Source organism: Clostridium sp. TF11-13AC, assembly GCF_003481065.1.
In the GTDB taxonomy this organism is placed as follows: Bacteria; Bacillota; Clostridia; order Lachnospirales; family Lachnospiraceae; genus Otoolea; species Otoolea fessa.
In genome coordinates, this window is record NZ_QUKJ01000003.1 from 228499 (window position 1) to 286169 (window position 57671).

Consider the following 57671-nt stretch of genomic DNA (forward strand, 5'->3'; position numbering starts at 1 on the left):
TGATCCTTCCGGTCTGTTGCCGTTTCATAACCACTGGAGCGGACCGCTTCGATAGGGGATACCCTCGCCGCCATGCGGACAGGCGCATGAATGGACAGAAATACCGTCAGGGCGCAGGCTGCTGCGGTCGCAGCCAGATAGGGCAGATTGCCCACCCAGCTCCAATGTGCCGGGAAAATGGCAAACCCGATAGCCCCTCCAACCAAAAGCCCCAGCGGGATACCGCAAAGAGATAACAGCAATCCCTCCCGCCGCACGATCCGCCGGATCTGTTTTGGTGTTGTGCCGATCACTTTCAGGCGTCCATATTCCCGCATTTTGCCCTTTACGGAAATGAAAAAGATACTGTAAATGACCACGGCACAGGCAACCAGCAAAAGGATTGCCACCGGAATGTAATATTTCATCACACCGGTCTTAAACCCTTGCATATCGAAATAGTTGGAGCTGTAAAAAATCTGATCCTCCTCCACATCGTTGGCGGAAAGGAATGCTGCAATACCCGCCTTGAGCTGCTCCAGCTCCATACCATCAGCACCGGTATAACGAAGCCGAAATTCAAACAGCGGCTCTCCCTGTGCCATCTCCTCCACAAATGCTTCAGATACATAAAGCTGGAACATACGGGAGTTATTCTCCACATCCATGATACCGCTGACGGTATAGGTCTGCTTTCCGTTTCCAAGATTCACTTCTATGGTCTGCCCGACTTCTGCGGGGATTTCAAAATAATCAAGAAATGCCCGTTCTACCAGAATTTCATTGGCAGCCTGCGGAAGCGTCCCGGTAAAGGAAGGTTTCTTCCCCAATTCCATCCAGTTGGCATCCGCATACTCCACAGTCAGAACGCTGTCACCATAGCGGGCGGAACCGTAATTCTGGGAAAGGCCCCAGCGTTCCACTTCCGGGCAGTCTTTCAGTTTTTCAATCGTATCACGGTCACAATTCACCACAACCGCCTGATACTGTCCCCGGAGATCCGCCTCCAGTTTTCTGTCATTTCCCGCTCCTGCGCAGAAAATCGCCGCCATCAAAGCAGCCGCCAAAGCGATTGTTACAATCACAAACAGGTTGCGCCGCTTGTCTGTCTGAATACTCCTTGCCGCCAGTCTTTTAATAACCGGCCCTGTGTCATTTTCAAAAGGCAATGTCATGTCTGCCACCTCCTTTATCCAACGATTTTGCCATCCTCGATCCGTACAATACGGTCTGCAAGCTGGGCAATGGCATCATTATGTGTAATCATCACCAGCGTCTGGTTAAATTCACGGCTTGTTCTCTGCAAAAGCCCCAGCACATCGGCGCTGGTCCTGCTGTCCAGGTTTCCGGTGGGTTCGTCGGCAAGGACGATAGCGGGCTTTGACACCAGAGCGCGGGCGATGGCTACACGCTGCTGCTGGCCGCCGGAGAGGTTGTTTGGCATATTCTTCAGCTTATCCTCCAGTCCCAGCATGGACACCACATCCGCCATGAATTTCTGATCCACCGTATCCCCATCCAGCTCCACCGGCAGGACGATGTTTTCATACACATTTAGGATTGGCACCAGATTGTAGTTCTGGAAAATAAAGCCGATATTGCGGCGACGGAATATGGTAAGCTGCTCGTCGTTCATCTTCGCCAGCTCCTTATCCCGCACCATCACGCTGCCGGAGGTGGGTGTGTCCAGACCGCCCATCATGTGAAGCAGGGTGGACTTACCGGAGCCGGAAGTGCCGACCACCGCCACAAATTCGCCCTCCTCCACAGAAAAGTTCACGCCATCCAGGGCGCGGGTAATGTTCGGCTCTGTGCCGTAGTATTTTTTAAGATCAGTTGTCTGCAAAATTTTCATAACAGTTACCTGCCTTTCTTAATTTGTTGAGTATAGGGTAAAGGGCAAATGTTGCAGAATTGTCCTAAAGGGTATGAAAATCCATAATGAATTGCTTCAATTTTAGGACAATTCATATTCTTATTGAACAAGCAACTTTTTTATTGCATTGCTTCATGTATACGCTTGCTTTTGTTGATAAGATCATTATAAAACCCAAATGTCCGAGAAATGTTACAACTCTCGGACATTTCAAAAAAATTTACAGCGGGCATCCAGAAATAACTGTCCACCGAAACATACTACACGATTTTTTAGATAGATTGATTGTGAAATAATTTCAATCCAATCACCGCATTTATCATAAATTCCACAATGAGAATTATACTAATGGCAACATTAAAATTACATAAGTTATATAACCCGATATAGATTTCACAAGTAAGAAATACAACTTGCAGACACAAATTTAGGTATGCCACTAAATACTCGTTAGTTCTATTCCACAATCTAAACAGGAACCTTGTAAAAATAGGTTTTCCAGCAAAAGCAAAAAGCACTGACAATACCGGTACTAAAAATATATAGTAAGAATCTACTGCATTTCTGGGGGATGTACCTGCCCATTGAATTGCTATATTATCAGGAACAACGAAAAATAAAACAATAGATAAAATAACATTGATTATTAAAATGATTGTTGTTGCTTTGCAAAAATTGATTTTTTTCATGGTGTTTTCTCCTGTTATAAGTGTGCTTTAATTTGTTGCGTATAGGGTAAAGGGCAAATGTTGCAGAATTGTCCTAAAGGGTATGAAAATCCATAATGAATTGCTTCAATTTTAGGACAATTCATTTTGCAGTAAGACTCACACATTTTCATCCTTTAAGACTTCTACAATAATATCCCTGCGGATTCTTCTGGAAGCCGCCCTGTAAATCCCACTGATGACCATTAGCACCAGGACAATATAGGCTGCCAGCCCTAATAACGGGAATACCTGAATGAACTCCATAAAAGTCACATCCTGCATCCACATCAGAACTGTGGCGTTCAAAAACAGGATTGGTAATCCAATGACCAAAGGCTTTCCTCCAAGGAAGATCCCTTCTATATGGAGCAAACGGTCAAGACCTTTTCTATCCAGCCCCACAGAACGCAGCATGGCAAATTCCTTTCTTCTCTGATACAGGCTGTTCAGAATCGCCACTGCTGCTGATGAGATTCCAATGATACCAAATAGTGCAGTCAAACTGTAAACGATCAGCATGGTCGCATCGGTCAGCCGCTCTCTGTCCAAAGCGCGCTGTGTCTTGCTGGAGGTATAGAAATCACTCGTCCCCAGATAAGTACCACAGATCTGCTCTGCCTGCGCCTGTACTTCGGCATCCAGCCCATCTTCCACGAGAAGATTCATGTAAGTCCTGTAATTGTAAACTGCACGATCTTCTCCGAAATTCTGGATAATCTCATAGTATTGATCCATCGGCACCAGAATGGGCAATGTATAAAAGGCTATATTACGCCCAATCTCCGGCATTTCAGAAAGTGCAGATGATACCGTCACATCAAAACGGTAATCCCCCTGAATGGAGTCCAGGAACTTCTCTGTTACTTCTAAAGACTGATTTTTCTTGGAAAGAAGTGCCGGAGCAGCAGCACAACAACAACCGGCGGGATCAGCAAGCAAGCTGCATTGATGAGTAATGTCTTTGTGATTTCCATAAGGCCACCTCCAAATTCATGATGTTGCTGTCAGCATAAATCCCAAATGTTGCAGAATTGTCCTAAAATCCATTGTCCTCTAAAAATTTTTCAAAAAAGGCAGCCTGCCAAAACAGACTGCCTCAGAATTATTTTATGGGCAGGAACACGGAAAAAGTTGATCCTTCCCCAACTTTAGACTCGACGGTAATATAGCCCCCCTGCATGGTAATGATCTCACGGGCAAGGTATAAGCCGATTCCGACCCCATCTATATCATGCACCGCTTCATCCCGATAGAAGCGTTTGAAGATCGTGCCCTGAGAATGCTCCGGGATGCCTCTGCCTGTATCCGTCACATCTATCCTCAAATACATCTCCCAATCCCGTACCCTCACCTGAATGCTGCCACCAGCAGAGGTGTACTTTACCGCATTATCCAGAATGTTAAACAATGCTTCGGAAGTCCAGCGGCTGTCATGGGATATTGTCAAATCAGATGGGCAGTCCACCGACAGACTGATCTCTTTTTGTTCCATCGGAGCCAAAACACCATTGATGGCGCTCACCAGCGTATCCCCGATCACAGCATCCTGTTTCTCCAGCGTAATGACACCCGTTTCCAAACGGGAGGTTTTCACCATTCCCTGAATGAGAAAATCCAATTTATCCAGCTGCGTGCCTGTGGCCTGCAAAAACTCCTTGCGCTTTTCTTCTGTCAATGGCCGTGTCAGCATGGTATCGTTGATCAGCTTCAAATTTGCGATGGGGGTTTTGGTCTGGTGGGAAATATCTGATACCAGGGATTGCAGTTCTTCCTTTTCTCCCTCTGCCGTATGTCTGGTTTTCTGCATCACATTATAGAGCCGTTCCAGACGATGGCTAATCCGAGACAGCAGTGTTTCCGCTTCATAGTCTACCTGGGGCCGGTCTGTACTGTCCATCATGTGATCCAATGTCTGGCACAAACCATCGGTGAACAGAGAAAGTTTCTTTTGAAAATAGTGCAGAAAAACCATGCCCCAAATGTAAAATGCAGCTATCAAAATAATGCCGCAGATGACAACACGCACATCTTTCGTCAACAGGAAAAAAATCAACAGCAGCAAAGCGGCAGTGAGCAGAGTCCCCGCCACAATTTTTCTCAAAAATGCCCTGACGGATAAATTTTGCAGCTTCATCGAGGCTCACCGCCGATCCACTGATAGCCCATTCCATAAGCTGTCTTAATATATTTCCTCTCCTCTGTTTCGATTTTTTTGCGGATACGGCTGATGATCGTCGTTAGAGTATGCTCATCCACAAAGTCTCCATCAATATCCCACAGCTTCTCTAAAATCTGCCGCTTGGTCAGAATAATCCGGGGATTCTTTACGAACAGGAACAGGGTGCGGTATTCCTTCGGTGTAAAGTCCAGGGATTCTCCGGCAAGGGACGCACTTTGTTCAGAGAAGTCGATTTTCAGAAAGCCATCGTCAAACAGATCATGCCGAGGTGTCCGCAGTTCCAGATTCGCAAAAACCGCCGCTACTTTTTTACAAAGCACTGTCACAGAAAAGGGCTTGGTCACATAATCCGCGCCGCCGACTTCATATCCCTTGAGCATATCGCTCTCCTTGTCGTTGGCGGTGATAAAGATGATATAGGTATGCTGACCGCGATTCCGGATTTCTTCACACAGATCCAGTCCGCTGCCATCGGGCAGGTTAATGTCCAATAGCGCCACATCAAACTCATTTTCCCGCAGCTTTCTTACCGCGCTGTCAAAATTAAAAACCGAAATGACCTCATATCCGTCAGAGGTCAGATTATATGCCAGGGTCCGATTCAAAAGCTGATCGTCCTCTACAATTAAAATCTTCTTCAAAGCCTTCACTTCCTTTCCCAATTTTCCGATCATACTGATATTCTAAACATCAAATGTTGCAGAAATGTCCCAATCCGATATTTTTCTTTTTAATTATAGGATAGCCTACTTTTCAGCACAAGAATAAAAATATGAATTTCAATGTCATGTTGGACAACAAGAACACCGCCGCAAACTATACGATTGCGGCGGTGTTGACTATGTATAAAATCTTCCTATAGATTTTTATGTATGTATCCCGTATTTCGCCGTTTGGATGTTCTCTTCGCCATGCAGGATTACTCCACCGCAAGTCTTTGCGCCCTGTACCATGTAGCCCTCAAAAAAGAAGCTGTAAGGCAGGTAATCATCCGTCAGGACGATGCGCTCATAGTTGTACCAGTTAAAGTGCTGGTCCAGAAACTTCCCCAGTTTGTGCCGAAGGATAGGATTTTCCACTACGGCCTTGAGATTTTTCCGGCTGTGAAACTCTAGCTTTGGCCGGTTCTGTTCCGGAATGGACAGCAGCCGCCACCGTGTTCCATCAACGGTTTCTTCCTCACCTGCCGCATATGCGCGAAACGGCTCATAGGGCAGCCTGATCCGTTCGGTATAGCCGGAAACGCTGTCTCTGCCAGCATCCTTCAGCCATGTGAAGGAAAACTCCAGCACTTTGACACCGTCTACGGCATCACACAGCCGCAGTTCTGCATAGGAATGAATATCTTTGGCGATCAAATACTTCTTCTCCTCCAGCCGCTGCAGTTCCTTTTTCAAAATAATAAATTGCTGCGGCGAACAGCCATTTCTGGAGCGGGTCTTGAGGGAAATACTATCCCGATCCACATAAACCGTTGCCATTGTCCTATTATTCATAATCCACCTCGTTTCTGTTATTTGCCCCTGTATGATGCATGGCAGTCTGTGTGACCAGGAATGGATGCTCTACATACTCCTCTTTTGCTGAGGTATATGCCGCTCCGCCCAGAGAGTCCAGATACTGCCATCCGTTTTTGGATTTTGAGATGTACACATAGAACGGTGCAAGCACATACTCATCCCGTTCATAGCAACCAAGATACTTTCTTGCAAGTACCGCCACAACACCCAACTCTGCCGCTTTCTGTGTTGTCAGGGAAACTGCCAGTTTCATTACTTCCTCTTTTTCAATATCATTGAGTCTGGAAGTATAAACACTCTCCAGGAATAACACAGCCTTCTCACCTGCGGCAGACTTTCCGGTAGCCGTGTTCTCCTGCGACAAATCAGCAAAAGAAAAATCGATGGCAGGTGGTTTTTGAAATGCACCTTTTGTCAGACGGAGGCAGGCGCGAGCCACCACTGTTTCATCCTTTTTCACAAGAATAATCTTCTTGTTAGAGTCAAAGGCGGCTAACAGGCACTCTCTCTGGCTTCCAGTACGGTAAGACAGGCAGGTACCATGAGGAAGCTCCCCAAGCCGCAGAGTGTGGTAAAAATCATCCACCTCTTCTGCCAGAAATGCACCTCGGGCCAAAGAAAGATTTTTCTTCCAGAGGCTCTCCTGCATCTCGCTGACAGGGTAGCGGATCTCACGCTGCAGGTCACCGGCAAAATATTTGAGTTTATAGAACTGGCCCATCAATTCAGCCTGTACGATCCGTCGCAGCGCTTCAACAGCCAACTCCTGCCCGTCCAGTTCCCCATAGAGAGCGCGTACCATAGCCGCGCCACCCCGCAGTAAAAACTCCGTGACAGTCTCCCTGTTCTGCTCCACAAAATCATCCGAGAAGACCAGCTTGTCTTTTAGTTCCAGCCAGTCTGCATCTGTTGTCAGAATATCTTTGCGTACCTGCTTCCAATCCGTCCTTTCCAAAAGAGCCGTCATATTGTTGAGGGCAAATACCGCATCCGGCTCCGCAGTGAAAGCCGGTATGAATGTCTGCAGCTTCGTATAGTGTTGTAACAGTTCCATGGCAGTCCTCCGGGTCAGTCCACGGATATGTCCAAATGAACTCCGGTACCATTCGCTAAATGGCCTTTCCAACAGACATTTTCCAAGCTGCTCCAGCTCTGTATCTCCTGTATACTGGCTGACCAGCTCCCGCTTTATCAGCTGCCGAAGTGTCAGCAAACGCTGATCCACAGGAAGAGGTGTCAGCATGGTGTATAGCCGAACGTAAACCTCTTTCTGATGCCAGAGCTGATACATTTCCTCGAAGGTGTACTGCTGCCCTTCTTCCAGAAGCGTAAAAAAGCTGTCATTGCGGTTCACAGAATCGCTGGCTTTCAAATTCTTCAGCGTCAGAGAATTGATGTTGCAATGCTCACAAAAGCCTGGCTCAAACAAAAGTGAGTATCTCCCCAAGGACAGGAACACTTCACTGTTCTGATCCACCAAATCCAGAAAATGCTTTTTTCTATGCTCCACTGCATAAATGAGAATTGAAAACTGGAATTGTCGGATTGCATTAAAATCCAAATGGAGCCTGCCGGCATACAGAGCATTCAAATAACTCAGTTGGTTGCATAAAATTTCTTTCCTTCGTTCCTTGCTTAAAGGATGTGGCTGGGAGATAAACCAGTTGAGGTCGTATTGTCCGGCATGGTTGTCCAGCCAGAGGTCAAAAAAAGCAGACAAATCCTCTGCATCATATTCAAATACAGCCAACAGCCGGCGGAATTTTCCCACATCGGTCATTTTCATCCACCGGAGATCTTTCAGGCGCTCTACTGACAGAAACAGCCGCACACCTTGCCGATAAAGCAAGATGCAGACTCTCTGGAGCGGACGATTCTGTTCCAACAGTTCCAGAGCTTTCCGCTCATTTTGATGCCAGCAAAACAGATACGAACCAAGAAACGGCTGCCGCATCATATCCCGCTGGTGCTCCGTCAGCATGGAAAGTCCCTTCCACTCCGCAATGGGAAAAGTCTGCAGGTTATCCAATATGACCTGCTCCTCTTCTTCATACATCACAAAGGGAAAATAGTATTTCAGGTATTCAAACCGCAGGGAAGGCAACAGTTCCAATTCCATGACTGCCAGCACCTGCTCTTGGGGATACGCTGTCAGTCTCTCTCCATACCCGTCTGCCGACTCTAAGACCGAAGCAATTTCTTCATCACCAATCTCCTGCCTGCACAACGCACCATAGAGTGCTGCAAAGTTCGGCACCCGAACCAGTTCTTCCTGTATCCGCTTTGTCTTTCGGATGTGCAGCCGTTCCTGTAATTGAAGTGTCTCCACCTGTCCACATGCCTGCGCTATGGCATCCTCTGAAAAGCTGCCTGTAAGCGCCGGGAGCAATCCGTCATCTTTCATTCTGGTCAATAGGGTCAGATGTTTTAATGTATTTCTCATGCTGCTTCACCTCCGATCAGTGTCAGTACCATATTCAAAATCTCATGCCTTGGCCGGGGTTCAGACTTTACCAGTTCACCACACAGTTCAAAAAAGGCATGTGCGCCTTTGGCTTCCATCGTCCGTACACAACCGACAGGCCATTCTACCAGCTTGTCAAACGCCATATTCAGCACCTCGTTCTTCTCGTCCTGATGATAATATCCCCCAATGAATTTAACCAGAGATTCGGCGCTGCCGTTATAAAGCTGCTGCAGCTTTTCCCGTTTCTGTATGGTTCGTTTTTCCTGCTCCAGTCGTTTTTCCTGCTCCTTTCTCTCAGCTTCGACTCTGCGCTCATCCTCCAACTCTTCCTTGGAATAGAATGTTTCCTTCAGCCGGTTGATTTCATAGCCGTTATACTCGCTGTGGAGAAAAAACTGCCGCAACACCGCTGCCAGCGCTTTTTTATCATAAAGGCGTTGGATCTCCGGTGCTTTTAAGGCACTTAAAACGAAGTCCTCATATTTTTCCGGCTCAGTTTGGAAAAATGAAAGCTCCACCCAGTCATAAAGCTGTCGCTGCTGCTCTGCAGTTAGGAATGGCCGGCTGATGTATGTTTTATATTCTCTTCTGCTGTAATACCCCTCACTTCTGACAAAGCATTCGTGAAAGTAAAACCGCTCACCAAAAATCGTTTGAAGATGGGGAAAAGTATACTCAGCCAGCAACCTCTCTACAAACCGGAAACATCTCCAGCTCGAAATTCTTAGGGCATACTCCCGCAGCAGTTTCAGTTGTGGCGCGTATTCGCCACCATCCCTGTGCTGCTCAAAAAACTCCCATAAATCGATTTCTTTCCTTTCCACCAGAAAGGCAAACGCCCGCCCACTGTTCTTATGGCAACTTCTGAAATATTCTCCATAATCGGCTCCGGTTAGTTCTTGGTATCTGGAAAGCCACTGTTTCAAAGGGATCGCCTGCCTGGAATGCAGCATTTGCAAGGTAAACAACTCCATATAGTTATCCCGCTCCAGTTCCTTCGCGAGATCATCGTACTGAGGATCAAACACATCAAATCGGTACGGAAAATCTTTCTGTATCGTTTGATTCATCCATAACAGTGTTTTCGGCGCTGTGGGGTTCAAACCATATTGAACCGCTTCCCAGAGTCCCTGAAATCCTTCGTACTTGACCGTAAAGCTGTCATAGAACCGAAACAGCCAGCCAAGATACTCATAAAATTCTTCCGAAAGATCCTTTGGAGCATTCAGAAGCATCCGCCCACACGCCGCTGCGATTTTCTCGGCAGTGATGCTCTTGGAACTCAACCGATCCGGCAGCCTGTCCGCCCATACAGCGAGAGAGTTTGCCAAAATGATTTCATCGCAGCGATACCCTGCTTTAGTCAAAACCGAAAATTCGCGGCTGTCGGGCTTCACATTCATATACGGCAGTTTCATCAGCGTGCGCAGCACCAGGTCGGCTTTCCCGCGGTATTTCTTTGCCTGCTCTGCATAGAACCGGATGAACCATTCCAGCACACCAAAATCATATACCAGAGAAAGTGTTCGATTTTGTGTAAACAGGCGGCTCAGCTGGGTATGCATCGCCTCATAGCCGCGTTCCGTATCATCAAATAGCGACAGTACAAACAGGGCTTCTTCCGTTCTCATATACTCTCTTTCTGCCAGTTTCTCCAACAGGGCATGGCGCTGTGCCGCATCTGTTTCCAAAAGATGCAGAGCGCCCTGCAGGTACACATCTTCTCCGGCAGACCGTCGCAATTTCTGGAGGAATGCTCCACGCTGGTTACCCACAAACATATTGTCAGACTGGATCGCACAGGTATTTCCCAGCGCCAGGGCCAGAGCGCGGAACACCTGGACATCATCGCCCAGTTTTTCCTCAAACCGCTCCAACACCTCGCCAGGGTAACGCAAATGGTATGGTTCAAAATAGCCGGACACATCCGTTTCCACCTGCCATATCTGCATCGCCCTTGTTTGTCGGTAAGTCCTTCTCGCCGTATCGTCCTGAGAAGTCTGTACTACCAATTCGGCAAAGGAATGGTAAAGCTCCAAATCAATAGCCCTCTGATATACCCGGTAAACCGGTATCCTGTCGATATGCATTAAAATCCCTCCTACTTGAAATCTTCCATAAAAGATATGGGGAGAGAGCCCTGTTTCGGCTCTCTCCCCATTGATTAACTGACAGCACACCGATGGTATGCTATATTATCTTACTCAGCACCAGCCATACTGAAAAACTCCGCAGGCGACAGCACTGTAACGCCCAAATCCCTGGCCTTGGATAACTTGCTGCCGGCATTTTCGCCGCAGACCAGATAATCCGTCTTCTTGGACACCGAGCTGCCGGCATGGGCGCCCAGTGATTCGATCAGGTCATTGATTCCGTCCCGGGTGTAGGGTTCCACCTTGCCGGTAACTACGATAGTCTTTCCTACAAAGGGATTATCCTGCACCCTGTCTTCGCTGTGTTCTGCCACAGCAGGCTTTTGAATATTCATCATAGTCTGTAACTCCTCCCAAATACAGAAATTATCTTCTACACAGAACCAGTCGTGGATATTGTTATGCAATGTCTCCCCGAAATCCGGAAGCTGCCGAAAATCATAGCCTCCATAGACCGCATCCCGAAACTCATCCAAATCATAGTGGAACACACGACCCAATACCTTGCTGGCAGTGTTGCCGATCATAGGGATGTCCATAGAAATCAGATACCGTTCAAAGGTGGTATTCCGGCTCTGCTGGATAGCGTCCCAAAGGCGCTGCCAGGACTTTTCACCAAACCCATCCATGCGGACGATTTCAGCCCGGTAGCGGTCCAGACGGTAAATGTCCAGATAACTATGGATAAATCCCTGACCAATGAATTTTTCCAGTGTAGCCTCCGACAGCCCTTCAATGTCCATCGCCTTCTGGCTGACAAAATGAACGAACTTCTTCAGCCGGCGTGTTTCACAGTCAGGATTATCGCAGTACAGCGTCTTGATGATGCGATCCTCGCTCTTTTCGCCCTTTCCGCTTGATTCATGGATGCGGGTAGGCTGTCCGCAGCAGGGGCAAACATGGGGAATCGTATCCGCCATAGAGAAACCGCCTCTGTCCAAATTTTCCTCCACATGAGGGATGATCATATTTCGCTTGCTTACCAGAATCCGGTTTCCAGCCATCAGTTCCAGATCCTCAATAAAGGACAAGTTGTGCAGACTGGCCCGGCTGACCTCGCAGCCATCGATTTCCACCGGTGTAAACACAGCTACCGGAGCAATCTCTCCAGTTCTGCCCGGTGTCCATTCAATGTACTGCAGCAGGCTCTCATGCAGGTCATCTTCAAATTTATAGGCCAGACCGTCCTTATAGTGATGTCCGGTGTGGCCGCAGCTCTGGGCATAGGCGATGTCGTTAAACGAAACCACGATACCGTCAATGGGGATATCTTTGTCAGTGGCATATTGCCTCAGCTGATAAATACCGGCTTCCACATTTTCCAATGTCAGTTTCTGCTTTGTGACCAGATACTTGCAGGGCTGGAACCCCAGCGCACGCAATTCCCGCAGCTTATCTGATTTCCGGGTCAGGTGCGGAAAGCCCTCCAGCACACCAAACGGCATGAAAACCAGCCGACGCTCCTGGCATGTCTTGGCATCCATCAGACGGATGGAACCAGCAGCCAGATTGCGGCCGTTTTTATAGGGCTTACCGCTGCTGTCCTGCAGGCTGGTCTTCAGTTCCTCAAAATCACTGGGTCTGATAAAGCCCTCACCCGTCACAACCAGTCTCTCTTTGTAGGTAATGTGGGAAGGAATACCGCTGATGGCTCGGGTGTTATGGGTAATGATCTCCCCTTCGTCACCATCGCCACGGGTAGCCGCCTCCAGAAGTTCTCCATTCTCATAGGTCAGCTTTACAGTCAGGCCATCCAGTTTGAGCATCAGCATCACCTGCTGCTCACCCATGAAATTCAGAAGAACCATACTGCTCTTAGTCTTATCCAAAGACAACAGCGGGATCTCATGTCTGGTTTTCTCCAGTCTGCTTACCGCAGGATAGCCTACTGTCTGGGTTGGCGAATTTGCCATTTGGATTCCCGTTTCCTGTTCCAGCTCTTTCAACTCGTCAAAGAGTCTGTCATAGACCTCATCTGACACACTGGGCGCATTGCGGTTATAATACTCATCCCGATAACGGTTGAGCCGGTCATTCAATTCTCTCTGCTTTTCAAAAATATTCCGTTCCATTATGCTGCCTCCTTTTCAAGTACCCGGAAGGACATAACCAGTTCTTCTTCCGTATGCTTCTGTTCACTGTCGAAAACACTGCAAACACCGTCTGTAAACTGCCAGTGGGCGGCTCTGCCCCACCAAAGGATTGGGCCGCGGCCGCCGTTCCCTCTGTTGGCAGACGCATCTGGCTGATTCGCTACGGTACTATAAAAGCCCTGCGTGTTTACCAGCGTAATGTTCCGTATCTGTCCAATACATTCCGGCCGGCAGTGATCCAATATCTCCAACTGCGTCCCTTCCCGAAGTGTCCTGCGCAGCTGATTCAGGTTTTTGATCATGCGCTTTTCTCCTTTCCCCGCCCCACAGGGCAATCCTGCTGTGCGGTATGCAGCCCATTTCTGCCGGCTGCATACCTGCCAAAATTCAATTCATGGACAATACGCTGAATGGCGTCATCATCGTCCCACGCTGCGTGAAGCGTATTCCGCTCTGGTCCGGCTCCCACATGGACACATACCTTTTCACTGCCAACCTGCAGCAGCACATCCTGTCGCCTGGCGCAAACCACTGCCAGATTTCCAATTTGTTTCATGCTCTGCTCCTTCCTTGTTCATCAATAGCCGGACACCCAAAGGATGCCCGGCCATTCTCATTTGTCACGCTGCAGCAGCCAGCGCCGGAGACTGGATGCTATCCGTGTTCTCCATCAGATCTGCCATCAGCACATCCACCAAAAGTTTTCCTGCCAAATGGCCGGTATGGATGATGACCCGATCCTTCTTCAACTGGATAAACTCCTTCTCACGAAGGACACGGCTCTCTGCAGCCAGCGCCTTGTCGCTTTCTGTCAGCCTGGCGGTAACCACCCGCTGCCACTTCTGCAGGAACTCTGTTGCCTGCTCAATGTCCTTCTTCTGCCGGTCATATTCCGTCCGTTTCTGCCGCACTGTTCCATCCGGCTCCACTTCCAGCGTGTAATAGGCATGGAAAGGATCATCCGTTTTACGCAGAAACATCACAAAGCTTTCTCGCCGCTCAATCCGATCCCAGTAGCGGTCGCTGCTTCCTACACAGTGATGGAGCGCACGCCCCTCGGTAATAATATCCAGAATACCGCTTGGCACCACTACCATATAATCCGCATCGGCGTACTCATATTTCGTTTTGATTTCCTGACAGATGGCATTAACATGGGGGAATTTCTCCTCCATCTCCTCGGCCTGCAGTTCAATATCCTTCTCCTGGCATTTGAGCACCAGATCATCATGGCGCCGCCGCAGCTTTCTGGTGCGATATACGATCTCATCATAAACATCCATGTGCAGTTTCTTTGCCATGGAAAGATAATCCTCCCATGTACGCAGTACCTCATGGCTGTTTCGCCGGAAAGATGGCATCTGACGCCGCACATAGTTATAGACCTGCACCATGCTCATGCGGTCGGCAATGAACTGGACATCCCTGGGCTTAATATCCTGCTGATACATCCACAAAAGGACATTATCCGGGATTTCCCTGCCGGTGCCCTTTTCATATTGCAGCCACCGCAGCAGATCACAGCCTCCATTATGGAGCCGAAGGCGCTGAAACCTTCTGCTGTCAAGTCCCAAGGCTTTGATCAGGCTCCCTGTACTACGGTTTTTGATAAGTTCACTGACCGTTCCGCAGGAACTGAAACATTCTCTGGTAAGCTTCGGCAGGCTCGCCTTGCTGATCTGTTCCATTTGCGGTATCCGTTCGAGCACAGCCAGATATTTTTCCGGATCAACGCTTTTCTGCTTCCGAATCCAGTTGACCAGCCCTGTGCATCGAAGTTCCTTCTGTTCCAGAGTTGGCAGCGTTTTGCCATAGACCCGTCCATTATGCGAACCAGACCAGTTGTAAGAACAGGGGGATCCGGAAATCCAACGCATATTGCGCTGCTTATACAACCCCCAATAGTAGGTTCTTGGCTTCCTTTCCTTGTCATAAATCGTGCGCCGGATTTCCTGGCAATAAAGTCTGGAGTTTGGAAGGCTTTCTTTTCTGTATGTCCGGTCAGCCTGAAATTCACGAACTACAAAGCCAACTTTGCATCGCTGGATCAGGTAGGCAAAATGTTTTTCTGTCTGCATATACCCCGCTCGTCCATAGGCTTTGAATACCACCGAATGGCGGCAACAACTACAGCGGCCTTTTTGATTGTGATGTGGATGTACCTTGATCGGTACTTCCTTTTCGCAGTAGGTACAATAACCTGTTTTGGCGCCGCCCTTTTTGTAGTGGTAGTAAATGTAATTTTGCCGGATGGCAACCTTATCCACCCATCGACTCCAGTCCTTCGGAAGTTCCGGCACCTGTTCCATATCTTTATCCCATGGATCAGTTTCCCGCCGGTGCCGCTGTTCGAGCTGTTCATCGCGCACATCCCGCTGAAACTGCAGGATGGCCTCTACCGCTTTTTTATCAATGTTCAGATATGTCTGTATAGATGTCTCATCTTCCTCGCTGATCCAGTAGGCTTTGGTATACCAGTATTGCCGCTTCCAGTCCAGTCTGTCCAACTTGGATTCGCACCATTTCTGTATCAGGCTGTTATAGGTAATAAACTGCCGCTTTTCTTTATCCAGATACACTTCATAGGCCGGATTACTCCCATCCAAGCGAAGATGCTCTGGGAAAAAGAAAGCCACCTTCAATATTCCATCCTGTTTGATACATCTCAGATAGGTATAATACTCACAGACTTCCCGAACATATCCGTAGTCAGTTTTTTCCTTTCTTGGCAGGTCTGAAGTCGCGATTTTCTTCATTTCATCCGTCGCTGTCAGCTTGGGAAGTGCCATCAGGGCTCTTTTTTTCATCTCAATTCACCATCCTCTTTGTCAAATCTACGCCATACCACACATCAGGCAGTAATGTAACGCCGTCAATCCGGCCCACTGCAACCTGTACGATACTTTCCGAATCCGGAGCTTCCTTCGCAAAAGCAAGGATGTCTCCCAGTCTTCCGGTAGCAACGGGGTCTTTGCCCCGTACCACCGCATAACCGCAGTTCGCCATTGCCCGGTTGGCTGCCACATGGGAGCTCCACACCCTGCGCGGATGATCTACCATGTATGCCAAACCATGTAAAAACAACTCCTCTTTGGTTAGCCGCTTAATCACAGTCAGCTCCGTACAGGCGATTTTGGAGTCATGCTCATCTTCATCGATGTCGCCGCCGGCGTTGACGATATAATATTCCGAATGCTCCAGGCTGGAATAATAACTAAGGCAGTCAAGCGGGTCCTCCGCGCAGTGAAATCCATTTTCCCTGCAATTTGCTTTTTCAGTCGTATTGAGCCCCATCACAAACTGATAGCCACGGCATATCAGCCCGGGGCGAAAGCCCTTATAAGCAATCATTCTGCATTTTTCCTCCTTTGCCGGTTCAGCCTGCCTTTGCCATACCAAAATCCAGCAGCGACATCTGCCCATCCTGAGAAGGCTTTTTTTCCTCCTGCTTGGGTGCCGACTTGGGTTCCGTCTTTTTCTTCTCTGCCGCCTTCTTGGGTTTGTTCTTTGCAGAGGACTTCCCAGCATACGGCTTGGGAACAAACTTTTCCTCATCCTCATGGTCTTCCTTGGCATCAGGGTCACGGAAATAATCTTCCGCCCACTGATAGCACAGATCATCCGGCACATCGCAGCCATACGCCTGCTGTCCGGGACCAGGGCGGGTTCCGCTTGCTTTTAGTTCATCCTGTACATAATCCCAGGCTTTCCGGTTGATGTACTGGAAACAGCGAATCATGTTCTTTTTCGGATGCATTGTCAGACGGGCAAACGCCGTATCTTCCATACAGAGCATCTGAATATGCTCGGACACACACTCCTTCATATTGCGCCGCGTCAGTTTTTCCACATCAGTACTTACCCGCTGGGTAGAGGCCGCGATTACTTCTTCATCACTCATCGCTTCCAGACGGGCGATCTGCTCCTGCTCTGCGGCTTTCTTCGCCTGCTGTTTGGCGTCAAATTCCGCTTTGCGCTGGGCTTCAGCCGCCTCATGCTCCGCACGCTTTTTTTCTTCATCTTCTGCGGCGGGCGGTTGTGCCGAATTCCCCTCCTCAGCAGACTTCTCTTCCCCAGCAGGCGCTACTTCATCCGTAGGTTCCTCCTCTGCATCAGCCAAAGCAGTCTCACCGGCACAAACCGAAGCCGCCGATACTGGGACAGTGTCTGTACCTACAGGCGGCACAGGCAAAGATTCCATCTCCTCCAGCTCAAAGGCTTCATCATCCTCAAAGGCTGCAGACGAATCGAACATACCGTTTTGCTGCTCCATTGCTATTTCTGAAAAAACACCCATTGTAAAATCTCCTTTCGCAAAAAAGGCATGGAGCAGGCCGTTATGATCCTTTCCATGCCATTGTGTGTTGCTCACAGCACATATAAAAGTGTGCTGAAGCTGTCAAAACAGTAGCAGACCACGCCAGTATACTGCCTTGACCATTCCTTGATTTTGTCCTGCACCTCCTGCGCAACCTTTTGATTGCTCATATTCCATGGCGGAGGTACCGTTACGGTAAAGTAGCCATTCTCCAGACAACTTCTGACATCTGCCGGAAGGCCGGAACACTGCTCATACAGTGCTGCGATCTGACTTTTCTTCTTTTCTGCAATACGCATCTGACCCCTATCCCTTCATTCCTGTTTTTGAGCAGGCTCCGGAAGTCTTTTACACAAGAATGGGGAGAAGCGTACCGGTGCAAAATCCCGGCAGTCATTCACATAGAAGTATGTGCGTTTGCCTTGGCAGTCCAGTTCCACCACATCAGATGGAGCCAACGGACGACCTCTGTAATCTTCCGGCAAATGTTCATTGTAGTCCAGGAACAGACGCCCCAGCACTTCCATGTCATTCTGACCCTTTGGGCAACAGACCTCTGCGCTCCATACCGTCTGATAGGCGGCGGCAGGCGGCTGTTCATATCCAGCCTTACGCAGTGCATCCAGTTGCTTGAACGCGAAAGGTACCGTCTGTGTCTCACCCAGGCAAAGCTGGTAAATGCAAAATCTCCGGAAAACTCTCTGGCTGTCCAGAATATCCTTCAGCGCCTGATTGCCTTGAGCAAGAAATATCTGATACTCTTCCTTTGTCAGCCCCAGATACTCTGTCAGGTCCAAATCTTTCTCCGCTCTGGTGTGCCAAAGCTCGACGCAGCCATCTATATAGGTAAAATCACACTTACCGCACAGATATTGCTGCTTAAAATTCATTCTCTGCACCTCCTTTTCCTTCTGTTCTTTCTCCCGAAGGGCAAGCTGCCAATCATCAAACCCTTTATAATTCGGATTCCAGGTCAGCCGACGACATGCCATTCCATTTTTTCGGGCCATCAGATAGATCTTAGATGCCCCATTAGAGGTCATTTGGTTACTGTACTTATCCATATCATGAGCCTCAATGATCTCCTCAGTGCCATTCTGTGCCAACAGTGCAAACAGCGTATCCAACTGGCTGGTGTTGTTTGCACCGGCAATCGCCACAAAAGTCCGGTTTGTCAGGCAGTGTGAGATGTCTGCTTTCAGCAGTCCTTCAATGACATAGACCACCCGGGCAGATGGATCTCCTATAAAATGTACCGGACTCCCGGATGTAACACCCATATTTTTGGACGAGGACGAAAACCAGATGTATTTGGCTCCTGCCTTATCCGGCGGATCATCTTTTTGCTTGAGCGGAATATCCAAAAGGATCTGCAGGCCGTGTATCATACCGTCGTATCCCACAGCCGGAATCAAAATCCCTGCGTTTTTTCGGTAGAAGTTCATGGTCCAGCGCCCGCTGTCATCCAGATAAAAGCCGGGCACTCCCTCCACCTTGCATCCCTGTTTCATCAGCCGCTCGGTAATGGAGCGGCAAAGGAATGGGGGTGGAGTGCTCTTGAACCCGATCCTATCAATCTGTTCATCCGACAGTCCCCGTTTTGGGGAGTGCAGATGGTTGCGGTGGGCAGGCTGAAGAGGCAGCATAGCGAGCAGCAGCGAAAGCGTTTGATGGATTTTCTGTCCGCTGGCCCGTTCTGCTTGCTGCACTGTTTTTAGTTCGCCCCTCCTCTCATATCCGGCAAGGTCGGTCTGAGTCCCCGAAACCGGGGACCCAGTACCAGCCTGCTGGTTTCCTGCCATCTCATATCCAGAGTTCGGCCGTTCCCTGTGAAAATCGTTGCACAGGGCTTCTCCTATCTCCCAATACGCATCGGATGTAGTCGTATTGTTTAGCCGCGCATAAAGCGCAAGCATACCGCCATGCTCATCACAATAATTGCACCGCCAGACATTTTTGACGAAATTCACATTCATCTTGCCGCGGCGGTCACCACAAAACGGGCAATCCACATATACACTGTTTGCCTGTCGGCGTCTGATTCGCAGATGTAGAAGTTCCACTACATCCATAATACCGAACGGAAAATCTCCTGGATATGAGTCCATCTGTTCTCCCTCCCTTCTTGGCCCCATAGATGGGGCTGCTTATCATCCGGCTTTCTGTGCGGCCATACCATCGAGCATGATCTGCGCCGCAGCACGAACGATATTGTTGGTACTCTTGTTACCAGGGGTGAGATAGAATTTCAGACTCACCGGACGCTCCTTGGCAACTGTTGCCATGGTTTTTCCTTTGCTCAGACCGCTATCCACCACCACATTCTGCGCTTCTTCAAAGGTCATTACCTTCAAGATATCTTCTACCGGAGTGCTCTCCGTATAAGAAGGCGCCAGGGGCTGATTAGGTGCTTCCTGCTGAACAACAGGCGCCACAGGCAGTTCTTCCGGTTCATCCGATTGGAATACGGGTGCGGCCGGCTGCTCAGACACATCATCCTGTTTTGGACTGCTATCCAATGTAACCTCACGGTTGGGTACCGGCAGCTCCATATTGGGAGCATTCTCCTCTACCTTGCCGACAGGCAGCGTATCCATATTCTCCTTCTCTTCTGCAGCCATCTGCTGGACAGTGGGCTGTACCGGAGAAACCGGGGGCTGTTCATTCTGAACCGGCTTTGCCGCAGGTTTCTGGATAGAGGTCGGACGCGCAGGCGCATTACGGCGCTCTACGACGCTCTGAGGCGCTCTTTCCAGTCGGGCATGAACTTCCCCGCCAGATTGCCGCAACGCCGCTCCAGAGGCTTCTACGGGCCTCTGTGCCGCATCCGGCATTGGCTGCTGGATAGGAGCCGCCCCGGAAAGCGGAATACTACTTCCAAACACCTTGCCCGTACTGTCAACAGCAACATCGGCAAACTGCAAACCGAAACCGGCATCCGACAGCGCAGCACTCAATGCCTCATCCTGGGCAGCCTGCACATAATCGGTACCTTCTTCCGCACTGTGCTGCGAGATGTAACTGCTGATAGGCTCTGCATCACTGCGGTCCAGATAAACTCTGGCCTCCATAATCGCAAGCTGTTCCGTGATCCTCAGGGTAGTCAGTTTCATGCGGCCCTGGGGGTGGCGCAGACGGAACCACAGTTTCTGATAGGGCAACTCCAACTGCAGCATTTCCTCATTGGTCTTTCTGGACACCTTATGGCGCAGAAATTTGAGCGGATCAAAGCCAGGTACCTTGTTCAGTTCTGCCACTGCCGGAATTGTTTTGTACATCATAGGCATCGGATTACTTTTTTCATTCATGTTGGAAACTCCTTTCTGACATAAAAATAGGAGACGCCAAGTGCCATTTCTGCACCTGACCTCTCTTTTTTAACTTGCGTTCTTTAATTGCTCTTCCAACGCAGCCGGAATGGGGATGCCGGCTTTCTTTGCGTAGGCTTTGAAATACATCTGGATGCGCATACCCAGTAGCGTATTTCGCTTGCCGATCTCATTACGATGGATTGCCATAAACAATACCTGTTTCTGCCCAATCAGCACCACCCGCTTTTTGGCACGCGTGATTCCGGTGTAGAGCAGATTACGGTACATCATGATGGTGTGCGCTTTGAGCAGCGGCATAATGACGGTCTCATACTCAGAGCCCATAGCCTTGTGGATTGTAGTGGCATACGCCAGATCCACATTGCTCAAATCATCTACGCCGTATTCCAGTGTTCTGCCAGCGCCAAAATCCATGCCGATTTTTTTACCCTGGTCAGTGTCCTTAATATACCGGATGAAGCCCAGATCTCCATTAGAGACCTTTTCTGTGTTCTTGGTCTGCATGATGCGGTCATTGACCCGGAAGATCCTGGGGCCAAACTTGATTTCTTCCTCCGCAGAGCGGAATGGGTTGACCAATTCACGAATGGTTTCATTCAGCTGTTCCGACGACGCGGCGCCTTCTGAACGGAAAGGTGAAAGAATCTGCACATTCTCAATGCCACTCTCCTGTATCTCCAAACAATACCGTTCTGTAATCTTTTCAGCGGTGTCTTCCTGACTATCACCAGACACGAAAACAAAATCCGGTCCATAAAACAGTTTGGTATTGCCCTCGTTGATAAATTTGGCGTTATAGGCAATCAGACTGTCCTTCGACTGACGGAAAATCTGATCCAGCACCGTTACCGGGACGATTTGGGTCTCGATGATCTCACGGAAAACATTTCCGGCTCCTACGCTGGGAAGCTGATCTGGGTCGCCTACCAGCACGATTCTGGCATTTGCCTTCATGCGCTCAAAGAATTTCTCGGCAAGCCACATATCCACCATGGAAAACTCATCCACAATGATTAAATCGGCCGACAGTGGCTCTGACTTTCTGTTCCGGCTACCCTCATCCTCTTCACTGGTCAGTCCCAGACCACTGTGTAATGTCCGGGCATCCTCAAAGCCGGTGCTCTCCGACATCCTGCGGCTTGCCCGACCGGTAGGCGCCATAAGAGCAATTTTGCCATCAGGGTGCAGCCGCCGGTAAACCTCAAGTATCGTCCGCAGCACTGTTGTTTTACCAGTACCAGGAGAACCCGTAATCACTGACAAGCCATGCCTAAATGCTGCATAGACCGCAGCCTCCTGCTGTGCAGACAGGCGCAGCCCCATTTCAACCTTGACCTGTTCCAGCACCGGCGCAATATGCTCTACTGGCATCTGGGCGACCAGACGCTGGGCGATCCGGCGCGCCGTTTCGTCCTCTTGGGCAAACACTCTGGGAAGATAGATATTATCCTTCACAGAAACGATTGCTCCATTCAGGATCATTTCCTGCATCATATCCCTGACTTCCTGCTGATGCAGGCGAAGCTCCGGTACAGGTATCTTCTCATTGAGCAGCTTCAGCGCTGATTTCTCCAGTTCTTCAGAACTGATGTACAGATGGCCTCGTTTACTCTTGCCTTCATCTAACGCACAAAAGACAGCCCCTTTGATACGCATAGGGTCATGGAGATCACCCCCGCTCTTTTGTACGATTGCATCTACCCGCCGAAATCCAAAGCCGGAGATCTGGCAAAGCTCAAATGGGCTCTTTTCCAAAATCTCTACGCTGGTTGGGCCGAAATATTGATATATTTTCAATGCTGTCTTGGGAGTAATCTTAAATGGCGCCAGCAAAGTCATAATTCCTTGGAGCATACGGTTTTCTGCATAAGAGGCTCTGATGTCCTCCAATTTATTTTCCGTAATACCCCGGATCTCCAACAGCCGCTCCGGCTGGTGTTCCAGAATATCCAGTGTGGCCACACCGAACCGCTCCACAATGTCTGCGGCAGTTTTAGGACCAATCCCTTTGATAAGCCCGGAGGCAAGATAGCCCTCTACGCCGTTTTTTGTTCTGGGCACAATTTCACGCCACTGCTCCACCTGGAGTTGGACACCATACTTGCCCTTTGTCCATTCACCATCCAGTTCCAGCTCTACCGCATCTGTCCGTGGAATCTCATACCCCACAGCTGTAAAGCGGATCAAATGGTCTTTGTACCGTCTGTTTGACCTGGCCTCGGCAGGCACGCTCTGGTCTGCGGTCTTTACACTGACGATACAAAACTTATTGGCAGGATTATAAAAAATCGTCCCGTCGTAGGTTCCAATACAATTCATCCTTTTTTCACCTCACTAAGCGGCCTCCATAATTGAGGCTCTAACGCTGAACCGTCTGGATTCGGATACTGTAACAAACTGCTCGTAAATATCCGGATGCTCCAGTTTCAACCGAAGCAGGTTATCCTTGTCGATGATGGACTTGCGAACAGGGGTATAGGTAACCGTATAGTTCACGCCCTCCTGCTCACAGATCGCAGTACAGCTGGTACCCATTTCCGCAATCAACAGGGCCTTCAGACGCTGAATATCCTTGTCGATTTCTTTGGAGTACACCTCTGCATTTTTCTTTTCATCCAGAAGACGCAAATACTGCATGAGTTTTGCAGTCATATCCAGGTCGAGTGCAACGGCCGGAGCATTTTTATCTGCCGGACCAAAGTGTTTGCGTGCGCTCTCAATGATCAAGGCCCCACTTTCTGTATAGGGCGGCGGCACATGGCGCTGCACATGGTTTTCCCAGAAATACTGCTCCAAAAAGACCATCTCAGCCTCGTACTCGAAATCACGTTTGACCTCCCGGATAATAACTTCTTCCTCGTTGTTACCATACAGGCAGCAAAAGAAACATCGGTCAAGATCCGTTACCGCCATATAATGACGCCCCTGAGATTCATAGTAGACTGGAACCGTCTCCTTCCCATTCATCCACCAGTTATCTCTGGCATTATAGTTTGTGGTCTTGATCTCAAGGATTGCTGTGGTGCCATCCGGCAGTTCCACAAAGTAGTCCACATCAGCCAGCATCCAAGGATACTGTGGGTGCTGGAACATCTTTTTGATCTGGTAGACCCGATATCCAGTTTTCCGCTCGAATATCTTTGCTACCAGAGGCTCCAGCAAATGCCCCATTTCCATGGCAACCCAGTTGCCCTCATCATCTTCCACTGACGCTATGTTCAGTTTGTCGTAGTACAGATCCCTGGCTGTCCGGAATGGAGAAGTGCCAAAAATCGCCGATACATCGCTGCCGCCGATTCCACGGCGCCGGTAATCCAGCCAGTCTTCTTCTGAAAGATCTGCCGTTTCTACCAGCACCAGCGGTTCATACCGCTTTCGTTCAGCACTATTGCTGCCAGACATATCAAATCCCCCTTCGTGATCTTCGGGGCAAAATAACCGCCCTCGTCATTGGTGCAACATTTCGTAGCCGGAGCGAAGATACTGCCTGTCTCTTCATCTTCCAGTCCGTGGAGTGTGCCGACTTGACCCGCCGACCATTCTGCTTTCTTTTCTGCTTCACATTCATGTACATGACCTGCCTTTCTCAGTTTTGATTTATCCTTAAAGCCCTTTCAGGCTTACAGGCAATAAAAAAGCGAGAATGACAGACGGCATAAAGCCTGGTGTCCATAGTTGCCTATGAACCGGTGTCATTCTCGCAATGGTGGGTAAATCCCGTAAAATAAAAAAGCCAGTAATATACCGGCCTGAAAAGGCGCAGTGATACTACTGACACAAGTACAAACTTAACAGCGTGTGCAATGCAGTCATTACTCCGCAACACAAGCCCTAAAGCCTGTGTACCCTGACGGGCAACGCACAAAAATCAATTACATTGCAATTTTAACACAATATATAGTGTTTGTCAATTCCAACATTCTATATATTGATTTTTGGATTTTCTTTAAATTTTCTTTCCTCTTTGCAGAAGTTCTTTCTTCCCAGCCTATTTATAGGATGTATCGGATCATTTGGTAATACCGGATGATCCCTACGCTCTTTTAGTACCTTGACAAGTTCATAACCTCTATGGGGAGTTATACAGGAATTCTGGACAGTGTGCGATGACCACAGAAGCGCGCCCATAATCGAAATGCTGCACAGCAGCAGCCTGAAATACACGGCAGAACCGTTCTGGCGTAGGAAATGGCCCCATTAGAGTTCTTTTGTTTTTCAATACCTCCTGACCTCAAGACCGTTTTCATTGTTTTTGTTGAAAACCTTCTTCTACAAATCGTAAGGGATCATTGTAATCGAAAAAAGGAGGACGATTATGGAGAAAAGAAAACCGAATGACCTACCGCCGGAGCAGTGCTTGGCTGTTGATACCGATACCCTTTGCAAACTGTTGTGCTGTGGAAGACACACTGCGGTACAGATTGGGGATCTTGCCAATGCACGCATTACCATGAACACCCGTGTCCTATGGAGTGTCCAGCGTATCAAAGAATATCTTTATGATATTTCCGGCTAAATAACCATGCCAGTAAGGCGCACTACACTTTTATAATCAGGAGGTACCAGTAATGGCAAAAGTGAGAAAAGACAACAAAGGACGAAATCTTCGGCCCGGAGAAACACAACGGGCAGATGGCAGCTATATGTATGTCTACAAATTAGGCACTAAAAAGAAATATCTTTACGACTCCGATCTCGCAAGTCTTCGTGTCAAAGAAAAGCAGATCAACAAAGATAAGGATGATGGCATCCGTACTCAGGAAGCCATGAAGCTTACCCTGAATGATATGTTCAAGGTCTACATGAATAACAACATCAAACTGAAGCCCTCCACCAGAGCAAATTATCTTTACCTGTGGGACTTCTATGTGAAAGAAGAGCCTTTCGCTAACATGCCTCTGCCACAAATCCACAGAAGTGATATTCTCGCGTTTTATACCAAACTGCTGAAACACGGTTTTGCTATCAACTCACTGGAGAGCATCAACACCATTGTTCACCCTACGCTTGAAATGGCCGTGGACGACGATTACATCCGCAAAAATCCCAGCAAGGGCATTTACCGCAAGCTCAAGACGGACGGCAGCGCTCCAAAGCCTAAACGGCGGATCGCACTCACTAAAACGCAACAGCAGAATTTCCTGCGTTTTATTGCCAAGTCCCCTACATACAGCCATTGGCTCCCCATCATGACTGTGCTCCTTGGAACAGGAATGCGTGTAGCAGAATGTACCGGCATTACCAAAAGCGATATTAACTTGAGCGAAAACACAATCTCGGTCAACCACAACTTAATCTACCGGGTCATTGACGGAAAAGCCGGATTTCACATTACCACTCCCAAAACTGAGAGCGGTACACGAATTATCCCTATCCTCTATCCAGAGGTGGCCGAGCAGCTTCGCCTCCAGATTGAAACCATCGACGCATTGTATCCAGACGATCAACTGGTGTTAGGAGGAGTTCACGGTTTTGTTTTCCGCAACCGAACCGGCTCATTCATGAGCGCCCACAATATCAATCGGGCGATTGAGAGAATCAGCGTAACTTACAACATGGAGGAAATGGATCAGGCTGAACTGGAAGACCGTGAACCGGATCTGCTCCCTCATTTTAGTGTTCACAACTTGCGGCACACCTTCTGTACCCGGCTCTGCGAAAGCACCAACGATGTTAAATTCATTCAGCAAGTCATGGGGCATGCCGATTTCTCTACTACAATGGACATCTACACCCATATCACACAAGAGAATATGCAGGAGAAGGCAAAAAACATTAGTGTGAACATGAAGCTGATGTAAAAAGAAAGGCGAATCTGCATTTTATAAGCAGATCCGCCTTTCATATTGCTTCATCCGGTTTCGTAGGGTCTCGCGCAAAAGTTGTAGAAAAGTTGTAGTAACGCGATTTTTTGTAGTAAATGACCTCTTTAGTACAGCTTTGCTCCTGCCGGAATACTGTCATCCAGCATCAAAAGATTTAAGCCTTCCCGTCCGTCATACTCGTACACTGCGGAAATCAGCATACCCTCGGAATCAATACCCATCATCTTTCTCGGCGGCAGGTTTGTGATTGCCACACAGGTCTTACCAACCAGCTCTTCCGGCTCGTAATACTCGTGAATACCGCTTAAAATGGTGCGTTTCCGGTCTGTTCCGTCATTCAGTGTGAATTTCAGGAGCTTCTTGGACTTCGGCACTGCCTCACAGGCTTCGATCTTAACCACTCTGAAATCAGACTTGCTGAATGTCTCAAAGTCTACATCATCTGCAAACAAAGGCTCGATTTTCACCTTGGAAAGATCAATCTGTACGCTTGGCGCGGACACGGTTGCAGCCTCTGCAGAACCATTTACCGCTGCTTTTTCGGCTTTGTTTTCAGCCCGCTTTGGTTCCAGGGTCTTCATTGTCGGGAACAGCAGTACGTCACGGATTGCCTGGGAATCGGTCAGCAGCATAACCAGACGGTCGATACCGTATCCGATACCACCTGTCGGCGGCATACCGATCTCCAGTGCGTTCAGGAAGTCTTCATCCGTATGATTTGCTTCCTCATCGCCAGCAGCAAAAGCCTCTTCCTGTGCTTTGAAACGTTCTCTCTGATCGATCGGATCATTTAACTCAGAGTATGCGTTACACATCTCGCGGCCGTAGATATACATCTCGAAACGCTCAACCAACTCCGGATTGGACGGTTTTCTCTTGGTCAGCGGAGATACCTCAACCGGATGATCCATAACGAAGGTCGGCTGAATCATCTTCTCCTCGCAGAACTCCTCGAAGAACAGGTTGATGATATCACCCTTCTTATGGCGCTCCTCAAATACAACATTGTGCTCTCTTGCGATTGCCTTTGCTTCCTCGTCAGTTTTAACAGTGTTGAAATCAACGCCGGAGTATTTCTTAACTGCATCGATCATGGTGATGCGCTCGAACGGCTTGGACATATCAATCACAGTGCCGTTATAGCTGATGACAGAGCTTCCGCAGACTTTCTCAGCCAGGTAGCGGAACATACTCTCGGTCAGTTCCATCATGCCCTCATAGTCGGTGTATGCCTGATACAGCTCCATCAGCGTAAATTCCGGGTTGTGACGGGTATCAACACCCTCGTTACGGAATACACGGCCAATCTCGTAAACACGCTCTAAGCCGCCTACGATCAGTCTCTTTAAGTAGAGTTCCAGAGAAATACGCAGTTTTACATCTTCATCCAGAGCATTATAATGGGTCTCAAACGGACGTGCAGCCGCACCGCCGGCATTAGCTACCAACATCGGGGTCTCCACTTCCATAAATCCGCGTCCATCCAGGAAATTGCGGATCTCCTTGAGGATCTGAGAACGTTTTACAAAGGTGTCTTTTACTTCCGGATTCATGATGAGATCCACATATCTCTGACGATAACGGATATCCGTGTTGGTCAGTCCGTGAAATTTCTCCGGCAGAATCTGCAGACTCTTGGACAGCAGTACGATGGACTCTGCGTGAACGGAGATCTCTCCCATCTTGGTGCGGAATACGGTACCTTTGATTCCGACAATATCACCGATATCCATCTTCTTGAAATCTTTATAAGCCTCTTCGCCTACGCTGTCTCTGGCAACATAAGACTGGATATTGCCCTTTAAATCCTGCACATTGCAGAAAGATGCCTTACCCATCACACGTTTGGACATCATACGTCCTGCGATCGTAACCTCTTTGCCATCCATCTGCTCAAAGTTATCCTTGATCTCGCTGCTGTGTGCAGTTACATCAAATTTTGTAATCTGGAACGGATCCTTTCCGTTGTCCTGAAGGTCTTTCAGTTTCTCGCGGCGCACCTTTAATAACTGATTTAAGTCCTTCTCCTCGTTCTTATTCTGCTGATTCTGCTCTGCCACTTTCTCTTTCACTCCTTCGTCTCTTTATGATACTCGCTGGATGTCCAGGATCTTGTACTGGATAACGCCCGCCTGTGTCTCTACGTCTACGGTCTCGCCAGCTTTCTTGCCAAGCAGGGCACGACCAACCGGAGACTCGTTGGAGATCTTACCATCTAAGCTGTTTGCCTCGGTGGAACCTACGATCTTAAATTCCATCTCTTCATCCTCTTCGACGTCCAGTACCTTTACCTGGCATCCGATGCTGATCTTATCCAGATCGATCTCATCCTCAACAACAACCTCTGCGTTTTTCAACAGTTTCTCAAGGTCTACGATTCTTGCCTCGATGTCTCTCTGTTCATCTTTTGCTGCATCATACTCAGCGTTCTCAGACAGGTCGCCCTGCTCTCTCGCCTCTTTGATCTTCTGTGCGATCTCCTGGCGTTTATTTACTTTCAGATCATGAAGTTCATCTTCATACTTTTTCAATCCTGTGTAAGTTAAAATGTTCTTCTTTTCTGCCATGACAGCTATCCTTCCTTCTATCGATTCATCATTGAATCCCCTAATAATTGCATCGCACTATTATACATGATTCTTGGTGTAATGTCAAGAATCACAAAGTGCCATAATGGCTTTAAAAACAAGGGAAAATCCTACATTTTCGTGCTTTTTCTGTGCCTTCCGATTTCGTCCACCCATGTAACACAACCATCGTTTTGATTCCACACATTCATCCTTCTCTTAAATTCTCTCATCCACCAGCCGTTCCAGCTCCTCCAGCGTCTCCACCTGGTTTATATCATTGCGAAGCGCCGACGAATGTGGAAATCCTGCCGTATACCATGCCACGTGCTTACGCATCTCCCGCATTGCGATCTCCTCGCCGCGAAATTCCGTCTGAAGCGTCCCATGGCGGACAATCATCCTCTTTACTTCCTCCGCAGTCGGCGGCGGCAGAAGTTCTCCGGTTTTCAGATAGTGGAGAATCCGTTTAAACAGCCATGGATTTCCTTTCGCACCGCGCGCCACCATGATGCCGTCGCAGCCGGTTTCTTCCTTCATTCTCTTGGCATCTTCCGGTGTAAATACATCACCGTTTCCCCAGACCGGGATTGAAACCGCCTCTTTGACCTGACGGATAATGTCCCAGTCCGCCTTTCCGGAATAATACTGCTCTCTCGTCCGTCCATGCACGGCTACCGCCGCCACGCCGCAGCTCTCTGCCATCTTCGCAAACTCAACCGCATTGATATTCGAATCATTAAATCCCTTGCGGAATTTGACCGTAACCGGTTTATGAAGTTTCTTTACCATCGCCGTCAAAATCTGCTCTGCCAGCTTCGGATCCTTCATCAGTGCCGAACCTTCGCCGTTATTGACAATCTTTGGCACCGGACAACCCATGTTGACGTCGATGATGGCATACGGTCCTTCCTCCAGCTGCAGCGCCATCTCGCTCATGATCTCCGGATCTGAGCCAAACAGCTGCACCGCAACCGGCTCTTCTTCCGGCCGCGTCTCTAATAACGGCTTTGTATTGCGGTTCTTATAAAGAAGCGCCTTCGCGCTGACCATCTCCGTGTACATCAAACCACATCCCTGCTCCTTACAGAGCAGACGGAACGGCAGATCCGTCACACCTGCCATCGGCGCAAGGGCGATTGCATTTTTTAATTCTACGTTTCCAATCTTCATTTTATTTCTAATCTTCCTGATACCGTTCCATCTGCTCGTCGTCTAACAGTTCGTCCGCCGGGATTCCCAGCACCTTCACCTTATAATACAGCTCCAGCGATTCCAGCAGCTCACGCTTCTCCGCCTGATACTGCTTGATTTTAAGCGCGCTTCCGATCTCGTCAAAGAGGTAATCATTCTCCTCCGCCTCAACCTTAAACTGCAGTCTGCCATCCGGCATAAACTCCAGCAAAATAATACCGCCGATGTCCTCTGTGTACATGACACACATGATCTGCAATTCCTGCTTAATTGACTCCGGCAGCCCCGAAAACTGCTCATTCAGATAATATTTTTCCACATACGAATTCGCACCGCAGAGTACGGTGGAGTCCCCATCTGTATTGGGATTCTGCATTTCTGCCATTTTCTTGCACCTCCATCTGTTTCATTTTCCATTGCCCACAAACAGGGCTGACGCACGAACGGAGAGCAGGCTCTCCCTTTATCCCTGAGAAGCCTGTTCTCCGTTCATATGCCAGCCCATCTCACAAGCAGCCATCAAATTCCTTAACGAATCAGCAGCTTACTAATCTCATACTGATCTTCCGGAATATCCTTCTTCATATTCAGCGCCTCCTGAATATCAAAATCCAGAAACTCGCCGTGCTTATACGCTACCACGCGGTTGGTCTTTCCTTTTTCCAGCAGCTCCACCGCCTTGGCGCCCATGATGGACGCATAGACGCGGTCTTTACAGGTCGGCGCGCCGCCTCGCTGCATATAACCAAGGATCGTCGCACGTGTCTCGATGCCGGTTGCCGCCTCGATTCGCTTCGCCATCGACGCGGAATGTCCGATGCCCTCGGCATTAATGATAATATGATGTCTCTTGCCGCGTTTCCGGTTATCGATGATGCGGTTGATCAGCATCTGCTCATTGCCATCGTACCGCTCCGGAAGCAGAATATCCTCGGCGCCGTTAGCGATACCGCACCACAGGGCGATATATCCCGCGTGGCGTCCCATAACCTCGATGATACTGCAGCGCTCATGGGAGGTGGAAGTATCTCTTACCTTATCGATCGCCTCCATCGCCGTGTTGATCGCGGTATCAAACCCGATCGTATAATCGGTGCAGGCAATATCCAGATCGATCGTGCCCGGAAGACCTACCGTATTGATTCCCAGCGCGGATAACTTTCCGGCGCCGCGGTAGGAACCATCACCGCCGATGACGACCAGACCGTCAATGTTGTGCTTGCGGCAGATTTCTGCGCCGCGCTTCTGACCTTCCTCGGTCATAAATTCCGGACAGCGGGCTGTGTATAAGATCGTACCGCCACGGCCAATCGTATCTGCCACGCTGGTTCCGTCCATGTCCACAATCTCTTCCTGCAAAAGTCCAGCGTAACCACGCATGATACCTTTTACCTTCATGCCCTTGTTGATCGCAGTCCGGACCACCGCACGGATCGCTGCATTCATACCCGGCGCATCGCCGCCGCTTGTCAGTACACCAATCGTTTTAACCTCTTTTGCCATCGCTTATTCCTCCGTCCTAAGGCTTTCCGCTTCACATCCCCAACCGTGAACCAGCCGTTTTATTTTCGAATCTTTTGACCCTTCTGATACCAAATTGTTCTGCACTGCGTGCTACCACAATTTTCAAACAATTTTATTGTAATTCATTTTATAGGTCATTTCAAGATTTTTTATGATATTTTTTTAACATGTCGCCAAAGCGTGTTACTGTTCACACATACGTGCCCAGTTACCAAAGCTTTCAATGTCCAATGCAAATTTTAACACTTATGAAGAAATCTTCCCCAGCGGCTTCTCCACCACCTTGACGTTCTTCTCGCCCAGCATCTCGCTGAGCGTCGTCACCAGCGCCTCGCCTGCCCGCACATTCCAGTTGCGCGGCAGAACCTTTTTCGCGCGCTCACGTCCCAGGTAAATGATCACGGTGTCATTTCCATCACTTGTTTTCAGGAGGTCGAGAAGTTCTTTCTCTCCCGCCAGATACGCGTCCTTGTCCGCATACTGAATCCACAGCTCGCGCGGCACCTGCGAAAATGGGATAATCTGCTCGCAGATCAGTTTTCCGACCGGCTCATCGCCGACCGATGCGCGCCCGCGGATAAAGACTTTTTCATCCTTGATCAGCATATCGCGCCGTTTTTCATAATCCTTCGGGAATACCAGCACTTCCACACTTCCCGCCAGATCTTCCACCGTCAGGAACGCCATCATTTTGTTATTCCGGGTCGTCTTAACCGTTTTCTCGGTGATCATTCCGCCGATCGTCACATACGCGCCGTCGTGAATCACCGCCGAACCTGTCTCCTCATCCACAACAAAATCGGAGCTCTTCGCCGTCACATTTTTCTCCCAGGTGCCGATATATTCCTCCAGCGGATGCCCGCTGACGTAGACGCCCAGCATTTCTTTCTCGTATGCCAGATATTCTTCCCTCGAATACTCTCCGACATTCGGAAATGTGATCTGAAAACTCTTCTTGTCCTCTTCCGCTGCAAAATCAAAGAGTGACATCTGCCCTTCCATCGTATTTTTCTTCTCTTTATTCTTCTGATCGACCATCGAACCGCAGACCATACATTTCTGCTTGCGGGTTCCCGGCAGCCCGTCCATCGCACCGGATTTGATAAAGCTTTCCAATGTGCGCTTATTGACCTCCCTGCCCGACATCCGGTCAATGAAATCTTCCAGCGATCGGAATTTTCCATGTTCGGTCCGCTCCCGCACGATCTCATCCACCACCGACTGACCGATACTCTTGATCGCCGATAAACCATAGCGGATCGCACCGTCCGAAACGGAGAAGCCGCCCTCGCCCTCATTGATATCCGGCGGCATGATCTTCATCCCCATCTGACGGCAGCTCATGATATATTCCGATACCTTCGTAACATTATCCTTGACCGAGGTCATCAGCGCCGCCATGAATTCGACCGGATGGTAATATTTCAGATATGCTGTCTGGTAGGAGACAACCGCGTATGCCGCCGCGTGCGACTTGTTGAAGGCGTATTTCGCGAAATCGATCATCTCATCGTAAATATGGTTCGCCGTCTTCTCGTCGATCCCATTCGCAATACAGCCCTTTACGCCCTCTTGTGCATTGCCGTAGACGAAATTCTGGCGTTCTTTCTCCATGACTGCCGCTTTTTTCTTTGCCATCGCACGGCGCACCAGGTCGCTTCGTCCCCAGGTATAGCCAGCCAGATCGCGCACGATCTGCATAACCTGCTCCTGATAGACGATACAGCCATAGGTCGGCGCCAGAATCGGTTCTAACTGCGGGCACTCATAGACAATCGAAGCCTTGTCATTTTTGCCTGTCAGATAACGTGGAATGAAATCCATCGGACCCGGACGATACAGGGAAATACCGGCGATCAGATCCTCCAGGTTTTCCGGCTTTAACTCTTTCATGAATCCTTTCATGCCGGAACTCTCCAGCTGGAACACACCGTCATTTTTGCCGGTTCCAATCGAATCCAGCACCTTTTTATCGTTGTAATCGATCTTATCTATATCAAGCGGTTTTCCGGTCGTTTTCTCCACCAGGCGAACCGCATTCTGGATAACCGTCAGGGTTCTAAGACCCAGGAAATCCATTTTCAGAAGTCCCAGCTCTTCCAGCGTCGTCATCGTAAACTGGGTCGTGATCGAACCGTCAGATGCCCTGGACAACGGCACATACTCATCGACCGCCGCACGGCTGATGACAACCCCCGCCGCATGCATGGAGGTATGTCTCGGCAGCCCCTCCAGACGTTTACTCATGTCGATCAGATATTTGACCGAATCATCCGACTCATACGCCTCACGCAGATCCGGACTGGCTTTGAGCGCCTTGTCTAGCGTCATGCCGAGATCACCCGGAATCATTTTTGCGATCGCATCACACTGTGCATACGGCATATCGAGCGCGCGCCCCACGTCGCGGACGACACCCTTTGCCGCCAACGTACCGAAGGTAACAATCTGCACGACGCGGTCTTTTCCGTATTTCCGCACGACATAGTCGATCACCTCCTGACGCCGTTCGAAACAGAAATCGACGTCGATATCAGGCATGGAAACTCGTTCCGGGTTCAGGAAACGCTCGAAAATCAGCTGATAGCGGATCGGGTCGATGTCCGTGATCTCCAGACTGTACGCGACGATACTGCCCGCCGCCGAACCACGTCCCGGACCGACCATGATACCGTTTGATTTTGCAAAATGGATAAAATCCCACACAATCAGAAAATAATCGACATATCCCATCGAATGGATAACGTCCAGCTCATACCTCAGGCGCTCCCGCAGCGTCCCATCGTCGTTCGGGTAGCGCTTGTGAAAGCCCTCCCCGCAGAGCTTCTGCAGATATTCCCAGGACGTATATCCGTCCGGGACATCATACTGCGGCAGCTTCGTCACGCCAAACTCGATCTCGACATTGCACCTCTCGGCGATCTTGTGCGTGTTGTCAAGTGCTTCCTGTGCATACGGAAACAGCGCACGCATCTCCTCCTCGGATTTGACATAGAACTGCCCGCCCTCATAGCGCATCCGGTTCTCGTCCGTGACTTTTTTGCCCGTCTGGATACAGAGCAAAATATCGTGCGATTCCACATCTTCTTTATAAATATAGTGGCAGTCGTTCGTCGCCACCAGCGGAATCTGCAGTTCCTGGCTCATCCGCATCAAGCCCTGGTTGACCGTCCGCTGCGCCGGGATGCCGTGATCCTGCAATTCCAGAAAGAAATTGTCCGGTCCAAAGATATCGCGGTATTTCTGCGCCGACTTGCACGCTTCCTCATACATGCCTCTCGACAAATACCTCGGGATCTCGCCCGCCAGACACGCGCTGAGTGCAATAATGCCTTCATGGTAGGTTCTCAGCACCTCGTCATCCACACGCGGTTTATAATAAAATCCCTCGACAAAACCCTTGGAGACGATCTTCATCAGATTCTGATAGCCGGTATTATTTTCCGCCAGCAGAATCATATGATAATAGCGATCCTCGCCGCTTCCCGCCTCCCGGTCAAAACGCGATCCGGGCGCCACATAGATCTCACAGCCGATGATCGGCTTGATCCCATTTTCTCTGGCTGCCCGGTAAAAATCGATCACGCCGTACATGACGCCGTGGTCGGTAATCGCCAGACTGTCCATCCCCAGTTCCTTCGCCCGGGCGGTCAGTTCTTTTATTTTACTCGATGCGTCAAGCAGACTGTACTCTGTATGCACATGCAGATGTGTAAATGCCACCTTTTTCCTCCCATTCAGATCTTTTAAGGGACTGCCATTTCCCGCGAAACGACACCCCCTCGTCTATCAAAGCTCTTGTTTTGTGTAACTGTTACGTCCCCTGTCTCTTTCCGAAAAACGGTCAGAAATCTGGATTTCTACTGATTGCTCAGATATTTCTCAATTCCCTCGATCGCACTCTCCTCGTCGCTGCCATCAGCCGTTACCTTTACGTGCGCGCCCTCTGCCAGTCCCAGCGTCATCATGCCCATGATGCTCTTTGCATTGACGCGTTTTTCTTCACTTTCCACATAGATGCTGCTCTCATACTGGCTTGCCACCTGCACCAGCATCGCCGCAGGACGTGCCTCCAGACCTGAACTCAAACCAATTCTGATTTCCTTACTTGTCATAATATCCTCCTCATCGAGCCCCGCTCGAAAAAAACGGCAAAATCCGCTGCCACTACTGTATCGCACGGAATTTTCCATCCGGGAAATTCCTGCCTGTGAACAATAACCTAACTTTACTCGCCCCGCTCTTCGCGGAGACTTTCAGCTACTGCACTTATCTTTCTGAGCCTGTGATTGACTCCCGATTTTCCAACTGGATGGCTCAGATTCTCCCCCAATTCCTTCAAGGTCGCATCCGGCATCTCCAGACGGACCTGTGCTACCTCTGAAAGAAGCTCCGGCAAGTAATCCAGCCCGACCGTATCACGGATGTATGTGATGTCCGCAAGCTGCTTGACTGCCGCCGAAACAGTCTTATTGATATTGGCAGTCTCGCAGTTGACCTGACGGTTGACGCTGTTTCGCATTTCTTTCAGGATCCGGATATTTTCCAGCTCCATCAATGCCACATGCGCTTCCATCAGTCCCAGAAGTTCCACAATCTGACTGCCTTCTTTTATATATACCACATAATACTTCTTTCTGACAACTATTTTCGCATCGATGTCGAATGTCAGAATCACATTCTGAAGCTGCACCGCCTTTTCAAGCGACGCACATACGATCTCAAAATGATAAAATTTCTCCGGATCACTTAAGGATCCGGCTGCCAGAAAAGCGCCCCGTATAAATGCCTTTTTGCAGCACGCATTCTGAATCACCAGATTCCGCACCACCGAAAGGTTTTCCCCTACATTTCCCTGCGCATCCACCATCTTGACCGCCTCCAGCACCCGGAGTGCATTCTCGTGATCGCGCACCAGAAGCGTATAAGAACGGCTCTTTTTTAAAAATGCATTGCGACGGATCGAAATGTCCGCCTTAATATTAAATGTATTTTTCAATAATGTAAAGTATTTTCGTGCAACCGCTACGTTTTCCGTGTGGATCCGTATGCTGAAATGATCCTCTTCATCGATATGAATCCTGCCGCAAAGGCCCAAAATCGCCGCCAGCTCTGCAATCTGGCAGTGTCTCGCCTTGCTCAGCTGATGCGACAGCTCTTCCTTTACCCGGGCTGAAAATGACAAAGTCCTCTACCTCCGTTTACCCTTTTGTCCGGTTATCCATCTCTATGTCCCGATGTTCCAGTTTAAGCCCTATTTCCGAGTGCTCCTTGAGGCGCTCATAGAGCCGGTTCGCCACCGTAACTGAACGATGCTTTCCACCGGTACATCCGACGGCTATGACAAGCTGATTCTTTCCTTCTTTTACATAGTACGGAAACAGGAAGTCAATCATGTCATAGAGTTTATCCAAAAATACATCTGCCGTCCCGCCGCGGCGCACAAAGTCCTGCACCGCCTTCTCATTGCCGGTATGACTTCTTAAATTCTCATCATAATAAGGATTCGGCAGAAAACGGACGTCAAACACGAGATCCGCGTCCGACGGAATCCCATATTTAAAGCCAAAGCTTAAGATCGTCACAAAGAGGCTGGAAAAGCGCTCGCGCCCCATGAAAATCCGTTCCAGTTCCGCCTTGAGCTCCCGCGTCAGAAGCGTGCTGGTGTCCAGAATATAGTCCGCCCGCTTTTTCAGGAAATCGAGTTTCAGGCGCTCTTTCGCAATACCGCGGTCCAGCCGCTCTTTTCCTGCCAGCGGATGGGAACGGCGCGTTTCCTTATATCGCTTGATCAGCACCTCGTCGCTGGCATCCAGAAACAGGATCTCATACGGAAACTGGATGTTATTCCAATCATTCAGTGTTCCCTCCAGCTGTGCCAGCTCGTCGCCGCTGCGTACATCGATTCCCAACGCTGCACAGCTTACCTCCCCGCTGCTGCTCTGCACCAGCTCCGCAAATTTTCCCACCAGCGGGATCGGGAGATTGTCAACACAGTAAAATCCCATGTCCTCCAGCATTTTCAGTGCCGCCGTCTTTCCGGCTCCCGACATACCGGTTACGATCACAAGCCGCATATTGTTCCTCCCTTTTCCATACTCTATATATCTATATCTTAAAAGCCCAGCATCTTTACTTCCGTCTCCAGTTTCACCCCAAACTGCTCATACACGCGCTTCTGCACCGTCCCACACAGCCCCGCGATGTCCGAAGCCGTCGCATGGTCGCGGTTGATAACGAAACCACAGTGTTTCTCCGACACCTGTGCGCCGCCCTCCTGATAGCCGCGAAGTCCGGCATCTTCGATCAATTTTCCGGCGAAATAGCCCTCAGGGCGCTTAAAGGTGCTTCCGGCACTCGGATATTCCAGCGGCTGTTTTTCCCGCCGTTTGGCTGCCAGTTCATCCATCCGCACCCGGATCGCTTCCGGATCACCTTTCTCCAGACGGATCCGCGCCGATAAAACGATATATCCGCGCTCCGGGATGCAGCTGTGACGGTAACCCAGATCCAGTTCTTTCGTTTTAAGCTCTTTTACCTCGCCGTCCGGCGTCATCACGCGCACAGATTCCAGCACATCCTTTAATTCTCCGCCGTAAGCGCCCGCATTCATGACCGCCGCGCCGCCCACGGTTCCAGGAATCCCGGCTGCAAACTCAAATCCGGTCATTCCATCTTTCTGCGCCTCCCTGGCGGCACGCGAAAGCAGCACACCGGCGCCCAGCTCATAGACGCCCGGTTCGCCCTCCGGACAGACCACCTCTGTAAACTGGCTTCCCAGAAGGATCATCACGCCCGGATAGCCCGCATCACTGACAAGCAGATTGCTTCCATTTCCTAATATGTAATACGCTTTCTCTGCCTCCCGGCACGCCGCCAGCACTGCCGCCAGCTCTTTTTCGCCCTCCGGGGTCACAAAATAGCGGGCTGGTCCACCAGCCCGAAAGGTCGTATGTGCGCTCATCGGCTCCTGCTCCCGCACGGAAGCAGCGCCGATGGCATCACAAAGTTTCTGATAAAAATTAGACATATCTATTTTCCTTTATTCATTTCATAACGGCTCCATCCCTTGCAAGTCAGGATTTCCGCACTAAATCACACGAATCAGACTGCGTGAAGCATTCCATCAATCTCTTCTTGCCAGGTTCGCCTGTACCCGCTTGTACAGTTCTTTCGCCGCATTATATCCCATCTTCTTGGTACGATAGTTGACTGCCGCCGACTCTACGATGATTGCCAGGTTACGTCCCGGACGGATCGGGATTGAATGGCATACAATCTTGTTGCCAAGAAACTCGGTATACTGATCTTCCATGCCAAGGCGGTCATACTCCTTGTCCTTATCCCACTCTTCCAGCTTGATTACCATGTCAATCGACTGTGTATCCTTTACGCTCTCTACACCGAACAGCGTCTTGACATCGATAATGCCGATACCGCGAAGCTCGATGAAATGACGGGTAATATCCGGTGCCGAACCGATCAGGGTTTCATCGCTGACGCGGCGGATCTCGACCACATCATCGCTGACGAGACGGTGACCGCGCTTAATCAGTTCCAGCGCTGCCTCACTCTTGCCGATACCGCTCTCGCCCATAATCAGGACACCCTCGCCAAATACATCGACCAGTACGCCGTGAATGCTGATCATCGGCGCCATCTTGACGTTCAGCCAGCGGATGATCTCCGCCATCAGATCCGAAGTCGTCTTCTCCGATACCATGCACGGAACCCCATAATGGTTACACAGCTCCAGCACTTCCTCCTCCGGTGCCATGCCGCGGCTATATACCAGACATGGTATACCCGAAGACAGCAGTTTGTCAAACATTTCCCGGCGGCGCTGCGGAGTCAGGGTCGAGATGTACGCATTTTCCACATAACCGATGATCTGCACACGGTCCTTGTCAAAATGGTCGAAAAATCCAGTCAGCTGCAATGCCGGACGGTTCACATCCGCATGCACCAGCATAACATTGTCCGTCTCCAGCTCCGGCGTCATATTGCGAAGCCCCATCTTATCGATCAGTTCTGTTATCGTCACTCCACCCATACTTTTGTCTCCTTTTATTTTTACTATTGTCTACATCCTATCACATCTTCCCCTGCTTGTCATCACGGAAAAATATATAGACTGCCTCGGCGGCTGCCCGGTTCATCTGTGGCGCAGCTTCCAGCTCCTCCACGCTCGCCTCTCGGACTGCTTCGATTGTCTTGAACGTCCGCATCAGAGACTTACGGCGCGCTGGTCCGATGCCCTTGATATCATCCAGCACGGAGCGCACCTGCTCCTTGCCCCGGAGACTCCGGTGGTACTCGATCGCAAACCGGTGCGCCTCGTCCTGAATCCGGGTGATCAGCTGAAATCCTTCCGAATGGCGATCGATTGGAATTTCCACATTCTGATAATACAATCCCCTCGTCCGGTGGTTATCATCCTTTACCATGCCACAGACCGGGATTTCCAGCTGAAGCTCTCTTAATACCTCCAGCGCGATATTAACCTGTCCGCGTCCGCCATCCATCATCAGCAGATCTGGAAAACGCGTAAAACTTCCCATCGCCAGATCGCCGCCCTCGGCTTGCATTTTCTTCGTCTCCTCCAGACCATGGGAAAACCGCCGCAGCAGCACCTCGCGCATCGAAGCGTAGTCGTTCGGTCCCTGAACCGTCCGGATACGGAATTTGCGGTAATCATTGCGTTTCGGACGTCCATTTTCGTAGACAATCATCGAACCGACCGACTCAAAACCGCTGATATTGGAAATATCGTAGGCTTCTACCCGCTTGATTCCCGAAAGCCCGATCCACGATCCAATCTGATTCATCGCCCCGATCGTCCGGAGCTCCTCGCGCTTGATCTTCTCCTTATCCTGGGAGAGCACCATCTTCGCATTCTTCTCCGCCAGCTCGACCAGCCGCTCTTTCTCGCCCATCTTTGGCACGACAAAGCGCACCTTCTGTCCCCGGCGCGCCGTCAGGAAGCTGGCGATAACCTCCGCGTCCTCTAACTCCTCCTGCACCCAGATCTCATGCGGCACAAACGGCGTTCCCGCGTAAAACTGTTTGACGAAGCTGTTTAAGATTTCTGCCTTGCTCTCCGAGCCGGTCAGATTCATATGGAAATGTTCCCGCCCAATAAGCTTGCCATCGCGCACGAAGAACACCTGCACAACCGCATCGCGCTCATCCTTCGCCATCGCGATAATATCCCGATCTTCCATGCTCTGGCTCGTAATCTTCTGCTTCTGCGCCACCTTTCTGACACTGTCAAGCAGATCCCGGTACTCAATCGCCTTCTCAAACTCCATCGTCTCGGACGCCGTCCTCATCTTTTCTTCCAGATATTTCATGACCGGCTCATACTGTCCATTTAAAAACCCGACCGCCCGCTTCACCGATTTCTGATAATCTGCCTGTGAAATATACCCCTGACATGGCGCGTCGCACTGGTGAATATGGTAATAGAGGCACGGACGGTCCTTTCCCATATCCTGCGGCAGCTTCCGGCTGCACGCCCGGATCCGGTATATCTTCCGAATCAGCTCGATTGTGTCTTTGACTGCTCCCGCGCTCGTAAAAGGACCAAAATACTTATTTTTATCCTTTTTCATCTGGCGTGAAAACAAGATCCGCGGGTACTCCTCCGAAGCCGTCACCTTGATGTACGGGTACGTCTTGTCATCCTTGAGCATCGTATTGTAGCGTGGGCGGTGCTCTTTGATCAGGTTGCACTCCAGCACCAGCGCTTCCAGCTCCGAATCCGTCACGATATACTCAAAACGTGCTATCTTCGAGACCATCTGCCTGATCTTCGCCGTCTTATCCCGGCTGCTCTGGAAATATTGACGGACTCGGTTTTTCAGGCTGATCGCCTTGCCGACATAGATGATCGCGTCCTTCGCATCGTGCATAATATAAACACCCGGCTGCCCCGGCAGTTTTTTCAGTTCTTCTTCTATTTGAAACATCTCAAACCATCCTGTTTTCTAATCTGCTGCCACCACGTTTTCTTACGGCACTTTCGGTTCCAAAAGTGCCTACCCGTGAACAGTCACCCAGACTCTTCTGCCAGACAGCCGCTCACTTTCCATACCGCAGGCGCGGTGCATCGTACCTCTGCTGCATCCGGATGCACTGACGGATCGCGTCCAGCTCTTCCTCCACGCTTCCACCGACCGGATTCATATCCAGACAGAAGCAGAGACTGTCGAGATCCCGCTTGTCCACCTTGCCGCTCATTCTCTGGAGCACTTCCAGCCTGCCCTCGGTCGTTTCCTGATCCAGAAATTCTGCCACAAGCGGATGCAGCTCCGGTTCCTCCTGCGGTATGTCCCAGGAATGAGTGGCTGCGTCAGACATTTTCGAACGGCGTACACTTTCATTTACGACATGAGTCGTTCTGGTTGTCCTTATTTCCTGCTGTTTCGAATTTTCCCACGGACCCGCCGCAATCCGCTCAAACCGGTATCTCTGCGCCGCCTCCGGATATTTTACCCGATCTACCTCTTCCATAAACATAGAAAGCGGTCTAACCCAGACGCCATATTCTCCATAGAGCGCCTGATAAACAACCATCTTTTCCCCCGTTTCCGAGTGGGTTGCCACCGCCAGAATCTGATATTCTTTATTTTTAAAATGCCGGTACCGCTCGCCCGGCTTTGGAATTTCCCGCATGAATGCTGATACCTCCTTAAAACATCTCGCTAAGTGTTCACATTATATCACGATTCGCCGTTCGCCTTAAATCTGCAAGCAGCTTTCTGGCTCACTTGCGCTCATTATATCATAAGAACGTATTCTCCCCCGTCCACTCACGAATCCGCGCTATCGCGCTCCACCGCCCTGCTTCGCATGGCTGTTCGTTCGTTAATGGCGCAAGAAAAGAATATGTCTGCTTCGCAGCCGCATTCTTTTCTTCTGCGCTCATTATATCACATTTTGTATGCCCTTTTCTGTTTTTTATCAATTTACATCCAGATTTTCTTTCCTCCATCCCCATCGCCTGTACACAAAAATTTTCGCCAGAAAATATTACATTTCCGAAAACCAAATCCGTCATTTTTCCGATTTTAAATTTTTTTTATTTTCCCTCTACTCAAATAGACTTTTTTGTAGGATAATAGAACTAATTGTGATTCTTTGCGGTCTGCTGTGCTGCGTTCATTTCACACAAAGAGCATCGACATAAACAACTGCGAATGGCAGTCTGTGCCGGACATGGACTGTGACCTGGCGGCGCAATCATCCATACAAACATATGATTTTCATCCCACCAGATGGAAACCGGCATCTGCCCCCACCGCGATACCGGTATTCTGTGCGGGACGAAACTAAGAACGGAGGATTAGATGAAAATCGGTTTTGACAACAACAAATACCTGAAAATGCAGTCGGAACATATCCGTGAGCGTATCAACCAGTTCGGTGATAAGCTCTACCTCGAATTTGGCGGAAAACTGTTCGATGACTACCACGCATCCCGGGTTCTTCCGGGCTTTGCACCTGACAGCAAGCTGCGGATGCTTCTGCAGTTAGCGGATCAGGCGGAAATCGTCATCGTCATCAGTGCTGCGGATATCGAGAAAAACAAAGTACGTTCCGACCTCGGCATTACTTACGACGTAGACGTACTCCGTCTGATTCAGTCCTTTACCGACAAGGGACTCTATGTTGGAAGCGTTGTAATCACCCACTATTCCGGGCAGAACACTGCGGATGTCTTCAAACACAAGCTCGAATCCATGGGCATCAAGGTTTACCGCCACTACACCATCGACGGTTATCCGGGCAATGTTCCGCTGATCGTCAGCGATGAAGGTTATGGTAAAAATGATTACATTGAAACCAAACGTCCACTCGTTGTTGTCACCGCGCCGGGACCGGGAAGCGGAAAAATGGCAACCTGCCTTTCCCAGCTCTACCACGAGAACAAACGCGGCGTCAAGGCTGGATATGCCAAATTTGAGACCTTCCCGATCTGGAATATCCCGTTAAAGCACCCGGTCAACCTGGCATACGAGGCAGCGACCGCTGACTTAAACGATGTCAACATGATCGATCCGTTCCATCTGGAGGCTTATGGTGTAACAACGGTCAACTACAACCGTGACATCGAGATTTTCCCGGTTCTGAGCGCTATTTTCGAGGGAATCTACGGCGAGAACCCGTACAAATCCCCGACTGATATGGGCGTCAACATGGCAGGAAACTGCATCATTGACGACGAAGCCTGCTGCGAAGCATCCCGTCAGGAAATCCTGCGCCGCTACTATCAGGCATTAAACCGCGTTGTCAAAGAGGATGTCGGCAAAGAGGAAGTTTATAAGATCGAACTTCTGATGAAGCAGGCAAAACTGACCACCGATATGCGCAAGGTTGTTCCGGCTGCCCTGAAACGCGCCGAAGAAACCGGTGCTCCGGCTGCTGCCATCGAACTTCCGGACGGAACCATCGCTACCGGAAAGACAACCAACCTGCTCGGCGCTTCCGCTGCCCTGCTTCTGAATGCTGTCAAGGTACTTGGCAATATTCCGCACGATGAGCACCTGATCTCCCCGATCGCGATCGAGCCGATCCAGAAGCTGAAAGTCGAGTACCTCGGAAGCCGCAACCCGCGTCTCCACACCGATGAAGTTCTGATCGCGCTGTCCATGTGCGCCGCTACCAACAAACACGCACAGATCGCCCTGGAACAGCTCGAAAAACTGCGCGGCTGCCAGGTTCACACCTCCGTCATGCTGTCGGAGGTTGATATCAAGACCTTCAAACGTCTCGGCATCGAACTGACCTCCGAGCCGGTATATGAGCACAACCGCCTGTACCAGTAATTGATATAATCCTATATAAATAACGGCTGTATCTCAGCAAAACAGAACTCATAGATTTTTCAATATATGGATTCACATTGCTGAAATACAGCCGTTCTATTTATTGTATAAATATTTCTTTTATGCTATACATCACTTTTATTTCCGGTCGAACGAGCTTCCACCGCGCATCTCATCCTCATTTGGACTCTCTGCTGCTACAGCTTCTGCCGATTCCGGTGTTTCGTCCGCCGGTGCTTCATCCGCCGGTTTTCCTTCCAGCTTCTGCTGGTTCTGTGAGTTTTCCGCGTTCGTTTCCTCCGCAGTCTTTACTGGCTGCACCTCATCGCCTGTCTTCGCAGCCTCCGGCATCTCAATCCGGTCCTCGCCTTCCTGTTTCTTTTCCTCCAGCTCCGGAATTCCCTTTACCTCATGGAAAATCTTCATGAACTCTTTACCGGTGATCGTCTCTTTCTCAATCAGGAACGCCGCAATCTTATCAAGCGCCTCGCGGTTTTCACTCAGCAGGCGTTTTGCCTCCTCATAAGAAACCTTCAGAATATGCATGACTTCCTTGTCAATCTCTGCCGCTGTCATATCACTGCAATTCAGGACGGTTCTCCCGTTCAGGTACTGATTTTCCTGGCTTTCCAGTCCCATCAGACCGAACTTCTTGGACATACCGTACTGGGTTACCATCGCACGCGCGATCCGGGTTGCTTTTTCAATATCATTTGACGCACCTGTCGTTACCGTATCAAAAACGATCTCCTCAGCCGCACGTCCGCCTAAAAATCCGACCAGCATCGCGCGGATTTCCTTCTCAGTATTTAAGTACTTCTCTTCCTCCGGCACCTGCATGACATAGCCGAGCGCACCCATGGTACGCGGCACAATCGTGATCTTCTGTACCGGCTCCGAATCCTTCTGCAGGGCGCTGACCAGCGCATGACCAACCTCATGATACGAAACAATCCGGCGCTCTTCCTGGCTCAGGATGCGGTCTTTCTTCTCTTTGCCGACCAGAACCAGCTCAACTGCCTCAAATAAATCCTTCTGGGAAACGGCTTTCCTGCCATTCTTAACGGCTGTGATCGCCGCCTCATTCATCATATTGGCAAGATCCGCACCTACAGCGCCGGATGTCGCCAGCGCGATCTCCTCGAAATCAACCGTCTCATCCAGTTTTACATCCTTGGAATGTACCTTTAAAATCTGCACACGCCCCTTTAAATCCGGCTTATCCACGATAATCCGGCGGTCAAAACGTCCCGGACGAAGCAGCGCCGGATCCAGAATCTCCGGGCGGTTCGTCGCCGCCATGACTAAAAGACCCTTGGAGGAATCAAATCCATCCATCTCCGAAAGGAGCTGGTTTAACGTCTGCTCACGTTCATCGTTGCCGCCCAGACGCGAATCTCGGCTTTTACCGATCGCATCCACCTCATCGATGAAAATGATACACGGAGCCGACTGCTGCGCCTGCTTGAACAGGTCACGCACACGGGATGCGCCGACGCCGACAAACATTTCCACAAAATCTGAACCGGACAGAGAGAAAAACGGAACCTTCGCCTCTCCAGCTACTGCCTTGGCAAGAAGTGTTTTACCGGTTCCTGGCGGTCCGACTAACAGCGCACCCTTTGGCAGTTTCGCACCAATCTTCGTATATTTTCCCGGGTTATGCAGGAAATCAACAATCTCCGTCAGAGACTCCTTCGCCTCATCCTCGCCTGCCACATCCTTGAACGTAACGCCGGTTTCTTTCTGTACATATACTTTGGCATTGCTCTTGCCGACACCCATGATGCCGCCTCCGCCACCCATGCGCTTCATCATCATATTGAAAATGACGAACATCGCTGCAATCGGAAGCACCCACTCGAGCAGAAGCATGATAATACTGCCTGTCGCGTCCACTTCTGCCTGTTCATAGGTCGTAACACCAGCTTCATCCAGCTTCTTTTCCAAATCCGGATCGTTGATCGGAATCGTGTAGTACTCCATTCCTACCAGATTTCCGTATTTTCCCTGGCTGCCGCCATATTTCTTCGAATCTTCCTTCGGCGTGATCTGAATCTTTCCATTGCCAATCACAACCGATTCTACCTCGTGATCCTTAAGCATCTGATTAAACTCGCTGTACGGCATCTTATGCGTGCGGCTGCCCTGCCAGAGGTTGTGCATCATCGCCACACAGAGAAGCGTAAACAGCATCGTCATGATCAGCACTGCATAATTCTGACCGCGGGGATTTTTTCCATTTTTATTCTGGTTTCCCTTATTATCCATACACTTTCTCCATTCTGTATCACTGTACATCCAGAATCTGCCACATCAGGTTACTCAAAAGCCCCTCTAAATCTGCCGCATCTGCTTCTCATCCGGCTTCATGCCCGCTTTTCTTCCCCGTCAGCGCGCAAATTTCTGCGTACTCTTATCCATTATAGTGGCAGATTGCCTATAAATCAAGAAGTGAAAATATTAAAAACTTGTGAACTCCTTATAAAATATAGGTGTTTTCTCTGCATATATGAAATGCCATCAAAACTATCCGCTGTGTATCTCTTCCCGATACAGTTACCTCGTCACAGTTATTCGAAAAATTGCTTTTTAAAAAGTCCCTATTTACATTTGTGTGTCTGATGTATCAACAGTATAATGATACATTTCACAAATTGCGTATGCGATTAGAAAATCAAGTAGTCCAAATTCCATAAAATGAAATTTTAGGGCAAATTACAGACATTGGCTTGGCTGTAGTATTTTTAAACAACGTGTGTTAGACTACTGTTATACAAATCGGGATTGACCGAACTCTTTGAGAAAAATAGGAGGAAGCAGCTTTTTATGTTGTACTTAAAATCAGCTAATTTGGAAGATATTGAAAAGGAATACGAATTTATTACTAATACCCCTTCCAATGAAAATGGATTTACGAATTTTGCGTCTGGATGTTCAAGAAAGGAATTTGAAATAAAAATATTACCTGGTTATATTAATGCTGAAAAGGGAATTGATCTGGCTGATGGATGGGTTCCAGAAACGGATTTTTTCTTATGGGATGATGAGAAAATAGTAGGATTATTTCGCGTGCGTCATTACCTTACTCCTGCACTTGCAAACGGAGGAGGCCATATAGGATATGGAATAAAGAAAGAATTCAGAGGCAAGGGATACGCCTCGGAAGGGTTGAGATTGACAATCGAAAAAGCCTGGCACATTATTAAAGAAGACGAAATATATATGTCTGTTCATAGGGATAATATGGCATCTTTGCGTGTGCAGATTAAAAATGGGGCCTATATTCATCACCAAGATGAAAAAGAGTTTTATACCAGAATAAAACGATAAATTCCCGTTTATTGGGAAGTCACAGAGAACGAAAAATCGGAATTTGGAGGTGATTTAAATGGAAAACAAAATTGTAGGTGCTATTTTCTGTTTCATGTCAGCAGTTTTAATTTCTGCACGATATATTTCTGCTGCGATATTTATGAGTGGAGTAGCTTCGTGGAATGCCACTTTATTTGCAGCAGGTCTTGAATATGTAGGTCCTTTTTTAGCAATAGCGGCTGGTATTGCGTTTATTATTGGAATCCTGTTTCTGGGATATGGGCTGTATCAGGATATTAAAAAGATAAAGAAGTAGAACAATTCCAGTTTGTCAATTACAGGTGACATTGAAAGAGTCAGCCCATTCAAGGTGCTGGCTCTTTCAAAAATTCCATTCTAATAAATTGCATGATAACTTAGAGTAAAAATGAATACCCATTAGCCGGAAATGAATAGAAAACGAATAAAAGTGTGGTGTTTCGTATAATTATGAGTTAGTATGCATCAGACACACTTTTGTAAAAAGGGAGTTTCAAAAAAACATTCTATCATTTTTGATCTATGATATAATGTGAACACTTGACGAGGTATTTTCGAGTCTAGTGAGAACATATACCTGACCACTTAATGAGGTGTTTCACGAATTTAGTGGTCATGGTATAATGAGCCCAGAAGAAAAGAATGCGGCTGTAAAGCAGACATATTCTTTTCTTGCGCCATTAACGAACGAACAGCCATGCGAAGCAGGGCGGTAGAGCGCGATAGCGCGGGTTCGTGAGTATCATGTCCATGTACCAAATGAAGCCAGATCAAAGTCGAAAATTGATTTCGTATTTATTATAATTGACAACAATAATCCGCAAAAAGGAGATTCCACCATGCCATCCCACATCATCCACCCAATCCCACCTGTTTTTGACGCCGACTCCCGCATCCTAATCCTCGGTTCCTTTCCGTCGGTCAAATCCCGAGAAAGCTGTTTTTTCTACGGGCACCCGCAGAATCGTTTCTGGAAGCTCTTAGCACGCCTGCGAAAGGAAGACGTTCCATCCTCCATCGAGGAAAAGAAGGAATTTCTGCTGCGGAACCACATCGCCGTCTGGGACACCATCCATAGCTGTTCCATCGAAGGATCCAGCGACAGTTCCATCCGCGATGTTGTTCCAAACGACCTCGCCTCTATCCTGGATCACGCTTCCATCCAGGCGATTTACACAAACGGCGGGCTGTCCGGAAAAATGTACGACCGCTTCTGCCGTAAACAGACTGGCATTGAGGCAATCAAACTGCCGTCCACCAGCCCTGCCAACGCTGCCTGGAACCTCGACCGGCTGACAGATGCCTGGAAATGTATCAACCAGATCCTGGGGAAACCCGGATCTGAAACAAAAAGCACTGTTTCCGAAGGCAATGCACACGGGGCAAAAACACGCTGCATCTAAACAAATACCATCTGCACCAGAATCATATAAAATACAGTCCCTACCGGCCAATGGCGCTTCTGTCCGATCCACTGTTCCGTAAAAATCATTACAAACAGTGCCGTCAGTGCAAAGTCCAGTCCTTTCGTATTAAATGTAATCACATTTGACACTGCTTATCTTTCTTAGTAGAATAAATACATTATAACGATCGATTTTTCGGATTCAACACAGATTTGAACTATGCAAAAAAGCTTTGAAGGAATTATCTTTACAAAAAATCTTATAAAAAAAGGAAGCAAAACCTATGAACACATATATTCCCATCCCTAACCCAGGTGCCGGCTTACCTGTCCAGTTCTCTGAACCAGCCGCCTATTCCTACGAAAGCTGCCATTGCTGTCCGCGAAATTGTCAGATCAACCGCACCAAAAAACAGGGCTGGTGTCACAGCCCTGCCGGTATCCGGGCGGCACGCGCGGCGCTTCATCCGTGGGAGGAACCGTGTATCAGCGGTCTGCACGGAAGCGGTACCATCTTTTTTTCCGGCTGCACGCTGCGCTGCTGTTTCTGCCAGAACTACCAGATCAGCAGCGAAGGCTTTGGAAAAGATATTTCCGGAACGCGCCTGGAGGAAATTTTTCTGGAACTGCAGGCACAGGGCGCGCACAATATCAATCTGGTGACGCCGACGCAGTACCTTCCGTCGCTACTGCCCGTCTTAAAACGGGTCAAACCGCAGCTTTTCATCCCGATCGTCTACAACTGCGGCGGTTATGAGACGCTGGAGGCGGTTGATGCGCTGGCTCCCTATATCGATATCTGGCTGCCGGATTTAAAATATTACTCTTCCGAACTGTCCGCCCGCTATTCCGCCGCCCCGGACTATTTTCCGGTCGCCTCCGCAGCAGTCAAACGGATGATCAAGCACACCGGTCCGCTGGTATTGGAAGATTTCTCCGAAAATGGCCAGGCCTGCCAGCTCATGAAGCGCGGCGTGATCCTGCGGCATATGGTTCTTCCAAAACACAAAGACGATTCCATCCGCCTGCTCCACTGGATTCACGACAACCTCCCGGAGGGGCATTTTCTGGTAAGCCTTATGAGCCAGTACACCCCCTTCTACCAGAGCAGCAAATATCCGGAAATCAACCGTCGCATCACAAGCTACGAATACCAGAAAGTCGTCGATGCCGCGATTGAGCTGGGACTCACACAGGGCTTTATGCAGGAAAAAAGCAGCGCAAAAGAAGAATACACGCCGCCGTTTGAATTGCAAGGGATTTGATATTTACATAAGAAAAGATCCTTCTTGATGCCTTTCCATGAACCAGAAAAAGGGTATCGATAAATTGACATTTTATCGATACCCTTTAAACTATCTCGTCCATTGGATGATACCTCTTTCTTTGAACTTTTCCTTTATTCAATTTTGATTCCTTTTTCAACAATTTCTGAATCGTTCAATCTTATTTTTTTCTTTTTTCACTTATCTATCTCTCTTTTAAAAAACGCTTCTTTTTAATGATACTTTCTCGTCATATCACTAAACCGAATCCTGTTTCTAAATATGTATGATAGATGATTGACTGATTTTTACTTGTTGATTTTGGTTTTCCTTTGTTCAATTTTTTTATTAAAAAATCGAACCAGTTTTATGTTTTCGGTGGAATCAGCTCCCTTCTTTTTTTGTTTTATTTCTTGTTTCTTTTGATGGTTTTATTCTAATACATATGTCGCATTTTGTCAATACTAATTTTGTATTTTCTTGTTATTTTTCAGTTTTATTTCCACCATGAATGACAGCTATTAGTTTTCATCTCGCAGTCGCGCCATCTTATCTCTTTATTTACCATCGTTCACACATTATGAGCGTCATGCAAACTGTTACTGGGAACGTATGCGTGAACAGCAACAAATCCGCAGTTACTGTACACGCATACGTGTCCAGTAACGGAATTTGCCGTGGCTTCGCATTTAAATACGGCAAATTCCTGTTGCCACCACGTTTTCTTACGGCACTTTCGGTTCCAAAAGTGCCTACCCGTGTACAGTAACAATCCGCAACCAGAACTTCACTTTTTTCCCTGTTATTTTTCTTGCCAATCTTCCCATTTTCCAGTATAATCATGATATCGGTGCATTTGGCACCTGCTTCTTTATATGCAGGCAATTTTTTCACATCTTACTGGTTCCTGCGATTCTCATGTTCAGTTTTTTCGATGATTTCCATGACCATTTTCATACTTACGCACTCAAAAGGTAAACGCTAAAACTCTGAACTTTTTATTTATTTTTTAATCACTAAGCAATCTTTCTTCACATCTCAAACTTCATGACTGCTTCTTGATTTGATTCCTTAAAACTTATTCACACGGGGAAACTGTTTCTCATCTTGCTGAAATTCATAACCTACATGAGCAAGCGGACATCCCCTATCTGCAATTTTATTTCAGGAGGTACTCTATGGTCTATGAAACTTTTTTGAAAACAATCCAGTCGATGGTGCAGACGCGCCTCAACAAAAAAGCCAACGTCTCCCTGCGGCGTGTTCTGAAAAATAATGGACTGATGCTCGACGGGCTGAGCTTTACGAAACCCGGCTCACGGTTATCACCGACTGTCTATCTGAACGCCTATTATAATGAAGCGGAGGAAGGAATGCCGCTCTCCATTATTACCGATCAGATCTTGATGGTGTATGAGACAAATCCAGGATTTTCGGAGGATATCTGCGAGGAACTGCGTGATTTTGATGCCGTACGCGACCGGATTGCCTACAAATTGATCCACGCCGCTAAAAATAAGGTGCTTCTCTCCCACGTCCCGCATATTCCGTATCTCGATCTGGCGATCGTTTTCTATCTGATCCTCACTGACAATGAGGAGGGGCAGATGACGACCCTGGTACACAGCGACCATCTTGCCCTGTGGGATATTTCTCTGGAAGAGCTCGGCATACTGGCGGAAGAAAATACACCTCGCATGCTGCCGTACCACATCAACTCCATCGAATCCACCCTCAATCAGCTCGAAATGGAGGACATCGTTGAAACGGAAGCTCTTCCATCGGTCGCTCTCTACGTTCTGACAAATTCGCGCGGCATCAACGGCGCTGCCTGCATGCTCTATCCCCGCGTCTTAAAAGAGTTTGCCGAAAGCCTGGGCGAAGATCTGATTATCCTTCCATCCAGCATCCATGAAGTGCTTCTCACTCCCAGCAGCGTCTCCCTTCCGCCGGAAGAACTCAATGAAATGGTTCAGGCGATCAATCAGTCGGATGTGCCCGCTGAAGACCGCCTGTCCGATCATATTTATTATTTTAGCAGGATTCAGGGCTGTCTCTACCTGCCGCCCAGTTCCACTACGACGCTTTATTCCGGAGCAGACGGAACAGTGAATCCACAATAAAGATGGCAACCGCCATCGCCCCCGCTATCTGGATCGTCTGGATCAGATAAAAATTGTACCATTTTGTCTGTCCCTGTATCAGAAAATAGACGCTCCGGTAGATCGATGCGCCCGGCACCGTCGGCAGGATTCCTGCCACCAGAAAGATCGTGACGGGCGCTTTTAACACGCGTGCAAATACCTGACTCAGCAGAGCCGCTGCCAGACTGGAAAAAAATGCCGCCGCCACCTGCGAGGTTCCCACCTGCATTGATACCAGGTACGCCAGCCATCCGGCACCTCCGGTAATGCCCGCATAAACCAGATATTTCCGCGGCATATCGACCAGCAGGGAAAAACCAAAAATCGCCAGAAATGCTCCCACGCTCTGGATCATCAATTCTCTTATCATCTCTGTCATACCGATCCTCCCGCCAGCCGGACTGCCACGATCGCCAGACCGACGCCCGACGCAACCGCCAGCGCCACCACGACTGCCTCCGCCATCCGCGCGACTCCCGAACTGTAATCTCCATTCAGCGTATCGCGGATTGCCGCCGTAAATGTGACCCCAGGCACCAGCGGCATGATTGCGCTGATAATCACTACATCCAGGCTCATTCCCAGAAATGCCCCACGGCGCAGCAGATACGCCGCAACCGCCAGTGCAAACGAGCCAAGTGCATTTTGACAGAAATCATTCAACATAAGTTTGGACGCCGCCCGCAGGACAAACGCAAGAACGACTCCCACGACAGCCGCCACCAGGCATTCGCCCGGACCGCCTCCAAACATCACCGCAAAAAATCCCGTCGTTGCCGCATAGCCAATGCATTTCTTCCAGAATCCGTATAATGTCGTATTAGCAATCCGATCCAGTCGTTCCTGCGCCTCCCCGACAGACAATTTTCCGCTGCAAAATTCCCTTGAAACATTGTTTACCTGATAGATGCGGTTCAAATTCGTTGCCCGGTTTTCCACCCGTTTTACCAAGGTAAGCGGCGGAAGTGATGCATCCGCAATCGTCGCCACGATCCCCGTCGTCACGACAAACACATCTGCCCGTGCAATCCCTGAATGCTTTAAAATACGGTGAATCGTGTCCTCCACACGGTAGACCTCCGCTCCGCTCGCCAGCATGATCTCCCCCGCCCGGACCGCCATCTCCATCAGCGCGCCATATTCCATACCAACCACCCTCTGATTTATGAATTTTCGTAACTGTTCAGTACTTTCACAGTCACGGATTTTCCAAATCCAGCAACATTTTCTTAACCTCTACCATGCGGTCACGCAACACGACCGCTTCCTCGAAATTCAGCTCGGCTGCCGCCTGATTCATCTTCTTCGTCAGTTCCTTTACGAGTTTTTCTAATTCCTGGCGATCCATCGATTCCAGATCCTTCGTTACCTTATTCGTAACCGGTTCGGCTGCCTGCGAGATCGTGATCAGATCCCGGACAGCTTTCTTGATCGTCGTCGGCGTAATGTGATGTTCCTCATTGTACGCCTGCTGAATCGCGCGTCTTCGCTCCGTCTCCTCGATCGCCGCACGCATCGAATCCGTGATCGAATCTGCATACATGATAACATGCCCCTCGGAATTTCGCGCTGCTCGGCCGATCGTCTGAATCAGAGACGTTTCCGAACGCAGGAATCCCTCTTTATCCGCATCCAGAATCGCCACCAGCGCAATCTCCGGGATATCCAGACCCTCACGAAGCAGGTTGATGCCGACCAGCACATCGAAGACATTCAGACGCATATCCCGGATAATCTGGGCGCGTTCCAACGTGTCAATATCCGAATGCAGATATTTGACGCGGATTCCCGCATCGCGCATATAGTCGGTCAGGTCTTCTGCCATCCGCTTTGTCAGCGTCGTAACAAGCACCTTAAACCCTCGATCCACCTCCCGGTTGACCTCCGAAATCAGATCGTCGATCTGTCCCTCGACCGGTCTCACCTCAATCGGCGGATCAAGAAGTCCCGTTGGACGGATCACCTGCTCTGCCCGCAGAAGCTCATGATCCGCCTCATACTCGCCCGGTGTTGCTGAAACGCAGAGAATCTGATCCAGTTTGCTCTCAAATTCTTCAAAATTTAACGGTCGGTTATCCAGCGCCGACGGCAGGCGGAAGCCATATTCCACCAGCGTTTTCTTGCGCGACTGGTCGCCCGCGTACATCCCGCGCACCTGCGGCAGCGTGATGTGCGACTCGTCCACAATTACCAGAAATTCATCCGGGAAATAATCCATCAGCGTACACGGCGGTTCTCCCGGTTTCGAACCAATCAGATGGCGTGAATAATTCTCGATACCAGAACAGAAGCCTGTTTCCCGCATCATTTCCACATCAAAATTCGTCCGCTCCGCGATTCTCTGTGCCTCCAGAAGCTTATCCTCACTCTTAAAGTAAGCGACCTGCTCCTTCATTTCCTCTAAAATATTGTTTGCCGCAATCTCCATCCGCTCTTTCGGGATGACATAATGCGATGCCGGGAAAATCGCGATATGTCCCAGCTGCGCCTTGATCTCGCCCGTCAGCGTGTCAATCTCTGTGATCCGGTCTACCTCATCCCCGAAAAACTCAATCCGGTACGCATCGCCGCCCGAATACGCCGGGTATACCTCCAGCACATCGCCGCGCACCCGGAACGAACCTCGCTTGAAATCCATGTCATTCCGGCTGTACTGAATGTCGATCAGCTTGTGAATGACCTCGTCGCGGTCCTTCTCCATGCCCGGGCGCAGGGAAATAACCATGTTTTTATAATCGATCGGGCTTCCCAGACCATAGATACAGGAAACCGATGCCACAATAATCACATCCTGCCGCTCCGACAGCGCCGCCGTCGCTGAATGCCGCAGCTTATCGATCTCGTCGTTGATGGAGGAATCCTTCTCGATATATGTGTCCGTGGACGGGACGTAAGCCTCCGGCTGGTAGTAGTCATAGTAGCTGACAAAGTATTCCACCGCATTATTGGGAAAAAATTCCTTCATTTCTGAATAAAGCTGGGCTGCCAGCGTCTTATTATGTGCAATAATTAACGTCGGCTTATTCAGCTTCTGAATCACATTTGCCATCGTAAACGTCTTGCCAGAGCCCGTTACACCCAGTAATGTCTGGAACTGATTTCCTTCCTTGAAGCCCTCCACCAGCTTTTCAATCGCCTGCGGCTGGTCGCCGGTCGGGCTGTATTCTGATACCAACTCAAAATGATCCATTGCTTTCTCCTGATTTGATATAATTCACAAATAAAGAATGTGCCTTTTTGTGTAATAGGGGATTCCAAGGAATTTCCTAGTACACAAAAAATCCCATTAAGTATTTCTATTATACCAAATCCACCCATGAATGTATACATAAAAGCAAAACAAATCAGTACAAACGTTCGATTTCAGACAACTGTTCACAGGTAGGAATTTTCTGAATTTTCTAAACTGAAGATTCCGTACGATACAGTTCTGGTTGCAGATTTTGCCGTCATTCCTATTATTGGTTTACTGTATTATTTCTTTCTTCCCGTGACTACTATCAGAACGATTCCTAATACTCCCATCATCCCCGCATACCCCACAAACGGCACACTCACGCCCTCACTGAATCTTCCCATCCATTTCAGCACAAACGGCGAACACGCCGCTCCCAGATTGCAGCCGACCAGCACGATTGATGTGGCTGTATTGATAGAAGACTGCGGAATCTGCTCGGAAATCTGGTGGAAGGAATAGGTAACCAGAACGGTATAGAAAAATCCAACGATACTGATGCCAATTCCAATCAGCGGCAGATTGCCCGCATATGCGGTCAGAAGCATCCCCGCTCCAAGCATCAGGCATCCAACCCCCGGTAATTTTTCCTTCCACCACATCGTCAGTTTTCCAAAATAAACACCGGCAGCTATTCCCATCAGCATCATGAGCGTGAGAATGATGCTGGCTTCCGACTCCGTTCCAAGTTTCTTCTCTAAAATCAACATCGGGACACGCAGGGAATTGGAACAGTAGATGCAGATGACAAATCCCGCAAACAGTGCATAAGCAATGGGCAGGACTTCTTTTTTCCAGCATTTTCTCTTTCCATCTTCCTCCGCTTCCAGACTTTCTTTCTCTCCCCCTGCACTCTGTGAGCCCGCACTCTGTCCCATCTCCATATTCCCCGGAACCCATACAAGATACAGAAGTACAATCACAAATCCGAGCGCGTACACCCAAAATGCCAGATTCCACCGGATCAACACCAATTTTCCAGCAACCAGCGTCATAACCGCGCTTCCCAGCACCTCCGCCGATCCGCGGTATCCGAGCAGCGCCGCTTTTTCCCTGCCTTCATAATATTCACTGAAAATGCTGATTGCTTTCGCATTAATGAGTCCAATCCCGATCCCCAGGAAAATCCTGGACGTGAACACCACCGGATATTCCTGTACAAACACCGGTACCATGCCGCTGACCGATAAAAGAAGCAGACCGCCCACAATCATTGGACGGTCTTTCATATAACGCGACAGCCATGCATTCAGCACGATCATGACAGTGATCGCAAACGACGGTGCTGAGATCAACATCTCCACCTGTGCGGTTGTATATTCACTGAAATGCTGCAGCAGCGATGGCAGCACGATCGAAACAGAATACGCCGATGTCAGTATCAATGACAGCGATAGCAGCGCTATTTTCTTCATTTGTTCTTTCATATTGGTTTCTCCCCGAATGTTAGTTTTATACTAGAATTCTGATTGCTTCTGTCCTATTCATTCACAATCGCAGGCAACACAATCCATGTATCGTTTCTTAAAACAATACTCCATATCTTCTATCATAAATGAAATTCATTCAGAAAGAAATACCTAAATTATTTTTCTAAGATAGATGTTCCTTCGTTACCTCTATCCCCGCGCAAACCAGTCCTTCATGCACTGAAGCACCTGAACCAGCTCTTCTTCCTTGATAATATACGGAACCATCGCG

General features: G+C 49.1%; 48 protein-coding genes (2 of these 48 only partly in view). 8 read left to right on the forward strand and 40 right to left on the reverse strand.

The window, feature by feature from the left end; all coding sequences use genetic code 11:
- From DXD12_RS08460 to DXD12_RS08555, 20 genes are all read right to left on the reverse strand, one after another.
- On the reverse strand, nucleotides 1–1154 hold the 5' end (the start) of the coding sequence (locus tag DXD12_RS08460) for an ABC transporter permease (protein ID WP_118501969.1). It extends 1231 nt beyond the left edge of the window; 1154 of the gene's 2385 nt are visible here — the first part of the coding sequence; it begins with the start codon at nucleotides 1152–1154; its stop codon lies off the left edge, out of view.
- Between the two features lie 14 nt (nucleotides 1155–1168).
- Nucleotides 1169–1834, reverse strand: coding sequence for an ABC transporter ATP-binding protein (locus tag DXD12_RS08465; protein ID WP_118024200.1), 666 nt, complete (start codon nucleotides 1832–1834; stop codon nucleotides 1169–1171).
- Between the two features lie 293 nt (nucleotides 1835–2127).
- Nucleotides 2128–2544, reverse strand: a complete 417-nt coding sequence (locus DXD12_RS08470; RefSeq protein WP_118501967.1) for a hypothetical protein — start codon at nucleotides 2542–2544, stop codon at nucleotides 2128–2130.
- A 138-nt stretch (nucleotides 2545–2682) separates the two neighbouring features.
- Nucleotides 2683–3381: an FtsX-like permease family protein gene (locus tag DXD12_RS08475; RefSeq protein WP_243028728.1), complete on the reverse strand. Its 699-nt coding sequence runs from the start codon at nucleotides 3379–3381 to the stop codon at nucleotides 2683–2685.
- Nucleotides 3382–3667: 286 nt separating this feature from the next.
- Entirely contained in the window at nucleotides 3668–4699 is a 1032-nt protein-coding gene (locus tag DXD12_RS08480) for a HAMP domain-containing sensor histidine kinase (protein ID WP_118501965.1), read from the reverse strand.
- Nucleotides 4696–5385 (reverse strand): response regulator transcription factor, encoded by a 690-nt coding sequence (locus DXD12_RS08485; protein ID WP_109625275.1) that lies wholly within the window; start codon nucleotides 5383–5385, stop codon nucleotides 4696–4698. The genes DXD12_RS08480 and DXD12_RS08485 overlap by 4 nt, the downstream gene beginning before the upstream one ends.
- A 225-nt stretch (nucleotides 5386–5610) precedes the next feature.
- Nucleotides 5611–6240 (reverse strand): hypothetical protein, encoded by a 630-nt coding sequence (locus DXD12_RS08490; protein WP_118501961.1) that lies wholly within the window; start codon nucleotides 6238–6240, stop codon nucleotides 5611–5613.
- A complete protein-coding gene (locus DXD12_RS08495) occupies nucleotides 6233–8707 on the reverse strand; it encodes a hypothetical protein (RefSeq protein ID WP_118638076.1) in 2475 nt (824 codons plus the stop codon). Before DXD12_RS08495 ends, DXD12_RS08490 begins: the two co-directional genes overlap by 8 nt.
- Nucleotides 8704–10821 carry a hypothetical protein gene (locus DXD12_RS08500; protein ID WP_118501957.1) on the reverse strand — a complete coding sequence of 706 codons (2118 nt, stop codon included), beginning with the start codon at nucleotides 10819–10821 and terminating at the stop codon, nucleotides 8704–8706. Before DXD12_RS08500 ends, DXD12_RS08495 begins: the two co-directional genes overlap by 4 nt.
- A gap of 110 nt (nucleotides 10822–10931) precedes the next feature.
- Nucleotides 10932–12956 (reverse strand): NAD-dependent DNA ligase LigA, encoded by a 2025-nt coding sequence (gene ligA / locus DXD12_RS08505; protein WP_118501956.1) that lies wholly within the window; start codon nucleotides 12954–12956, stop codon nucleotides 10932–10934.
- Nucleotides 12956–13279 carry a hypothetical protein gene (locus DXD12_RS08510; RefSeq protein WP_118501955.1) on the reverse strand — a complete coding sequence of 108 codons (324 nt, stop codon included), beginning with the start codon at nucleotides 13277–13279 and terminating at the stop codon, nucleotides 12956–12958. The genes ligA and DXD12_RS08510 overlap by 1 nt, the downstream gene beginning before the upstream one ends.
- Nucleotides 13276–13533 (reverse strand): hypothetical protein, encoded by a 258-nt coding sequence (locus tag DXD12_RS08515; protein ID WP_118501954.1) that lies wholly within the window; start codon nucleotides 13531–13533, stop codon nucleotides 13276–13278. The genes DXD12_RS08510 and DXD12_RS08515 overlap by 4 nt, the downstream gene beginning before the upstream one ends.
- A gap of 64 nt (nucleotides 13534–13597) precedes the next feature.
- A complete protein-coding gene (locus DXD12_RS08520) occupies nucleotides 13598–15784 on the reverse strand; it encodes a PcfJ domain-containing protein (RefSeq protein ID WP_118638078.1) in 2187 nt (728 codons plus the stop codon).
- 1 nt (nucleotide 15785) lies between these two features.
- A complete protein-coding gene (locus tag DXD12_RS08525) occupies nucleotides 15786–16328 on the reverse strand; it encodes a hypothetical protein (RefSeq protein WP_003501924.1) in 543 nt (180 codons plus the stop codon).
- A gap of 25 nt (nucleotides 16329–16353) precedes the next feature.
- Nucleotides 16354–17274, reverse strand: a complete 921-nt coding sequence (locus DXD12_RS08530; RefSeq protein ID WP_118555887.1) for a Cas9 inhibitor AcrIIA9 family protein — start codon at nucleotides 17272–17274, stop codon at nucleotides 16354–16356.
- 71 nt (nucleotides 17275–17345) lie between these two features.
- Complete coding sequence (locus DXD12_RS08535) at nucleotides 17346–17594, reverse strand: hypothetical protein (protein ID WP_003501922.1); 249 nt, start codon at nucleotides 17592–17594, stop codon at nucleotides 17346–17348.
- A gap of 15 nt (nucleotides 17595–17609) precedes the next feature.
- Nucleotides 17610–19403: a YodL domain-containing protein gene (locus tag DXD12_RS08540; RefSeq protein WP_118638080.1), complete on the reverse strand. Its 1794-nt coding sequence runs from the start codon at nucleotides 19401–19403 to the stop codon at nucleotides 17610–17612.
- A gap of 42 nt (nucleotides 19404–19445) precedes the next feature.
- A complete protein-coding gene (locus DXD12_RS08545) occupies nucleotides 19446–20603 on the reverse strand; it encodes a hypothetical protein (protein ID WP_003501919.1) in 1158 nt (385 codons plus the stop codon).
- A gap of 69 nt (nucleotides 20604–20672) precedes the next feature.
- A complete protein-coding gene (locus DXD12_RS08550; RefSeq protein ID WP_003501918.1) occupies nucleotides 20673–22946 on the reverse strand; it encodes an ATP-dependent RecD-like DNA helicase in 2274 nt (757 codons plus the stop codon).
- Between the two features lie 15 nt (nucleotides 22947–22961).
- On the reverse strand, nucleotides 22962–24029 hold the full coding sequence (locus tag DXD12_RS08555; RefSeq protein ID WP_003501916.1) for a lambda-exonuclease family protein: 1068 nt from the start codon (nucleotides 24027–24029) through the stop codon (nucleotides 22962–22964).
- A gap of 913 nt (nucleotides 24030–24942) precedes the next feature.
- On the opposite strand from DXD12_RS08555, the gene DXD12_RS08560 reads away from it, so the two are divergent.
- On the forward strand, nucleotides 24943–25143 hold the full coding sequence (locus DXD12_RS08560; protein ID WP_003501914.1) for a hypothetical protein: 201 nt from the start codon (nucleotides 24943–24945) through the stop codon (nucleotides 25141–25143).
- 52 nt (nucleotides 25144–25195) lie between these two features.
- Complete coding sequence (locus DXD12_RS08565; RefSeq protein WP_006874387.1) at nucleotides 25196–26428, forward strand: site-specific integrase; 1233 nt, start codon at nucleotides 25196–25198, stop codon at nucleotides 26426–26428.
- Between the two features lie 128 nt (nucleotides 26429–26556).
- On the opposite strand, the gene lysS is transcribed toward DXD12_RS08565, so the two are convergent.
- The 13 genes from lysS to DXD12_RS08630 form a co-directional block, all read right to left on the reverse strand.
- Nucleotides 26557–28512, reverse strand: a complete 1956-nt coding sequence (gene lysS / locus DXD12_RS08570) for a lysine--tRNA ligase (RefSeq protein WP_118638258.1) — start codon at nucleotides 28510–28512, stop codon at nucleotides 26557–26559.
- A gap of 24 nt (nucleotides 28513–28536) precedes the next feature.
- On the reverse strand, nucleotides 28537–29019 hold the full coding sequence (gene greA, locus DXD12_RS08575) for a transcription elongation factor GreA (protein ID WP_107001044.1): 483 nt from the start codon (nucleotides 29017–29019) through the stop codon (nucleotides 28537–28539).
- A 219-nt stretch (nucleotides 29020–29238) separates the two neighbouring features.
- Nucleotides 29239–30192: a tRNA dihydrouridine synthase DusB gene (gene dusB, locus DXD12_RS08580; RefSeq protein ID WP_107001046.1), complete on the reverse strand. Its 954-nt coding sequence runs from the start codon at nucleotides 30190–30192 to the stop codon at nucleotides 29239–29241.
- Nucleotides 30193–30199: 7 nt separating this feature from the next.
- Nucleotides 30200–30598, reverse strand: coding sequence for a DUF6145 family protein (locus tag DXD12_RS08585; RefSeq protein WP_022359305.1), 399 nt, complete (start codon nucleotides 30596–30598; stop codon nucleotides 30200–30202).
- A gap of 143 nt (nucleotides 30599–30741) precedes the next feature.
- On the reverse strand, nucleotides 30742–31716 hold the full coding sequence (pfkA, locus tag DXD12_RS08590; RefSeq protein WP_022359304.1) for a 6-phosphofructokinase: 975 nt from the start codon (nucleotides 31714–31716) through the stop codon (nucleotides 30742–30744).
- 267 nt (nucleotides 31717–31983) lie between these two features.
- Entirely contained in the window at nucleotides 31984–35460 is a 3477-nt protein-coding gene (locus tag DXD12_RS08595) for a DNA polymerase III subunit alpha (RefSeq protein WP_118638082.1), read from the reverse strand.
- 137 nt (nucleotides 35461–35597) lie between these two features.
- Complete coding sequence (locus tag DXD12_RS08600) at nucleotides 35598–35852, reverse strand: HPr family phosphocarrier protein (protein WP_107001048.1); 255 nt, start codon at nucleotides 35850–35852, stop codon at nucleotides 35598–35600.
- A gap of 113 nt (nucleotides 35853–35965) precedes the next feature.
- On the reverse strand, nucleotides 35966–36922 hold the full coding sequence (gene whiA / locus DXD12_RS08605; protein WP_118629513.1) for a DNA-binding protein WhiA: 957 nt from the start codon (nucleotides 36920–36922) through the stop codon (nucleotides 35966–35968).
- A 16-nt stretch (nucleotides 36923–36938) separates the two neighbouring features.
- A complete protein-coding gene (gene rapZ / locus DXD12_RS08610; protein WP_022359300.1) occupies nucleotides 36939–37814 on the reverse strand; it encodes an RNase adapter RapZ in 876 nt (291 codons plus the stop codon).
- 38 nt (nucleotides 37815–37852) lie between these two features.
- A complete protein-coding gene (gene murB, locus DXD12_RS08615; protein WP_118638084.1) occupies nucleotides 37853–38767 on the reverse strand; it encodes a UDP-N-acetylmuramate dehydrogenase in 915 nt (304 codons plus the stop codon).
- A gap of 96 nt (nucleotides 38768–38863) precedes the next feature.
- Nucleotides 38864–39790, reverse strand: coding sequence for an HPr(Ser) kinase/phosphatase (hprK, locus tag DXD12_RS08620; protein WP_022359298.1), 927 nt, complete (start codon nucleotides 39788–39790; stop codon nucleotides 38864–38866).
- Between the two features lie 40 nt (nucleotides 39791–39830).
- Nucleotides 39831–41708, reverse strand: a complete 1878-nt coding sequence (gene uvrC, locus DXD12_RS08625; RefSeq protein ID WP_118638086.1) for an excinuclease ABC subunit UvrC — start codon at nucleotides 41706–41708, stop codon at nucleotides 39831–39833.
- 112 nt (nucleotides 41709–41820) lie between these two features.
- Entirely contained in the window at nucleotides 41821–42414 is a 594-nt protein-coding gene (locus DXD12_RS08630) for a DUF1653 domain-containing protein (protein WP_118638088.1), read from the reverse strand.
- Nucleotides 42415–43088: 674 nt separating this feature from the next.
- Here DXD12_RS08630 and DXD12_RS08640 point away from each other — a divergent pair.
- A complete protein-coding gene (locus tag DXD12_RS08640; RefSeq protein WP_022359314.1) occupies nucleotides 43089–44567 on the forward strand; it encodes a DUF1846 domain-containing protein in 1479 nt (492 codons plus the stop codon).
- 138 nt (nucleotides 44568–44705) lie between these two features.
- Here the strand turns inward: DXD12_RS08640 and ftsH are convergent, their stop codons facing one another.
- Nucleotides 44706–46838 carry an ATP-dependent zinc metalloprotease FtsH gene (gene ftsH, locus DXD12_RS08645; RefSeq protein ID WP_118523232.1) on the reverse strand — a complete coding sequence of 711 codons (2133 nt, stop codon included), beginning with the start codon at nucleotides 46836–46838 and terminating at the stop codon, nucleotides 44706–44708.
- Nucleotides 46839–47396: 558 nt separating this feature from the next.
- On the opposite strand from ftsH, the gene DXD12_RS08650 reads away from it, so the two are divergent.
- From DXD12_RS08650 to DXD12_RS08660, 3 genes are all read left to right on the forward strand, one after another.
- The gene (locus DXD12_RS08650) at nucleotides 47397–47900 is read left to right on the forward strand and encodes a GNAT family N-acetyltransferase (protein WP_107001054.1); all 504 of its coding nucleotides are present in this window, start codon (nucleotides 47397–47399) and stop codon (nucleotides 47898–47900) included.
- Between the two features lie 58 nt (nucleotides 47901–47958).
- Nucleotides 47959–48198 (forward strand): hypothetical protein, encoded by a 240-nt coding sequence (locus tag DXD12_RS08655; protein ID WP_107001055.1) that lies wholly within the window; start codon nucleotides 47959–47961, stop codon nucleotides 48196–48198.
- 562 nt (nucleotides 48199–48760) lie between these two features.
- Nucleotides 48761–49324, forward strand: coding sequence for a DNA-deoxyinosine glycosylase (locus tag DXD12_RS08660; protein WP_118638090.1), 564 nt, complete (start codon nucleotides 48761–48763; stop codon nucleotides 49322–49324).
- Here DXD12_RS08660 and DXD12_RS08665 read toward each other — a convergent pair.
- Nucleotides 49321–49467, reverse strand: a complete 147-nt coding sequence (locus DXD12_RS08665; RefSeq protein ID WP_333523634.1) for a hypothetical protein — start codon at nucleotides 49465–49467, stop codon at nucleotides 49321–49323. The two genes, DXD12_RS08660 and DXD12_RS08665, sit on opposite strands and share 4 nt — an antisense overlap.
- A gap of 143 nt (nucleotides 49468–49610) precedes the next feature.
- Between DXD12_RS08665 and DXD12_RS08670 the strand changes: the two genes are divergently transcribed.
- Together DXD12_RS08670 and DXD12_RS08680 are read left to right on the forward strand one after the other, a co-directional pair.
- The gene (locus DXD12_RS08670; protein WP_118638092.1) at nucleotides 49611–50591 is read left to right on the forward strand and encodes a radical SAM protein; all 981 of its coding nucleotides are present in this window, start codon (nucleotides 49611–49613) and stop codon (nucleotides 50589–50591) included.
- Between the two features lie 1178 nt (nucleotides 50592–51769).
- Nucleotides 51770–52714, forward strand: a complete 945-nt coding sequence (locus tag DXD12_RS08680) for a DUF5688 family protein (RefSeq protein WP_118492340.1) — start codon at nucleotides 51770–51772, stop codon at nucleotides 52712–52714.
- Here the strand turns inward: DXD12_RS08680 and DXD12_RS08685 are convergent.
- The 5 genes from DXD12_RS08685 to bioA form a co-directional block, all read right to left on the reverse strand.
- Nucleotides 52668–53114, reverse strand: coding sequence for a threonine/serine exporter family protein (locus DXD12_RS08685; protein ID WP_243032244.1), 447 nt, complete (start codon nucleotides 53112–53114; stop codon nucleotides 52668–52670). The two genes, DXD12_RS08680 and DXD12_RS08685, sit on opposite strands and share 47 nt — an antisense overlap.
- Nucleotides 53111–53881: a threonine/serine exporter family protein gene (locus DXD12_RS08690; RefSeq protein WP_118638096.1), complete on the reverse strand. Its 771-nt coding sequence runs from the start codon at nucleotides 53879–53881 to the stop codon at nucleotides 53111–53113. Before DXD12_RS08690 ends, DXD12_RS08685 begins: the two co-directional genes overlap by 4 nt.
- Nucleotides 53882–53933: 52 nt before the next feature.
- Complete coding sequence (gene uvrB, locus DXD12_RS08695; RefSeq protein ID WP_118638098.1) at nucleotides 53934–55925, reverse strand: excinuclease ABC subunit UvrB; 1992 nt, start codon at nucleotides 55923–55925, stop codon at nucleotides 53934–53936.
- Nucleotides 55926–56209: 284 nt separating this feature from the next.
- Complete coding sequence (locus DXD12_RS08700) at nucleotides 56210–57397, reverse strand: MFS transporter (protein WP_117795873.1); 1188 nt, start codon at nucleotides 57395–57397, stop codon at nucleotides 56210–56212.
- A gap of 192 nt (nucleotides 57398–57589) precedes the next feature.
- A protein-coding gene (bioA, locus tag DXD12_RS08705) for an adenosylmethionine--8-amino-7-oxononanoate transaminase (RefSeq protein ID WP_118492338.1) crosses the window boundary here: on the reverse strand, nucleotides 57590–57671 show its 3' portion. Its footprint extends 1121 nt past the window's final position; the window shows 82 of its 1203 coding nt (coding positions 1122–1203); its start codon lies off the right edge, out of view — the gene reads right to left on this strand; it ends in the stop codon at nucleotides 57590–57592.

Coding starts and splice junctions, on each gene's coding strand:
- ligA (WP_118501956.1), bottom strand. CDS start 12,956: ATGGAACGGAATATTTTTGAAAAGCAGAGAGAATTGAATGACCGGCTC.
- murB (WP_118638084.1), bottom strand. CDS start 38,767: ATGTCTAATTTTTATCAGAAACTTTGTGATGCCATCGGCGCTGCTTCC.
- DXD12_RS08500 (WP_118501957.1), bottom strand. CDS start 10,821: ATGCATATCGACAGGATACCGGTTTACCGGGTATATCAGAGGGCTATT.
- DXD12_RS08525 (WP_003501924.1), bottom strand. CDS start 16,328: ATGATTGCTTATAAGGGCTTTCGCCCCGGGCTGATATGCCGTGGCTAT.
- DXD12_RS08690 (WP_118638096.1), bottom strand. CDS start 53,881: ATGGAATATGGCGCGCTGATGGAGATGGCGGTCCGGGCGGGGGAGATC.
- DXD12_RS08660 (WP_118638090.1), top strand. CDS start 48,761: ATGCCATCCCACATCATCCACCCAATCCCACCTGTTTTTGACGCCGAC.
- DXD12_RS08600 (WP_107001048.1), bottom strand. CDS start 35,852: ATGACAAGTAAGGAAATCAGAATTGGTTTGAGTTCAGGTCTGGAGGCA.
- DXD12_RS08540 (WP_118638080.1), bottom strand. CDS start 19,403: ATGGACTCATATCCAGGAGATTTTCCGTTCGGTATTATGGATGTAGTG.
- DXD12_RS08535 (WP_003501922.1), bottom strand. CDS start 17,594: ATGCGTATTGCAGAAAAGAAGAAAAGTCAGATCGCAGCACTGTATGAG.
- DXD12_RS08515 (WP_118501954.1), bottom strand. CDS start 13,533: ATGAAACAAATTGGAAATCTGGCAGTGGTTTGCGCCAGGCGACAGGAT.
- DXD12_RS08565 (WP_006874387.1), top strand. CDS start 25,196: ATGGCAAAAGTGAGAAAAGACAACAAAGGACGAAATCTTCGGCCCGGA.
- DXD12_RS08470 (WP_118501967.1), bottom strand. CDS start 2,544: ATGAAAAAAATCAATTTTTGCAAAGCAACAACAATCATTTTAATAATC.
- DXD12_RS08670 (WP_118638092.1), top strand. CDS start 49,611: ATGAACACATATATTCCCATCCCTAACCCAGGTGCCGGCTTACCTGTC.
- ftsH (WP_118523232.1), bottom strand. CDS start 46,838: ATGGATAATAAGGGAAACCAGAATAAAAATGGAAAAAATCCCCGCGGT.
- DXD12_RS08520 (WP_118638078.1), bottom strand. CDS start 15,784: ATGAAAAAAAGAGCCCTGATGGCACTTCCCAAGCTGACAGCGACGGAT.
- DXD12_RS08685 (WP_243032244.1), bottom strand. CDS start 53,114: ATGACAGAGATGATAAGAGAATTGATGATCCAGAGCGTGGGAGCATTT.
- DXD12_RS08650 (WP_107001054.1), top strand. CDS start 47,397: ATGTTGTACTTAAAATCAGCTAATTTGGAAGATATTGAAAAGGAATAC.
- uvrB (WP_118638098.1), bottom strand. CDS start 55,925: ATGGATCATTTTGAGTTGGTATCAGAATACAGCCCGACCGGCGACCAG.
- DXD12_RS08510 (WP_118501955.1), bottom strand. CDS start 13,279: ATGATCAAAAACCTGAATCAGCTGCGCAGGACACTTCGGGAAGGGACG.
- dusB (WP_107001046.1), bottom strand. CDS start 30,192: ATGAAGATTGGAAACGTAGAATTAAAAAATGCAATCGCCCTTGCGCCG.
- greA (WP_107001044.1), bottom strand. CDS start 29,019: ATGGCAGAAAAGAAGAACATTTTAACTTACACAGGATTGAAAAAGTAT.
- DXD12_RS08495 (WP_118638076.1), bottom strand. CDS start 8,707: ATGAGAAATACATTAAAACATCTGACCCTATTGACCAGAATGAAAGAT.
- DXD12_RS08490 (WP_118501961.1), bottom strand. CDS start 6,240: ATGAATAATAGGACAATGGCAACGGTTTATGTGGATCGGGATAGTATT.
- rapZ (WP_022359300.1), bottom strand. CDS start 37,814: ATGCGGCTTGTGATCGTAACCGGTATGTCGGGAGCCGGAAAGACGGCG.
- DXD12_RS08555 (WP_003501916.1), bottom strand. CDS start 24,029: ATGTCTGGCAGCAATAGTGCTGAACGAAAGCGGTATGAACCGCTGGTG.
- DXD12_RS08550 (WP_003501918.1), bottom strand. CDS start 22,946: ATGAATTGTATTGGAACCTACGACGGGACGATTTTTTATAATCCTGCC.
- uvrC (WP_118638086.1), bottom strand. CDS start 41,708: ATGTTTCAAATAGAAGAAGAACTGAAAAAACTGCCGGGGCAGCCGGGT.
- DXD12_RS08640 (WP_022359314.1), top strand. CDS start 43,089: ATGAAAATCGGTTTTGACAACAACAAATACCTGAAAATGCAGTCGGAA.
- DXD12_RS08585 (WP_022359305.1), bottom strand. CDS start 30,598: ATGGCAGAAATGCAGAATCCCAATACAGATGGGGACTCCACCGTACTC.
- DXD12_RS08700 (WP_117795873.1), bottom strand. CDS start 57,397: ATGAAAGAACAAATGAAGAAAATAGCGCTGCTATCGCTGTCATTGATA.
- DXD12_RS08680 (WP_118492340.1), top strand. CDS start 51,770: ATGGTCTATGAAACTTTTTTGAAAACAATCCAGTCGATGGTGCAGACG.
- DXD12_RS08530 (WP_118555887.1), bottom strand. CDS start 17,274: ATGGGTGTTTTTTCAGAAATAGCAATGGAGCAGCAAAACGGTATGTTC.
- DXD12_RS08465 (WP_118024200.1), bottom strand. CDS start 1,834: ATGAAAATTTTGCAGACAACTGATCTTAAAAAATACTACGGCACAGAG.
- pfkA (WP_022359304.1), bottom strand. CDS start 31,716: ATGGCAAAAGAGGTTAAAACGATTGGTGTACTGACAAGCGGCGGCGAT.
- DXD12_RS08480 (WP_118501965.1), bottom strand. CDS start 4,699: ATGAAGCTGCAAAATTTATCCGTCAGGGCATTTTTGAGAAAAATTGTG.
- DXD12_RS08545 (WP_003501919.1), bottom strand. CDS start 20,603: ATGAATGAAAAAAGTAATCCGATGCCTATGATGTACAAAACAATTCCG.
- DXD12_RS08560 (WP_003501914.1), top strand. CDS start 24,943: ATGGAGAAAAGAAAACCGAATGACCTACCGCCGGAGCAGTGCTTGGCT.
- DXD12_RS08655 (WP_107001055.1), top strand. CDS start 47,959: ATGGAAAACAAAATTGTAGGTGCTATTTTCTGTTTCATGTCAGCAGTT.
- DXD12_RS08630 (WP_118638088.1), bottom strand. CDS start 42,414: ATGCGGGAAATTCCAAAGCCGGGCGAGCGGTACCGGCATTTTAAAAAT.
- hprK (WP_022359298.1), bottom strand. CDS start 39,790: ATGGGTGGAGTGACGATAACAGAACTGATCGATAAGATGGGGCTTCGC.